The organism is Heyndrickxia acidicola (assembly GCF_001636425.1).
In the GTDB taxonomy this organism is placed as follows: Bacteria; Bacillota; Bacilli; order Bacillales; family Bacillaceae_C; genus Bacillus_AE; species Bacillus_AE acidicola.
The window spans coordinates 1-57,671 of sequence record NZ_KV440953.1 but is presented as its reverse complement, the minus strand read 5'-3'; the positions used below and the strand labels follow the sequence as shown (position 1 = coordinate 57,671).

47 protein-coding genes and 1 other annotated feature (1 of these 48 running past the window's edge) are annotated in these 57,671 nt (G+C 40.1%); of the genes, 12 read left to right on the top strand and 35 right to left on the bottom strand.

Going from position 1 to position 57,671, the window contains the following annotated elements; translation table 11 throughout:
- A protein-coding gene (gene dnaE, locus A5N88_RS00235) for a DNA polymerase III subunit alpha (RefSeq protein WP_066261585.1) crosses the window boundary here: on the bottom strand, nucleotides 1-921 show its start. 2,427 nt of this gene lie to the left of the window's left edge; the window shows 921 of its 3,348 coding nt (coding positions 1-921); the start codon lies at nucleotides 919-921; its stop codon lies off the left edge, out of view.
- Nucleotides 922-1,531: 610 nt separating this feature from the next.
- On the opposite strand from dnaE, the gene ytrH reads away from it, so the two are divergent.
- Together ytrH and ytrI are read left to right on the top strand one after the other, a co-directional pair.
- A complete protein-coding gene (gene ytrH, locus A5N88_RS00230) occupies nucleotides 1,532-1,864 on the top strand; it encodes a sporulation membrane protein YtrH (protein ID WP_066261582.1) in 333 nt (110 codons plus the stop codon).
- Entirely contained in the window at nucleotides 1,861-2,364 is a 504-nt protein-coding gene (gene ytrI / locus A5N88_RS00225; RefSeq protein ID WP_066261579.1) for a sporulation membrane protein YtrI, read from the top strand. The genes ytrH and ytrI overlap by 4 nt, the downstream gene beginning before the upstream one ends.
- Nucleotides 2,365-2,742: 378 nt before the next feature.
- Here ytrI and A5N88_RS00220 read toward each other — a convergent pair whose 3' ends face one another.
- On the bottom strand, nucleotides 2,743-3,681 hold the full coding sequence (locus A5N88_RS00220; protein WP_066261576.1) for a DHH family phosphoesterase: 939 nt from the start codon (nucleotides 3,679-3,681) through the stop codon (nucleotides 2,743-2,745).
- A 121-nt stretch (nucleotides 3,682-3,802) separates the two neighbouring features.
- Between A5N88_RS00220 and A5N88_RS00215 the strand changes: the two genes are divergently transcribed.
- Entirely contained in the window at nucleotides 3,803-4,120 is a 318-nt protein-coding gene (locus A5N88_RS00215; protein ID WP_066261573.1) for a YtpI family protein, read from the top strand.
- Nucleotides 4,121-4,431: 311 nt separating this feature from the next.
- On the opposite strand, the gene A5N88_RS00210 is transcribed toward A5N88_RS00215, so the two are convergent.
- The 3 genes from A5N88_RS00210 to A5N88_RS00200 all read right to left on the bottom strand — a co-directional run bounded on the left by A5N88_RS00210 (nucleotide 4,432) and on the right by A5N88_RS00200 (nucleotide 7,093).
- A complete protein-coding gene (locus A5N88_RS00210) occupies nucleotides 4,432-5,742 on the bottom strand; it encodes a DRTGG domain-containing protein (RefSeq protein ID WP_066261568.1) in 1,311 nt (436 codons plus the stop codon).
- Between the two features lie 335 nt (nucleotides 5,743-6,077).
- Nucleotides 6,078-6,308 (bottom strand): hypothetical protein, encoded by a 231-nt coding sequence (locus A5N88_RS00205; RefSeq protein ID WP_083952957.1) that lies wholly within the window; start codon nucleotides 6,306-6,308, stop codon nucleotides 6,078-6,080.
- 104 nt (nucleotides 6,309-6,412) lie between these two features.
- Nucleotides 6,413-7,093, bottom strand: a complete 681-nt coding sequence (locus A5N88_RS00200) for a metal-dependent hydrolase (RefSeq protein ID WP_066261566.1) — start codon at nucleotides 7,091-7,093, stop codon at nucleotides 6,413-6,415.
- Between the two features lie 296 nt (nucleotides 7,094-7,389).
- On the opposite strand from A5N88_RS00200, the gene A5N88_RS00195 reads away from it, so the two are divergent.
- Complete coding sequence (locus tag A5N88_RS00195; RefSeq protein WP_066261564.1) at nucleotides 7,390-8,490, top strand: M24 family metallopeptidase; 1,101 nt, start codon at nucleotides 7,390-7,392, stop codon at nucleotides 8,488-8,490.
- A gap of 112 nt (nucleotides 8,491-8,602) precedes the next feature.
- Here A5N88_RS00195 and A5N88_RS00190 read toward each other — a convergent pair whose 3' ends face one another.
- The 11 genes from A5N88_RS00190 to A5N88_RS00145 all read right to left on the bottom strand — a co-directional run bounded on the left by A5N88_RS00190 (nucleotide 8,603) and on the right by A5N88_RS00145 (nucleotide 19,240).
- Nucleotides 8,603-9,229, bottom strand: coding sequence for a MarC family protein (locus A5N88_RS00190; protein ID WP_066261563.1), 627 nt, complete (start codon nucleotides 9,227-9,229; stop codon nucleotides 8,603-8,605).
- 309 nt (nucleotides 9,230-9,538) lie between these two features.
- Entirely contained in the window at nucleotides 9,539-10,657 is a 1,119-nt protein-coding gene (ald, locus tag A5N88_RS00185) for an alanine dehydrogenase (RefSeq protein WP_066261561.1), read from the bottom strand.
- A 566-nt stretch (nucleotides 10,658-11,223) separates the two neighbouring features.
- Nucleotides 11,224-11,382: a hypothetical protein gene (locus A5N88_RS25390; protein WP_198160141.1), complete on the bottom strand. Its 159-nt coding sequence runs from the start codon at nucleotides 11,380-11,382 to the stop codon at nucleotides 11,224-11,226.
- A gap of 138 nt (nucleotides 11,383-11,520) precedes the next feature.
- On the bottom strand, nucleotides 11,521-12,498 hold the full coding sequence (locus A5N88_RS00180; RefSeq protein WP_066261559.1) for an aldo/keto reductase: 978 nt from the start codon (nucleotides 12,496-12,498) through the stop codon (nucleotides 11,521-11,523).
- Between the two features lie 35 nt (nucleotides 12,499-12,533).
- Nucleotides 12,534-13,049: a MogA/MoaB family molybdenum cofactor biosynthesis protein gene (locus A5N88_RS00175; protein WP_066261557.1), complete on the bottom strand. Its 516-nt coding sequence runs from the start codon at nucleotides 13,047-13,049 to the stop codon at nucleotides 12,534-12,536.
- A 43-nt stretch (nucleotides 13,050-13,092) separates the two neighbouring features.
- On the bottom strand, nucleotides 13,093-13,935 hold the full coding sequence (locus tag A5N88_RS00170) for an EcsC family protein (RefSeq protein WP_066261554.1): 843 nt from the start codon (nucleotides 13,933-13,935) through the stop codon (nucleotides 13,093-13,095).
- Nucleotides 13,936-14,402: 467 nt separating this feature from the next.
- Nucleotides 14,403-15,593, bottom strand: a complete 1,191-nt coding sequence (locus tag A5N88_RS00165) for an acetate kinase (protein WP_066270078.1) — start codon at nucleotides 15,591-15,593, stop codon at nucleotides 14,403-14,405.
- A 586-nt stretch (nucleotides 15,594-16,179) separates the two neighbouring features.
- Nucleotides 16,180-17,169, bottom strand: coding sequence for a class I SAM-dependent methyltransferase (locus A5N88_RS00160; protein WP_066261552.1), 990 nt, complete (start codon nucleotides 17,167-17,169; stop codon nucleotides 16,180-16,182).
- 231 nt (nucleotides 17,170-17,400) lie between these two features.
- Nucleotides 17,401-17,901, bottom strand: a complete 501-nt coding sequence (gene tpx, locus A5N88_RS00155) for a thiol peroxidase (protein ID WP_066261546.1) — start codon at nucleotides 17,899-17,901, stop codon at nucleotides 17,401-17,403.
- A gap of 103 nt (nucleotides 17,902-18,004) precedes the next feature.
- Entirely contained in the window at nucleotides 18,005-18,487 is a 483-nt protein-coding gene (ytfJ, locus tag A5N88_RS00150) for a GerW family sporulation protein (RefSeq protein ID WP_066261541.1), read from the bottom strand.
- A gap of 72 nt (nucleotides 18,488-18,559) precedes the next feature.
- On the bottom strand, nucleotides 18,560-19,240 hold the full coding sequence (locus tag A5N88_RS00145) for a DUF2953 domain-containing protein (protein ID WP_066261536.1): 681 nt from the start codon (nucleotides 19,238-19,240) through the stop codon (nucleotides 18,560-18,562).
- A gap of 389 nt (nucleotides 19,241-19,629) precedes the next feature.
- On the opposite strand from A5N88_RS00145, the gene A5N88_RS00140 reads away from it, so the two are divergent.
- Complete coding sequence (locus A5N88_RS00140) at nucleotides 19,630-20,430, top strand: NAD kinase (RefSeq protein ID WP_066261533.1); 801 nt, start codon at nucleotides 19,630-19,632, stop codon at nucleotides 20,428-20,430.
- Between the two features lie 311 nt (nucleotides 20,431-20,741).
- On the opposite strand, the gene rarD is transcribed toward A5N88_RS00140, so the two are convergent.
- The 8 genes from rarD to refZ all read right to left on the bottom strand — a co-directional run bounded on the left by rarD (nucleotide 20,742) and on the right by refZ (nucleotide 31,854).
- A complete protein-coding gene (gene rarD / locus A5N88_RS00135) occupies nucleotides 20,742-21,671 on the bottom strand; it encodes an EamA family transporter RarD (RefSeq protein WP_066261530.1) in 930 nt (309 codons plus the stop codon).
- Nucleotides 21,672-21,754: 83 nt separating this feature from the next.
- Nucleotides 21,755-23,374, bottom strand: a complete 1,620-nt coding sequence (locus tag A5N88_RS00130; RefSeq protein ID WP_066261525.1) for an amidohydrolase — start codon at nucleotides 23,372-23,374, stop codon at nucleotides 21,755-21,757.
- 373 nt (nucleotides 23,375-23,747) lie between these two features.
- Nucleotides 23,748-25,334, bottom strand: coding sequence for an acyl-CoA synthetase MbcS (gene mbcS / locus A5N88_RS00125; RefSeq protein WP_066261524.1), 1,587 nt, complete (start codon nucleotides 25,332-25,334; stop codon nucleotides 23,748-23,750).
- A gap of 283 nt (nucleotides 25,335-25,617) precedes the next feature.
- Complete coding sequence (locus tag A5N88_RS00120) at nucleotides 25,618-25,818, bottom strand: alpha/beta-type small acid-soluble spore protein (protein WP_066261519.1); 201 nt, start codon at nucleotides 25,816-25,818, stop codon at nucleotides 25,618-25,620.
- A 367-nt stretch (nucleotides 25,819-26,185) separates the two neighbouring features.
- Complete coding sequence (gene thiI, locus A5N88_RS00115; RefSeq protein ID WP_066261516.1) at nucleotides 26,186-27,397, bottom strand: tRNA uracil 4-sulfurtransferase ThiI; 1,212 nt, start codon at nucleotides 27,395-27,397, stop codon at nucleotides 26,186-26,188.
- The gene (locus tag A5N88_RS00110) at nucleotides 27,394-28,545 is read right to left on the bottom strand and encodes a cysteine desulfurase family protein (protein ID WP_066261513.1); all 1,152 of its coding nucleotides are present in this window, start codon (nucleotides 28,543-28,545) and stop codon (nucleotides 27,394-27,396) included. Before A5N88_RS00110 ends, thiI begins: the two co-directional genes overlap by 4 nt.
- Nucleotides 28,546-29,283: 738 nt before the next feature.
- Entirely contained in the window at nucleotides 29,284-30,981 is a 1,698-nt protein-coding gene (gene ezrA / locus A5N88_RS00105; protein WP_066261510.1) for a septation ring formation regulator EzrA, read from the bottom strand.
- Between the two features lie 234 nt (nucleotides 30,982-31,215).
- Complete coding sequence (gene refZ / locus A5N88_RS00100; protein WP_066261508.1) at nucleotides 31,216-31,854, bottom strand: forespore capture DNA-binding protein RefZ; 639 nt, start codon at nucleotides 31,852-31,854, stop codon at nucleotides 31,216-31,218.
- A gap of 209 nt (nucleotides 31,855-32,063) precedes the next feature.
- Here refZ and A5N88_RS00095 point away from each other — a divergent pair, with 209 nt between their 5' ends.
- Complete coding sequence (locus A5N88_RS00095) at nucleotides 32,064-32,543, top strand: GAF domain-containing protein (protein ID WP_066261505.1); 480 nt, start codon at nucleotides 32,064-32,066, stop codon at nucleotides 32,541-32,543.
- 456 nt (nucleotides 32,544-32,999) lie between these two features.
- On the opposite strand, the gene A5N88_RS00090 is transcribed toward A5N88_RS00095, so the two are convergent.
- Complete coding sequence (locus A5N88_RS00090; protein WP_083952956.1) at nucleotides 33,000-34,868, bottom strand: sensor domain-containing diguanylate cyclase; 1,869 nt, start codon at nucleotides 34,866-34,868, stop codon at nucleotides 33,000-33,002.
- Nucleotides 34,869-35,410: 542 nt separating this feature from the next.
- Between A5N88_RS00090 and rpsD the strand changes: the two genes are divergently transcribed.
- The gene (rpsD, locus tag A5N88_RS00080) at nucleotides 35,411-36,013 is read left to right on the top strand and encodes a 30S ribosomal protein S4 (protein WP_066261495.1); all 603 of its coding nucleotides are present in this window, start codon (nucleotides 35,411-35,413) and stop codon (nucleotides 36,011-36,013) included.
- 126 nt (nucleotides 36,014-36,139) lie between these two features.
- Here the strand turns inward: rpsD and A5N88_RS00075 are convergent, their stop codons facing one another.
- From A5N88_RS00075 to acsA, 4 genes are all read right to left on the bottom strand, one after another.
- Nucleotides 36,140-36,931, bottom strand: a complete 792-nt coding sequence (locus tag A5N88_RS00075; RefSeq protein WP_066261494.1) for an alpha/beta fold hydrolase — start codon at nucleotides 36,929-36,931, stop codon at nucleotides 36,140-36,142.
- A gap of 371 nt (nucleotides 36,932-37,302) precedes the next feature.
- Nucleotides 37,303-38,565 carry a tyrosine--tRNA ligase gene (tyrS, locus tag A5N88_RS00070; protein WP_066261492.1) on the bottom strand — a complete coding sequence of 421 codons (1,263 nt, stop codon included), beginning with the start codon at nucleotides 38,563-38,565 and terminating at the stop codon, nucleotides 37,303-37,305.
- 164 nt (nucleotides 38,566-38,729) lie between these two features.
- Nucleotides 38,730-38,942 (bottom strand) — a binding site (T-box leader).
- A 557-nt stretch (nucleotides 38,943-39,499) separates the two neighbouring features.
- Nucleotides 39,500-39,889, bottom strand: a complete 390-nt coding sequence (locus tag A5N88_RS00065; RefSeq protein WP_066261490.1) for an NUDIX hydrolase — start codon at nucleotides 39,887-39,889, stop codon at nucleotides 39,500-39,502.
- 474 nt (nucleotides 39,890-40,363) lie between these two features.
- Nucleotides 40,364-42,082 (bottom strand): acetate--CoA ligase, encoded by a 1,719-nt coding sequence (gene acsA / locus A5N88_RS00060; protein ID WP_066261488.1) that lies wholly within the window; start codon nucleotides 42,080-42,082, stop codon nucleotides 40,364-40,366.
- A gap of 402 nt (nucleotides 42,083-42,484) precedes the next feature.
- On the opposite strand from acsA, the gene A5N88_RS00055 reads away from it, so the two are divergent.
- The 3 genes from A5N88_RS00055 (at nucleotide 42,485) to A5N88_RS00045 (ending at nucleotide 45,040) form a co-directional block, all read left to right on the top strand.
- On the top strand, nucleotides 42,485-43,117 hold the full coding sequence (locus tag A5N88_RS00055) for a GNAT family N-acetyltransferase (protein ID WP_066261486.1): 633 nt from the start codon (nucleotides 42,485-42,487) through the stop codon (nucleotides 43,115-43,117).
- Between the two features lie 106 nt (nucleotides 43,118-43,223).
- Nucleotides 43,224-43,871, top strand: a complete 648-nt coding sequence (locus A5N88_RS00050; protein ID WP_066261484.1) for an acetoin utilization AcuB family protein — start codon at nucleotides 43,224-43,226, stop codon at nucleotides 43,869-43,871.
- Nucleotides 43,868-45,040: an acetoin utilization protein AcuC gene (locus A5N88_RS00045; protein ID WP_066261482.1), complete on the top strand. Its 1,173-nt coding sequence runs from the start codon at nucleotides 43,868-43,870 to the stop codon at nucleotides 45,038-45,040. The genes A5N88_RS00050 and A5N88_RS00045 overlap by 4 nt, the downstream gene beginning before the upstream one ends.
- Before the next feature lie 141 nt (nucleotides 45,041-45,181).
- Here A5N88_RS00045 and ccpA read toward each other — a convergent pair whose 3' ends face one another.
- A complete protein-coding gene (gene ccpA / locus A5N88_RS00040) occupies nucleotides 45,182-46,192 on the bottom strand; it encodes a catabolite control protein A (RefSeq protein WP_496197085.1) in 1,011 nt (336 codons plus the stop codon).
- A 703-nt stretch (nucleotides 46,193-46,895) separates the two neighbouring features.
- Nucleotides 46,896-47,972 (bottom strand): bifunctional 3-deoxy-7-phosphoheptulonate synthase/chorismate mutase, encoded by a 1,077-nt coding sequence (locus A5N88_RS00035; protein WP_066261476.1) that lies wholly within the window; start codon nucleotides 47,970-47,972, stop codon nucleotides 46,896-46,898.
- Between the two features lie 404 nt (nucleotides 47,973-48,376).
- Here A5N88_RS00035 and pilM point away from each other — a divergent pair, with 404 nt between their 5' ends.
- The gene (gene pilM / locus A5N88_RS00030) at nucleotides 48,377-50,554 is read left to right on the top strand and encodes a cell division protein FtsA (protein ID WP_066261469.1); all 2,178 of its coding nucleotides are present in this window, start codon (nucleotides 48,377-48,379) and stop codon (nucleotides 50,552-50,554) included.
- A 168-nt stretch (nucleotides 50,555-50,722) separates the two neighbouring features.
- On the opposite strand, the gene A5N88_RS00025 is transcribed toward pilM, so the two are convergent.
- Complete coding sequence (locus tag A5N88_RS00025) at nucleotides 50,723-51,115, bottom strand: YtxH domain-containing protein (protein ID WP_066261467.1); 393 nt, start codon at nucleotides 51,113-51,115, stop codon at nucleotides 50,723-50,725.
- Between the two features lie 52 nt (nucleotides 51,116-51,167).
- Entirely contained in the window at nucleotides 51,168-51,665 is a 498-nt protein-coding gene (locus A5N88_RS00020; protein WP_066261465.1) for a DUF948 domain-containing protein, read from the bottom strand.
- A gap of 288 nt (nucleotides 51,666-51,953) precedes the next feature.
- Between A5N88_RS00020 and A5N88_RS00015 the strand changes: the two genes are divergently transcribed.
- Nucleotides 51,954-53,069 carry an aminopeptidase gene (locus A5N88_RS00015; protein WP_066261462.1) on the top strand — a complete coding sequence of 372 codons (1,116 nt, stop codon included), beginning with the start codon at nucleotides 51,954-51,956 and terminating at the stop codon, nucleotides 53,067-53,069.
- Nucleotides 53,070-53,201: 132 nt separating this feature from the next.
- On the opposite strand, the gene murC is transcribed toward A5N88_RS00015, so the two are convergent.
- Nucleotides 53,202-54,512 carry a UDP-N-acetylmuramate--L-alanine ligase gene (murC, locus tag A5N88_RS00010; protein WP_066261459.1) on the bottom strand — a complete coding sequence of 437 codons (1,311 nt, stop codon included), beginning with the start codon at nucleotides 54,510-54,512 and terminating at the stop codon, nucleotides 53,202-53,204.
- A 446-nt stretch (nucleotides 54,513-54,958) separates the two neighbouring features.
- A complete protein-coding gene (locus tag A5N88_RS23960) occupies nucleotides 54,959-57,208 on the bottom strand; it encodes a DNA translocase FtsK (protein WP_437177130.1) in 2,250 nt (749 codons plus the stop codon).
- Nucleotides 57,209-57,671 lie beyond the last annotated feature (463 nt).

The window sequence follows — 57,671 nt, the reverse complement described above, 5'->3', positions numbered from 1 at the left end:
CAAATAGAGAGTTCCGGGATGCTCCAGCCTTCTTCTAAGCCCTTCCTGACAAGTAATTCTTAAAAGATCACCTGCTGTTGTCCCTTCCTCCAGCGGGAATTTTGGCAGCAGCCTCTGATTGAAAGGAAGATCAAACCGGCAGGCCTCTGAAACCATCCAGGTAGTTTCAAGTGCTTCTATTTCATCAGAAAATAGCTCGGCCATATCTTTTGCCGGCTTTAAATAATATTCTTCAGATGGAAGCTTTGGCCGCTCTTCATCAGAAAGCTTCACTCCATCCCTGATGGCAAGAAGACACTCATGGCTGAAGGCATCCTGCTGTTCAAGATACTGTACATCATTTGAAACGATCATTTTGATGCCAAGCTTTTTACTGATTTGTTTAAGCCTTGAGAAGATGGTTTCTTCCTGATGTACCCTGTGCCTTTGCAGCGATAGGAAAAAGGCGTCCTTTTCGAATAACATCTGATAGTTCTTTGCTGCGTTTTCAGCTTTTTCCACTTCATTATTCAGCAGAAATTGTTCTACTTCCCCTGTGATTCCAGGAGTAAAGGCGTATAAGTCCTCACGATACCCCTTCAGCCATTTTAAAGGAATTCCATCCTGAGCTTTTGTTTGAATCGTACTGGAAATTTTCATGAGATTCTGGTAGCCTTTAAAGCTTTTCGCTAAAAGAACGATAGGATATGACATTCCCGGTTCAATTTCACTCTTTACGTCTGCCGTCAAACCAATAATCGGTTTTATGCCCTGTGCCTTGCACTCTTTATAAAATGGAATGGCTCCATACAACACATTCCTGTCTGTGATAGCAAGGGTTTGATACTTCATTTCCTTTGCTTTCTGAACCAGCCTCTCAATGGAGATGGTGCTGGATAACAGACTGTACGCTGAGGCAATTTGGAGATGTATAAACGACAAGGGTATCCCCCCTTTTTTTAATGGATAAGTATAAAATTTTTTATTAAATGAAGTATTCAACAAAAGTAGTCAATGTCAGGTTACAGCCCCTATTAGGCCGGCGGATTTCTGCGTCCCCTCACTAAGATGAACCAACATCTAGTTTCCTTTATCTCCGTCGATGAATCTGAAATCCGTACGCCGATGAGCATGGCGCTTCCTAATTTCTTCTTATCAATCTCATCTTTGGCTTCTTACAGGCTTGGTCTTTTCAGTAAACAACACTCTATGTAAAGCCGCTTTCTACTATTATAAATCGGTTATTCAAAAAAAGAAAATATGTTCGATTTCATAAGTTAGGGTGTCGTCCCATATACATTAACTAGTAGTTGCTGCTTAGATTGTTGTTTTTCATCAAGGCTCACATATCATGAGACACTTGGTATCTTTTCCTTAGTGCAAGCCGGGCCTCTCTTTTCCCAGTCATTCTTAAAAAGCTAACAACATCTCCGAAAAGAGCCTTGCAAATATATTCATGTTAGAGCGATTTGCCGTCTAACATCTTCACCCGTTTTGCCTGCTCTTTTTTGGATGGTAAACAAAAAAATTTACAATTAAAGGGATGATTAACATGAATGAAGCTTTTTTTCCCGCTTTTATCAACAGTTATTTTATTGCACTCGGTGTGATGCTGGGAGGTACATTAATCGGCGGCCTTGCTGCATTTGTTACCGGACAACCCCTTTTAACAGAGATTACAAAGATTGCCAACGGCCTTAGAATATGGGCCATTATTGCAGCAATTGGAGGAACATTTGACACCGTTTATAGTTTTGAAAGAGGGTTTTTACAAGGGGAAACAAAAGATCTTTTAAAACAATTCATGCTGATCCTTTCTGCAATGGGCGGGGCACAGACAGCTGCATTAATCATACTCTGGCTGACACAGGAGCATGTTTCATGAGAGTGCCGCCATTGTACCGAAAGCCAAGCTGGCAGCGCTTTTTGGCAGGTGCTGTAGTAGGCGGATGCTTGAGCTGGATTATTTTTCTATTTATGTTCGGTGCTTTGCAGGAGAAGCAATCCAAAAAAATTAGTACACAGAAAAGTATAATTGAAGACCTCCAAAATGATATTTTAATTTGGCAAAAGGAATATAAGCAAATCAATCAAAAAAACGCTGAACTCCTCATTGTTCAGAATCTGCAGGTAAAGATCAACAATTATAAAAAATATAATATTGTAGATTCCCAGAGTATTTTTGAAGCAGAGGAAGCCATAAAAAAAGATTTAAATTCTTTACTGGCCAAGGATTTGGATACCGTTTATAAGAACAGGGAATTGATTTTAAAAACACTAGAAAATAAAACCATCACCATTAATAACCGGCGATACAAACTGGTCATAAAGGATATTTTTTTCTACTCCAATATAGTCGTCAACCTTGAGCTCAAGCTTGCGTAGAGTGACTTTTCGGAAGAAAGCGGACATTTTTAAAACGGCCAAATAACAGGAGCCTGCCGGAACAGGCTCCTGTTTTTATAGGATAAGTATTAATTTTCCTTAGATAAATTTAACTAATGGAGTTACTGTCTAAATCCAGCGCCTGAACTGCCTCGCTGTGTTTCCTTTATCTCAGTCGGAGCCTGCAAAATCCGTACGCCGATGAGCAAGGCGCTTCCGCTTTTCTTTGTCTAGCTCTAGCGCCTATCGGCTAGCGGATTTTTTCGTCTCCTCCCTACGATAAGTCAACATCAGCTCGTTCCTCGCTGTGTTTCCTTTATCTCAGTCGGAGCCTGCAAAATCCGTACGCCGATGAGCAAGGCGCTTCCGCTTTTCTTATCATTCTTTTTTACATACAGCTACGAGATCAGCGGCAACTTTCTCCACATCTTCCCATGAATAAACAGAGGCACCTGCTGCCAGGGGATGTCCGCCGCCATTGTAACGCATAGCTATTTGATTGATGACAGGCCCTTTAGAACGGAGGCGGACACGAATTTGATCATCTTCTTCTATAAAGAAACACCAAGCCTTTATTCCTTTGATATCCCCTAACGAGCTTACGAGCTGAGATGCTTCTGAAGGTATCAGATTATATTCCTGCATCAGCTCTTTTTTGATCTTCACAGCTGCAGCACCATGCCCCAGCAGCTGATAATTTTGCAGGATATACCCCTGCAGCTTGATGACATTGGGTTCCAATTCATATAAATGATCGTATAGTTCATTACGATCAAACGAATAACGGATCAGTTCACCGGCATAGTCAAATGTTCTTTGTGTAGTACTGGGATATAAAAATCTTCCCGTATCCCCCACGATTCCGCCGAAGATAAGACGGGCTGCTTCATCATTCATTTGCAACCCTTTTTCACGGCCGTACAAATAGAATTCATATATCATTTCACTAACAGACGAAGCTGATGTATCCACCCAAAGAATGTCGCCATATGGATCTTCATTTGGATGGTGGTCAATTTTAATTAATTTATCCCCTAATCGGTACCTTGAATCGCAAATCCTCTCTTGATTGGCTGTATCACATACGATAACAAGCGCCCCTTTGTAGACTTCATCCGATATCTTATCCAATGTTCTTAAGAATTCCAAGGATGGTTCAGGCTTTCCGACAGCATAAATATTTTTTTCAGGAAACGATATTTTCAGTATTTCAGCTAAACCGCCCTGCGATCCATAAGCATCTGGATCAGGACGGACATGGCGGTGCAAAATAATGGTTTGATATTGTTTAATGGTTTCAAGGATCTCTTCTTTCATTTCAAGGGCCCCTTTTCAAATAATATTTTATAAATATAGAATAGTTGAAAAATTAATGGATTTTCCCGGCCAATCTGTTAAAATTACAGGTAACTAAGCCTATGTAATGGGAGGAAGCTTAATGCCTGTACTTGTCTTTCTATTTGTATTATCATTTTCCTTTTATGTTTATTATAAAATTAAATTTGTTCGAAGCCGGCTTCCGATGGTAAGAAAATATCTTTCTGGCAAATCAGGTGTTTCGCTTGGCTTATTTGTAGGATTATTTGGGGTTAATGAACTTTATTTATATCATACTGCCACAACATACATTATTGCTTCCATTTTCATTTTAATAGGGCTATTAAGCATATGGTCAGGCTGCAAGTCCTTTCTTTATTACCGCTCTTTTGCTGCCAAGGAACTTGAAGAAGCAAATAGCTTGAAAAGCCGCTTTTAACATGCGGCTTTTTTTAGGGATCATTTTAAAGTATGGCTGTTTTCCCATAGATTGTTGCTTTTCGTAAAAGTATTACATTCGTGTAAAGTGAGTCTTCGCCGCATCTTTTCGTAAGTAATTCTACTACAGAGCCTGTGAATTTCTTTATTTTTTCGTGTTAAATAGCAACAAAGTTTACGAAAAGAGCCTAAAGTATTTAACCACTGTAGTCTCTTTCCAGCTCCAGTTCCAGCGGCTAGCGTATTTCTATGTCTCCTCCCTGCAATAAGTTAACACAGAAATAAAGCTGAGCCTGTTTATAAATCAGAATTTTACCTTTCTATCAACTGGCACATAAGCAGAGCTTTTCCTACTAAAGCACCTTGATTGTAAACCTCCACATCCACCTTGCCGAGCTTTCTTCCAGCCTCCAGCACTTTTGGAACAATTTCAATCATGCTTTCCATTTGAACAGGTTTTATAAAATATATTGTCATATTTTCAATGACAATGTCCCCTTTCTTTAGATAGCGCAACTTACGGTTGGCGGCCTCATAAACCAGTGTTGTAAATACTCCATATGAGATGGTTCCTAATGAATTGGTCATCTGGGGAGTAACTTCAAAAAGATACCGTTCCTCCGCCTTTGTCTCAGGGGACTCCAGTTGTACCGTTACGATATCATCAATGGTTTCTCCTACCTGCGGCTGCCGTTGTGCCATCTGCAAAGCCTTTAAGACATCCTGTCGGCTAATAATTCCCTCCAGGCGGTTATAGTCGTCCACAACTGGAAGAATCTCAATACTGTCCCAAATCATCATATGGGCTGCAGCGGTAACACTTGTATTTTTACTGACGGTAACCGGATTTCTCGTCATTACCTTTTCAATTTTAATAGCATATTCTTCTTCCAGAATATCCTTTGATGTGACAATCCCCAATACCTTCATATTTGCATCAACCACCGGGAAGCGAGAGTGAGAGGTTTTACGTTTAACCGCATACCATTCCTCCACCCTATCCTCTGCATCTAAATAAACCGTTTTATCAAGGGGAGTTAAGATGTCATCCACCAGGATAATCTCTTTTTTGATTAATTGATCATAAATGGCCCGGTTGATCATCGTTGCAACAGTAAATGTATCGTAGCTGGTGGAAAGAATCGGAAGCTCCATCTCATCTGCTAGCTTTTTGACATGGTCAGAGGTATCAAACCCTCCTGTAATCAATACTGCCGCCCCTGCTCGCAGCGCCAGCTCATGTGCGTTTGTCCGGTTCCCGACAATCAGCAAATTTCCCGCTCCTGTATATTTCATCATGGCCTCTAATTTCATTGCCCCGATGACAAATTTAGTAAGGGATTTATGTAGCCCTGCTTTACCGCCCAAAACCTGGCCGTCAATGATATTCACGACCTCAGCAAAGGTCAGCTTTTCAATATTTTCTTTTTTCTTTTTTTCTATCCTAATCGTCCCTACACGTTCAATTGTACTCACATAGCCTTTATTTTCTGCTTCCTTTATCGCCCTATATGCAGTACCCTCACTGACATTCAGGGCTTTGGCGATCTGCCTGACTGAAATTTTCTCTCCAATTGGCAGGGTATCTATGTATTTTAAGATTTGCTCATGCTTTGTAGCCAAACCGCTCCCCCTTTTCTTGCCGGTCACATAGTATTAGCTTCAATTATAAAGAGTAATCCGTGTGTTTTCAACGAAAAGCACAAGAGCTTGTAAATGAATATAACCCGCGCTCAGAGACTTTACTTTACTCCACTAAAGGGGTCTGACCCCTTTTACGCTTTAAAGCACAAAACTTCGCATTTTATTTTCGTTATTCCCATCGTCATGTCCATTGTAATCAATATTAGCTCACAAAAAATGGACTGCAGATAGATTTTATTCCCTGCAGTCCATTTTTCCTTCTTTAACTGTAACTTATGAGCTAAAACCCAATTGAATTCCTATAACAAAGCCTATCAGTTAGATCTGACTCGTTTTTTAGGTGCTCTTTCCCTGATCGCTGTTTTCCTTGCAACAGGAGTATAAAGCATGGCTGATACATTGCCAGCGAGCACCAGAATAGAAAAACCAAGCCACACCAGCGTAAACTTGCCTTCAATCTGGTTGAACTGAAAACTCAATCGCGGCACTGCATAGTAAACCATTAAAGCCCCCAGTAATACACAAAGCAAATATCGTTGCTTCACTAAGCTTGCTCCTTTCTCCTAAACAATAGCTTGTTCATAGTTTATGCATAGGCATGGAGAAAGTTCACTAAAAAAGCAGGATTTAGCAACTTTTTTTGGGCTGATTACAGTTCGATAGAGTCGCCGGCCTTCATGATTTTACCGTTATTTTCTTTTAGCAGGTTAATAAATAACTGCGGATCCTGTTTGATTGGCGGGAATGTATCATAGTGGACAGGAACAACCGTTTTAGCTTGTAAAAATTCAGCTGCTAATGCTGCATCCTCCGGTCCCATCGTAAAGTTGTCTCCAATTGGCAAAAAGGCTAAATCAATCGGATGGCGTTCACCAATCAGCTTCATATCTGAGAACAGGCCTGTATCTCCAGCGTGATAAATAGTTTTCCCCTCTGCCATCAATAATACGCCCGTAGGCATTCCCAAATAGATAATTTCTTGATTATCCGTAATCATTGCCGAACCGTGGAAGGCCGGCGTTAGTTTGACTTTACCGAAATCAAATTCATACGCTCCGCCGATATGCATAGGATGTGTGTTTAATCCCTGAAAGCTTAAGTAATTGGCAATTTCATTATTGGCAATGACAAGTGCACCGCTTCTTTTAGCAATTTCAACAGTATCCCCAACATGATCGCCGTGCCCGTGAGTAAGAATAATAACATCAGGATTTTCATTATCAACCTTTAAATCTGTTTGGTTATTGCCGTTAATAAATGGATCAAATAAAATCGTTTTACCATTTGTCTCAACTTTTACAACTGAATGACCATGGAAAGATACCTTCATGCGAAAACACTCCTTTTACCGTTATCAATTTAAAATTCTTCCCTTATGTCTTTTATCCTTTTCCCGTATGTACAAACATCCTGTCCAATAAGGAAGTCAAAAAAAGAGAAGCCTCTAGACTATTTTCCCATGACAAACTCTCATCCGCAAGAAATTGGATTTTCATTCGTATGTTTAAGAAAATCATTGATACAAATGCAGATTATAAAACTATTAACATTTTTAAAGACATTTTTAAACTAATTCCCTGAATTTTTGATATGCTACTAGTAGAACTTTTTAAGGAGTTGAAACAAATGAAGCAAAGATTGCAAAAGTTAACAGAGTGGTTAAAAAACGAAAATATAGATGCTGCTTTTTTAACCTCTAAGGACAATGTTTTTTATTTAAGCGGCTTTCGCAGCGAACCCCACGAAAGACTGCTGGGCTTAGCTGTATTTCAAGACAAGGAACCTTTCTTGATTTGCCCTGCTATGGAGGTACATGATGCAAAAAACGCAGGATGGGAATGGGAAATCGTCGGCTATTCAGATACAGACAACCATTGGGATATTGTTGAGAAAAAAATCCTCGACCGAGTAGGAAAAGTACATAAATGGGCAATCGAAAAAGAAAGCATGAATGTAGAACGGTATGAGGAATTTCTTCATCGTTTTTCCGGGGCTTCTTATACGGCTGCAGAAGAAATTCTTCGTAAACTACGCATGATCAAAGATGATAAAGAATTAGAACTCATTCAAAAAGCATGTGAATATGCGGATTTTGCAGTTCAAACTGGAGTCAACGAAATTAAGGAAGGCAAAACTGAACTGGACATCCTTGCAGCAATTGAATATGAGTTGAAGAAAAAAGGCATCTCAGAAATGTCCTTTTCAACGATGGTTCTTACGGGAGCAAATGGAGCTTCTCCTCATGGCAATCCCGGATCAACCAAAATTCAAAAGGGTGATCTTGTCTTATTTGACCTCGGGGTAGTGTACGAAGGGTACTGCTCAGATATCACAAGAACCGTTGCCTATGATCATGTCAATGAAGAGCAGGATAAAATCTACCATACGGTTCTTGCTGCAGAAGAAGCGGCCCTTAAGGCAGTGCGGCCAGGGGTAGCTGCAAAAGAATTGGACCAAATTGCCCGGAATATTATTGCCGAAGCAGGCTATGGCGACTATTTTCCTCACCGCTTAGGCCATGGGCTGGGAGTCAGTGTTCATGAATATCCTTCTTTAACCAACACGAATGAGTTGATTATGGAAGAAGGCATGGTCTTTACAATCGAGCCAGGCATTTATGTGCCACAGGTAGCAGGTGTCCGCATTGAGGATGACGTATATGTCACAGCGAATGGCGGAACTGCGCTTACAGCCTTCCCAAAAACACTGCAAATTGTGAAGGGGTAAAAGAAAAACGGAAGGCACCTGATCATTGGCGACCAGCATAAAAAGGGTAGTTAAAAACAAGCAGGAACTCTAAAAAATGGGGTCCTGCTTGTTTTTATTTCTCTATTTACTATCAGCCAAGATGAGGAAATAACCCTTTTACACCGTCTGCAATCATTTGGATGGCAACAACCGCCAAAACCAGCCCCATCAGCCTGGTAACAACATTTAAACCCGTTTGCCCGACCCTTGTGATAATCGAAGTAGAAAAATAAAACAAAAGAAACGTTGCAATAAGAACAACTGTATAACCAATTAACACGCTCAGCAGGTTAATAGGGCTGTGGGACGCTGTTGAAGCCATAACCGTTGCAATTGTCCCTGGTCCTGCCATAATAGGCAAAGCGAGCGGTGTAACAGAAACATCCTCCTTCTCCATTGCTTCCGCTTTTTCCTTGGTTCTTGGGGACTGTGCCCGCGATTGCTTGGCATGCAGCAAATTATAGGCAATTCCAAATATAAGAATGCCTCCTGCAATGCGAAAAGAATGGATGGTGATGCCAAATACACTAAAAATAAAATGTCCCAGAACTAAAAATACTGTTAATATGATGAATGATACAATGGTAGCTTTTTTTGCTGTTTTTCTCCTGTCTTCCAAGCTGTAGCCATCAGTAAGACTAACAAAAATCGGAATATTTCCGATTGGATTCATAACAGCAAACACTGTAATGATTAAATGGATGATCGTACCAATCATTTTTTAGCTCCTTTCTGATAATGTTATAAAATTCATTTACCCTATTTAACATTAAGCAAGCCAATTCATCTTCCAATTAGATAGTTTTTCCCATAAAAAAAGGATTGATTCGAGATCAATCCTTTCTTTATTTCTATATAAATTGAAATTAGTTTTTTCTTATAAATTGGCTATTGATTTCCTCTGCAGGCACTCGCTTTCATACGAGGCAGACAGGCGCAAATTGCGCCTATTGCCTGCTTGTTATGAAAGAGTCCCGTGCCTTCTGCTCCAATCATCAAATTAAAAACTTAAATTCAACATATATATTTATTCATTTAAAAAAGATAGCGCATCTACATGCTCAAGCTGTAAATCATCCGCTACTGCTTTATAAGTGACTGAACCATTAAGAGTATTAAGTCCTTTTAATAAAGGTTCATTTTCTAAGCAAGCTTTTTTATAGCCTTTATTGGCAATTTGCAATGCATATGGAACAGTGACATTTGTCAGTGCAATAGTAGATGTACGCGGCACAGCCCCAGGCATATTGGCAACAGCGTAGTGGACAACCCCGTGCTTTTCATAAGTTGGATTATCATGAGTTGTTATACGGTCACTTGTTTCAAAAATTCCGCCCTGGTCAATGGCGATATCCACCACAACTGATCCAGGAGACATCGCTTCAATCATTTCCTCTGTTACAAGCTTAGGCGCTTTTGCACCTGGGATGAGAACTGCTCCAACAACAAGATCAGAGTCTTTTACTGCTTCTGCAATATTGTAAGGATTCGACATAAGCGTCGTAATTTCACTTCCAAAAATATCATCCAATTGACGCAGACGATCAGGATTTAGGTCGATTACCGTCACATCGGCCCCAAGTCCAACTGCCATTTTAGCCGCATTGGTTCCTGCAACACCGCCTCCGATAATCGTTACTCTTCCTCGCTGAACACCAGGAACGCCAGAAAGCAGGATTCCTTTGCCGCCTTGATTTTTTTCAAGGAACTGCGCTCCAATTTGAGTGGACATTCTTCCGGCTACTTCGCTCATTGGCGTTAGTAAAGGAAGGGACCTGTTTGGAAGCTGCACGGTTTCATACGCAATTCCAATTACTTTTTTATCCATTAACTCTTTTGTTAACTCAGGAGCTGCAGCAAGGTGCAAATATGTAAATAGAATTAGACCTTCACGGAAATAGTGGTACTCACTTTCAATCGGCTCTTTTACCTTCATTACCATTTCAGCTGCCCAGGCTTCGGCCGGATTTTCTACAATTTTTGCTCCTGCATTAATGTAATCAGTATCTGTAAAGCCAGAACCCATGCCTGCATTTGTTTCTATTAATACCTCATGCCCCGCGTTTGTTAGTGTTACAACACCGGCAGGCGTCATGGCTACCCTGTTCTCGTTATTTTTAATTTCTTTTGGAACTCCAATACGCATAGTAAAACCCCCTGATTTACTGATTCTATTCATTTAAGTAATTGTAAACACTTACATTCTATCACTCTGGTTTGAGTTTTCCTATCACTTTTATATTATATTAAAAATATAACACTAGTCCATTTATTCTAATAATTCTTTTAATAAACGGTCTCTAACAAATTTATTGGTTTCGTTTAGCTTGCCTGTTGATTTCACTGCAGACACTCGCTTTATGCGGTTGGTTGAGGAACTTCCTTATGCATGCTCCTGCACGTCTTCCCATAACTTGTTCATTCTGCAGGAGTCGGGTGCCTTTTGCTTTCAATCAACTTTTGGTTCAAATTAACATAACTATATCCGATACATTGGTATTGCATTGATCATCCTGCTGGTTGATTTACGCTGCAGACACTCGCTTCAAATCAACACGGAGGGAAAATTAAGTTCCTTGTTTTTCAGCTCAGTTGAAAGGAGTGTTACACGTTTCAAACGAATGAGCTAAAACAACAATGGAATCCTTATACAAAGCCATTTTAAATTAAAAAGGAAACACACTCCCGCAAGCATGTTTCCTTTTTATGGTTTTATTTCTCTATTGTGCTACTTCTATACTTATCCAGATCAAAAGAGCCTGTTTCTTCTCCAAGTACCCCGCTTTGATAGGCAAGCTGGATTTGATTTGTAATTTCACTTAGACCATCTTCATCATAATACAAAGAAGGCATATCATCCTTTTTGTTCATAAAAAACCCTCCCATTCTTTCCTTGTTCTTTGATAGGATTCGATGGGATGAAAAAATTAAACCGGCTAATTTTTAGCAAATCGCCTGTTATATCGTAGGAGGGATCATTTTTATAAAAGCTGACCTCCTGCTTCACCTTTATGGCAGTCTGTTTCCTCTTGCCGTGACATATAGAGTGTACCATTCTTCTCTCGTCATCTGCTCTGCCTGGCGGATAGCGTCCTGGCACTTCTGAATACGCTCAGGATTCGTTGTGCCAATAACCGGCTGAATCATGGCAGGATGCCTCATTAACCACCCTAAAACAATCGCTTCTCTGCTAGTTTCTTTTTCAATTGCCATTTTCTCGACTAATTCCTTTGTCTTCAGCTCAGCTTCTGTGAGATTTGGCTCCTCTCTGCCTGAAAAAATCCCTCTCGCTAATGGAGACCACGCTTGAATCTGTATATCGCTCATCATGCTGTATTCAATAAAGCCTTCAGCGAAATGAACGTCTGTTCCTACTTGCTGATTAACATGTATACCTTGGTCAACCCAGTCAAGCTTGTTTAAACTCATTTCTAACTGGTTTACGATGATTGGCTGTTCACTATATGTTTGAAGAAGTGACATTTGGCCTTTGCTCATATTGGATACACCAAAATGACGCACTTTTCCTGAGGCGTGAACATCACGGAATGCTTCCGCAACTTCTTCTGGCTCCATTAAAGGATCTGGTCGGTGAAGCAGTAAGATATCAAGGTATTCGACAGAAAGCCTTTTTAAGATATTATCTACAGAATGCAGAATATGTTCTTTTGAAAAGTCATACCTTCCCGGCGCCTTTTCATCCTCAAAACGAATCCCGCATTTACTTTGAATGACCATTTGTCCACGTAATTCAGGACGTGCCTTTAACACTTTTCCAAAGGTTTCTTCCGCTTTTCCTCTTGTGTAGATATCAGCGTGGTCGAACATCGTGATGCCCGATGCAAGAGCAGTATCGACTGCTTTTTCAGCTTCCAGAATGTGCTGTTTTGTGATAGGGCTGCTATCCCAGGAACCGCCAAACCCCATACATCCTAGTGCAAGGCGGCTGTTCGTTATGTTTCGTTTTTCTAATGGCATCATTTTCATATTGGAAATCCCCTTTTCAACTTCTTATATGTTTTTTAGAGTTGATCCTTACCCAGTTCACGGACAAGATGGCCCAGTTCCGGCATAATCAGCTTCTTCATTGCCAGACGTACTGCCCCTGTAGAACCGGGAGTGGCAAAGATCATTCTCCCTTTATATGTGCCTGCAGCCGCTCTGGACAACATGGCTGCGGAGCCTATGTCTTCTAAATAGCTAATCATCCTGAACAGTTCACCAAAGCCGATTAATTCTTTCTCAAATAAAGCAGTAACGGTTTCAATGGTTACATCACGGCTGGCCATCCCAGTACCCCCATTCAGTAAAATCACCTGAATGGCAGGATGGCTGGCAGCCCTCTCCACTGCGGCCGTAATGTCTTTCTGTTCATCTTTTACTATGGTGTAAAATTCAACTGAATGTCCTTCTTCTTGAAGAAATGTGTGCATTGCCGCTCCACTTTTGTCCGTTTCTTTTGTACGGGTGTCACTAACCGTTATGACAGCACAGACAACACAATCAGGAGCTTTTTGTTTATGTTCAGATACACTCATTCTGCAATTTCCTTTCTCTGCCGTTTTATAAACAAGATTGTCCTTATTGAGCCGAATATTTATCAAGCAGATAACGGTATTGGTAATATCGGCTGGCAAATTCAGTCACTTTCCTTGTATAACGGTAATTAGATACGGCCCCTATCCCCATTGATAATAAAGGAATGCGGGAGAGTGTTTTTCTACTAAAGGACGCGATAAAAAATACCTTAACCAATTGCTTTAGCGGCTCCTCAAGCCAATGGACATTGGTGAGCTGTTCATTTCCCCCGTAAAAATAAGAATCATGGTGATTTACTTCTAGATCTTTCATTAATTCATTCCAGCCTTCCCCTTTTAAGCGGGCAGGCAAGGTAGCAGCATGAAAAACCTTTAATGAAGTCATCATCTCAAACGGAATCTGCACATCATATCCATAGGACATGGCTGTCAATTGAACGGCTCTGAGGTTTAGGACAAGCATCGCAAGAAAGTCTGTGGAAAGTATTAACGCTTGGCCCGTTCCCGTAATCCCTCCCTGTAGAAAAGAATACAATCTATGGCGGGAGGCATGCTGTTCTGCTATGTATTTCAGCTGGTCAGCGTTCAATTGGCGAAGGTCCTGAATGGATTGTATGGATTCATTAAATATTCTCCCAGTGACCAGGATTTGTTCACGTGCATCATTTTGAATTTGCGTACCTTGAATAAGGGAATTCAAATGAAATAGCCAGGTATCCAGCTTATTAAAGAATAGTTCAGCAGCAGGTTCAGGTACCAGACTCAAGGCCTGGTCTGTCCAATTATTATAAACGTTTACAAAATCATTTGTTTCATATTGAAGAATGGATTCTTCAAATGCCTGAATCTCTTTCCAAATCGTTTCTTCCCGCTTTGACATCGCCATATCATCACCTCTATTGAGGAAAATTTTGACTCTCTGGCTAGTATAACACAACTGCTCAGCTGGTTTAAAAGGAAAGCATCGAATGGAAAGTTCTTATCGCTAGAAACTTTACTTAGAGTTAGCTGCTCTAAAGCAAGAGAAATTAGGATACCTGAATTTGTTATAAAAATCTAAGGCAGCACAGGCAATAACAAGCTTCCATTTTTTTTGAGGGTCGCTATCTGTGCAAAAAAATAAAAAAACAACCTTTTCTTAAATAGGATTTAAGGCTGCTATTTTTAAATACTATTTACTTTTTATTAAATGCTTTTGTTGTTTAAAATGACCTTTATTAAATTTCTATGGCGGTAACTGCTTGTTTTTTAGCTCATTTTTCCTTCTTTACGAATGAGCTAAAAAACAACTGGGTCCTAATCAAACCTATGTCAGTTTCTCCAAAAGCTTCCATCTAGGCGAAAACAGCAGTATCAAAGAGGCTTGAGCCTGATAACATCCCTTGCAATCATAACTTCTTCATTTGTGGGGATGACCATTACTTTAACAGGTGAATGGGGATAATTAAGAAAGGTCTCTTCGCCGCGCACTTTATTTAAGTCAGTGTTCCAATACACGCCCATAAACTCCAGGCCTCGTAAAACCCTGGCCCGAACCGCCTCACTATTTTCACCAATTCCAGCTGTAAAAATAATAACATCCATCCCAGACATTCTTGCTGCGTATGAACCTATATATTTATGAATACGGCTTGCAAAGACTTCCAGCGCCAGGATGGCCCTTTCATCCCCCTGTTCGGCTGCAATGGTGATATCCCTAAGATCACTTGAAACGCCAGAAACCCCGAGCAAGCCGGATTCCTTATTCAGGACCTCCAGTACTTCCTCAGCAGTTTTCCCTGTTTTCTCCATAATGAAGGGAATTAAAGCAGGGTCGAGATTTCCTGACCGTGTACCCATTGTGACGCCTGCAAGAGGCGTGAAGCCCATGGACGTGTCAATGGATTTACCACCTTCTATTGCAGCGATACTGGCCCCATTGCCAAGATGGCAGGAAAGAATACGCAATTGCTCAATCGGTCTTCCAAGTATCTCCGCTGCACGCTGGGAGACATATTTATGGGATGTGCCATGAAATCCATATTTACGGATACCGTACTTTTTATAATATTCATAAGGAAGACTGTAGAGGAAAGAGTTTTCAGGCATAGTTTGATGAAATGCTGTATCAAATACAGCCACCTCGGGAACCTCTGGCAGCGCTTTCTGAAAAGCAATAATACCTGTCAAATTTGCTGGATTATGCAGTGGAGCCAAATCAGAAAGCCCTTCTATTTGCTTCACTACTTTTTCCGTTACGACAACAGAGTCACGGAACAGTTCTCCTCCATGAACTACCCTGTGGCCCACTCCTTCTATTTCATTTAATGACTTTATAATATCTTTTGACGTAAGCTTATCCAGAAGCATGTTCACGGCAGCCGCGTGATTTGGAATATCCAATGTATCCGTATATTTTTCACCATTTACCGTTAGAGTAAAGATGGAATCGTTTAATCCAATTCTTTCAATAATTCCTTTGGCAATGACATGTTCTTCCGGCATTTCAAAAAGTTGAAACTTCAACGAGGAACTACCTGCGTTTATTGCAATAATTTTCGCCAAAAAGCCATCATTCCTTTCATTCAGGCTGTGAATGTAATTCTTCGCCTTTGACAATCATTGTACAGTTTTATCATTTAATCATTTAATTCCCCATGAATCAACTAATAAATTGCTTTTTTGGATAAATAGAATTATTTTTTTGAAAACGAAATGGGTTGGTCTGCCTTCTCATCTTTTACTATAAGAAAATAAGAAACGCGCCTTGCTCATCAGCGTATGGATTCCGTAGTCTTCGACTGAGATAAAGGAGACACAGCGAGGCAGTTCACGAGCTGAAGTTGACTTATCGTAGGGAGGAGACGTAGAAATCCATTAGCCGATAGGCGCTGGAGCTAGACAGAGACTTCATGGTTAAATATTTTATATAGGGGGCATGTTCATCCTGTCTGTTGTTTTCTGCTTCAGGCACTCGCTTTCTGCGGGCAATTGCGGAGCCTCCTCTTCACATGCTCCTGCGGGGTCTCCCCTAATTCACTTTTCTAAGCAGGAGTCTCGCGTATCCACTGAAAACAACAAAGGTCTAGATCAACATTAATCTTTAAGAGAGCCTATAAAAAAAACCGGCAGCTATCTGCCGATTTTCTCATTAAGCTTTATTTTCAGCCAGCCATTGGTCAAGCTTTTCGATAATGCTTTGCATTCCTTGCTGATTCGATAAGGATGGTAAATTAGCAAGCAGTACCTGCTTTGGCGGCTGTACTCCCAGCCCTTTTTTCTGCAGGATTAAAATGCTTTTAGCAGATCCAGGATTTTGAAACATGGATAGTGGAAGCTGCAGTATACCCTGGATATCCGCAGTTTCTTTTAAATAGCGATGAAGATTTGGTGCTTCAGGTGATTCGAATAAACCGTTTGGTATTAAGAAAAAGAGATAGCCCCCTGGTTTCGTATGTCCCATACTTTGTTCAATGAACAAGTGGTGGGCATATGAGTGTCCAGTGTCAGCTTTCAGCGTATATTTCGATGCCCCTTCATCATTCGGATAATAGCCCACAGGCAAATCGCTGACAACAACGTCAACAGGATCAATAAATAATGGCTCCAATGCATCCTGGTTAAACAATTGGATCGGCTGTTGCTGCAAATTCGCCCCGTCATAAGCAAGCTGAATAAGCAATTCATCAATATCTACACCAAACGCGTTTGCTTCTTTCGCATCAAGGTGATTTAGGATGGTAAAAATTAAGTTTCCTGTCCCTACTGCAGGATCAAGAATGGTAACAGCAGAATGCTTTTCCAGAAACTTTGAAATTAAATACCCCATAAATAGCCCGATAGAGTCCGGTGTCATCTGATGATTAGGCTGCGAACTGTCCTTCATGCCTTTTAAGATTGCCAATTGAAAAGCTTTTCGTATGGTCTCATTTGTGTAAGATTCTAATTTTATTTCGGAATATTTTTTTAGCAGCCTTTTCTTTGTTACTTCACTGAGTTCAGTCTGGAGCACATCTCCCTGGAAAAAGTTTTCACTGGTTTCAGCAAGAGCTTCAAGATATGTGCAAGATAGCTCTTCCTTCAAAATATCGGCTGTTTCGTTAAATACATTAAAAATGGTTTCCATTGGAGAAACGGACATTTCTAATTCCTCCTTTGATTGGCTATTTATTTTAACCCTAAAAATATATTTGCATAGTTTTTAATCTTATTATGTTTGACGTTAATTGTAAAGGGAGAATGAAGCGGTTCGCCACTTTAACGCACTAAAGGGGTCTGACCCCTTTTGCGCTTTACCATAGTAAAGCGTTTTCCTTCTACTGCTTAAGACATAAAAAATCCCCGATGGTCTCGGGGACACTTTATTGGATTTTTATTGAGCTTTTTTAGCGGCTTCGATTGCTTTTTCATAGTCTGGGTGATGTGTGCCTTCGCTCACATATTCTGCGTATGTAATGTTGTCTTCTGAATCTACGACAAACACGGCGCGAGCCAATAAACGAAACTCCTTCATTACCACACCGTAGGCTTCTCCAAATGAAAGATCACGGTGATCAGAAAGCACCTTTACATTTTCAAGTCCAGATGCAGCACACCAGCGTCCTTGAGCAAAAGGAAGATCCACTGAAATCGTTAAGACCTGAACATTTTCCAATTTTGATGCTTCTTCATTAAATTTGCGGGTCTGAGCATCACATACACCCGTATCAATGGATGGTACAACACTGATAATGCGGACTGTTCCCTTTGAATCCTGCAGAGTAACCTCTGATAAATCATTGGCAAGTACAGTGAAGTCAGGTGCCTTATCTCCCGGCTTTAGCTCGTTTCCTATTAATGTAACGGGTTTTTCAATAAAAGTTACAGATGCCATTTCTTTCTCCTCCTAAATCTCTATCATGAGCTGGTATCTTTTAATCTTACTGAATTTCCGGGAATTTTGCCAATTAAAAACTCGCCATATAGGCGAGAAGTCATTAAAAATCTAAATCCTGTTTTTGCGGATGGGTTTGAGCGCTTTTCCACCCATTGGATTGATGATTGGATTGATGATGATCATCGCTGTCATTTTTCTTGATCATTCCTTGAATTCTTTCAATCACACTTGGCGCCACATCCATAATTTTTTCCAAAAGATGTGTATTTTCATCAAGGTGAAGCATTTTAACTCCTTGTGAATTGACGATGAGAAAAGCAATTGGCGTAATGGAAACACCGCCGCCGCTTCCTCCTCCGAATGGAAGACCAGAGGATTGGCCGCCTTCATGAGCAGTGGATTTTCCATTGCCATTAAACTGGCTTCCACCTGCCGCAAAACCAAAACCGACCTTTGAAACCGTTAAAATCACACTGCCATCAGGAGTTTCAACAGGATCCCCAATGATTGTGTTTACATCAATCATTTCTTTTAAATTTTCCATTGCTGCTGACATTAATCCTTCAATTGGATGTCCACTCATCTTGCTTCCTCCTAACAAGTAATGTACTCACTTCTAATACCTCTCAGCCATTCTTGCACTTTATAGAAAGGTTTAACCGGCAGAAGGTTTAGAATCATCATCCGATACCATTGACAAGGGCTCGGTTTTAAAGGAGCCTTTTCCCCCCCGCCAATATTTCAATACCTTAAAACCTGTCAGTATAGCATTCCCGATTCGTATTTTAAAAATACATGTTAAAAAGGTTTGAGAGACGGGAATTTGAAAAGAAGGCACAACTGAACAATTGGGCTTTGCTTTCATTTTCATATAATGGCTCAAAAACGCTAGTATCCCGCCTTTCATTGTCCAAACAGCTCCTGTTAAAACCCCTGTGGAAGCTGCATCGCCCAGCCCAACTAACGTGTGCCATTCAAATTTTTTTATTCGGATAGTCTTTAAAAATTTCTTAAATATTTTATTCATCCCTGCAACATGTTCTAAAAGCTCTTGTAAATCACTGATTCTTTGATGAATATCTTTTGGTGTAACCTTTGTATGCTCCTTATTTCCACTGCTAGTTTGTTTCTTATATTCAATATTCGGCTGATCTTCTTCCACTTTAATCGTTGGCACATTAATGTTATATCGAATAAATTTCCAAAAGCGCAATTGAACTTTAAAATGGTCGTCATCCTTCCTATGTGAAAAATCAATCACAATGAGGATGGAGGAAAAAGAGATTATAATAAAAAAAAGGATAATGGCAGCAAGGATAATACCGGCAACCAGCATCTCAACACATCCTTTCAGCTTATCATTATCGTCAGATGAGCTAAAAAATAAACCCTTATCTTTTAAGCAAGAAAAGAAAAGATGAAGACATTGTTTTTTTAGATGGCTGTGTCACATTTCAATCTTGATAACTGCTCGTTTTTTAGCTCATTTTACAGTAAAGAAAGAAACGGCCGTTTCACACGAATGAGCTAAAAAGCAACAGTATCCCTTAACACGGCCTTTTAAATCAACCATTCATTACACAGAGAGAAGTCATCATCTTATAAAAAAACTTGTTGAATAGGATTGATTTTCAATGAGTTTTACAAAATGGTACACTAAATAAAAAACTCTAAATGATTGCGAAGCAAGAATTTATGCATTTAAAAGGGAAGGAGCTTATCTGCATGACTGACCGCAGCAATATATATTTTTTTCATAATCAAAGTACGGAAACGATTAATCAAATAGCCTCATTGCATGAGCTTGCAGAACGTTATGGATTTACAATCGTAGACCATTTTCAACAGGCTAATATCATTATTAGTGTTGGAGGGGATGGTACCTTTTTGCAGGCAGTAAGGAAGACGGGCTTTAAACAAGACAGTTTGTATGTAGGAATTTCTACAAAACGGGAACTGGGAATGTATTGTGATTTTAATATCGACGATCTCTCAGCCATGATTGAAGCTATGACCCAGGCGAAGATTGAAGTGAGGAAATACCCAACGATTCTTGTGAATATTGATAATGAAGGGTCTTTTTACTGCTTGAATGAATTTAGTATCCGTTCCGGTATTATAAAAACCTTTGTTATGGATGTATTTATTGATGATCTCCATTTTGAAACCTTTCGGGGAGATGGAATGCTGATTTCCACTCCAACAGGGAGCACTGCCTATAATAAATCGGTAAACGGCGCCATCGTCGATCCTCTGCTGCCGTGTCTTGAAGTCAGTGAGATTGCCTCTCTGAATAATCATCGTTATCGAACACTGGGCTCCTCTTTTATACTAAGTGGCAGCCGAAAGCTTACCTTAAGGGTAGTGGCAAACGGAAACGATTATCCTACCATGGGAATGGATAATGAGGCTTTGAGTATCCGGCACGTTGAAAAGGCAGAAATTCAATTGAGTGATAAAGTAATCAAAACGGTTAAACTGAAAGATAACTCTTTTTGGGAAAAAGTAAAAAGAACCTTTTTATAAAAACTATTTTCGCATTGCTTTCGTACAAGGCGTCATTCCGTATGTTGTCTGTCTTCGTGGCATCTTTTCGTAAGCGATTCCCATCTTCTAATACTAAATCTTGATTTTCAATGCATTTTTTTGTGTCAATTAGCAACATAGTTTACGAAAAGAGTCTTATAAAATAGGCGCTCGAGCTAGACAGTCATTGCACTGGTTAAATAGTTTTCTTTTAAAAGTTCACCATACTTAATCTTTTAAAAAAAAGCTGGCAAGCGCCAGCTTTTTTGATACCTGCTATAAATTATAAGTGCATTATTAGAAATACGGGGTTATGCTTGAAAAGTCTTTCCTTTTTTCCATTTTCCTGCTTTTGTATGCAGCCATTTCATATTTGAGATAGTGGTAATCAGAACCGCTGTCCAAATACAGATAAACGCCCCTATTTGAACCATGCTGAAGGGCTCGTTATAAAAGAACACCCCAAGGATAAGCATGATGGTCGGAGCAATATATTGCAGAAATCCCAGCATATAGAGAGGAATTTTTTGTGCGCCTTTTGCAAATAAGAGAAGAGGAATAGCTGTTACAACTCCTGCTCCCATTAATAAAAACTCATTTACTGCAGATGTATGGAACAATGAAAGCTTTCCTTGGAAAGAAAGATAAACCAAATAGACAATGGCCAGCGGCGTAACTGTCATGGTTTCCAGTGTAAGACCGATCACCGATTCCACTTTTATTAGCTTCTTTGCCAGGCCATACAAGCCAAAGGTAAGCGCAAGACTGAGGGCCACCCATGGAAATTTTCCATACGAGAAGGTTAAGATTCCCACCCCTGCTGCTGCAATTAAAAAAGAGAGAATTTGAGCCCTTGTTAATTTTTCCCGGAGAAAAAATACACCAAGAAGTATACTTATGAGCGGATTAATATAATAGCCTAATGATGCTTCGACTATCTGATCGCTATTGACTGCCCAAATATAAATAAACCAGTTTCCGGTTACAAGCAGGGAAGCGATTACGAGTGAGCCAAGGATTTTTGGGTTTTTCTTTAAATATCCCGCTGTTTGTAATAAGTTCCCCAGCTTGCCCGTCGTCATTAAAATCAACAACACAAATACGAATGACCATAACACACGATTTGCCAGTATTTCATTCGCTGTGATTCCGTCCAGCCACTTCCAGTAAATAGGAAGGACTCCCCAAATAATATAGGATAAAGCTGCAAAGGCCATCCCTGAACGTTCTTCATTTTTCATTCCATTCCCCTCAATTCCTTAGATGTACGAAATATTATTATTGTATATGGGAATAAAGAAAAGCTCAACCAAATTTTCCTAGTCTATTGGGACGATTTTTCATCATGTTGCTTCTCATAAACCTTTTCTTCATTTACAACAGTTATCCTGACATTGACTGATAGAATTTCATGTTCCGGTATTTTAAACAAGTCTTTATCCAACACAGTAAAATCAGCCGTATATCCAGGTTTGATCAAGCCCCTATCATGCTCGTGACAAATCGCATAAGCACTTCCCTTTGTAAATAAAGAAACCGCCTCATAAACCGTCAGCCTCTGCTTTTCTCCATAGACTTTTCGATCAGGGTCATTCGGATTTGTTCTGGTGACTGCTGCATGTATCCCTAAAAGGGGATCAGCCGGCTCTATGGGTGCATCTGAGCCCCCTGCACAATGTAAGCCCTCCTCGAGAAGTGTCTTCCATGCATAATCATACTTCATCTTTTCTTTTCCAATACGCTCTATGACCCATGGAAAATCAGAAGCAACAAATCTCGGCTGAATGTCTAAAATTAAAGAAAGGTGCTTGGCTCTTTCAATCAAGTCTTTTCTCAGAATTTGAGCATGAATCAACCTGTCCCGTTTCCCTGCCGGAACGGGGAATTTCTCGATAGCCCTCAATACATATTCAAAGGCTAAATCGCCAATGGCATGGACCGCCACTGGCAGATCGTATTTCCGGGCTTTTCCCACTAAATTTGTTAGTTCTTCAAGAGAATGGATTAATACTCCATTCGTTGATGGATCATCTGCATACGGGTGGCTTAAAAGCGCTGTACGGCCGCCAAGTGCACCGTCTGCAAAAATTTTCATGGCACCGCTCTCAATAAATTGTTCATTCACTGGAATTTGTCCAGCTTCCTTTTTCCAATCGTCAATCACTGTATGATGGATCAGAAGATTAGCCCGAAACCTTTTTTTCTTGTTCTCGATTATCCGTTTAAATGCCCTATAGGTGCGGCTAAAGCCCCCATAGTAACTAAGATCTTCGGTATGCCCTCCTACAAGCCCCCGTTTCCATGCATTTTCAATTCCTGCTTCTAGTGCATGGTCAATATAATCCTCCGATACCTTTGGCAGTACAGCAAAAATCAGTTCTTGTGCATGATCCTGCAAAAAGCCGTTGATTCTCCCATTCGCATCTCTGTCAATTATTCCGCCTTCTGGGTTTGGAGTATCTTCTTGGATTCTTGCGACATTTAACGCCAGTGAATTTACACTCACAGCATGGCGGCATACCCTCTTCAGCATAACCGGATGATTTGGCGCAATCTCGTCTAATTCAATTCGTGTCAGAATTTCCGGGCTGTCCCAAAGATTTTCATTCCAGCCTTCTCCAATGATCCAATGACCGGCAGGAGTTTCTTTCACTTTTTTCTCAATAGCATGAAGAACGTTCCTTCGGTTATGTATTTCTGAAAGGTCCATACGGATAAACGTTTCTCCGTACCCAATTAAATGCATATGGCTGTCGACAAACCCCGGATAAAGCACATTTCCTTTTAAATCGATGGACTCCTCTATGCCATTGCCATACTTTTCCCGTAATCTAGCCACAGGGCCTGTTTCTATTATGAATCCATCCTTTGTGAAAATAGATTCTACTGTTTCTCCTTCTTTTTCCATCGTATATATTGTTCCGTTAAACCAAAGCTTTCCCACTCATTTTCCTCCTGTCCCCTATATTTAACTTAAATTTTCTTGCTTATTGTGACTAAATGCAACCATTTTTTCACAGCGAATAGTCAAATTAGAAGAAGAGAATTAGAGGAGGTTTTTTCTGCCTGTATCCATTCTTTTTTAAGGTATGAAAAAGCAGACAGCTCTTACAGACTGACTGCTTTTTAGTCTTAATTCAATGGTTGTATTAAGGCTGTTTTCGCGTAAATTGTTGCTTTACGTATAAAGGACTATTCCGTATGTCGTCTGTCTTCGTGGCATCTTTTCGTAAGTTATTAAAAGTTTTAATACTGAACCTGGGTTTATACCCCTTTTTTGTGTCAAATAGCAACAAAGTTTACGAAAAGAGCCTTTATTAAAGCGTTTTTACGTTGCCAATCTCCTGCTGCCGCAGTTCAATCCTGCGTATCTTTCCAGAGGTGGTCTTAGGAAGCTCAGAAATAAATTCGATTTCCCTTGGATATTTATAGGGTGCCGTCAGCTGTTTAACATGGTTTTGCAGCTCTGTTATCAGGTTGGTCTGCTCTGGATGGATTCCTTCTCTTAAAACAACAAATGCTTTCACAATGGTCCCTCTTATGGAATCCGGTTTTCCCACCACTGCACACTCCGTCACATATGGATGCTTAACCAGTGCATCTTCTACCTCAAAAGGCCCGATGGTATAGCCTGAACTGATAATGATATCATCTCCCCTGCCTTCAAACCAGAAATAACCGTCTTCATCTTTCTTTGCTTTATCTCCCGTAATGTAATAATCACCGCGAAATTGTTTGGCTGTTCTTTCGGGATCTTTATAATAGTTTTTAAAAAGAGCGGGAGTTTCCACATGAACGGCAATATCGCCAACTTCGCCAGCTGAACATGGAATCCCATCCTCGTTAATGACCTCTACCCGGTTTCCAGGAATCGGTTTTCCCATCGATCCTGGACGAAGCTCCATATCCTTTGTGATTCCTACAAGCAAGGTATTTTCCGTTTGTCCATAGCCGTCACGTACCGTAACACCAAAATACCTTTTAAAAATATCAATGACTTCCCTGTTCAATGGTTCTCCAGCAGATACAGCGCTTCGCAGCTTAGTAAGTTTATATTCCGCGAGTCCTTCTGCCTTTGCCATAAGCCGATATTCCGTAGGAGTACAGCATAAAACATTTATTTGATGTTTATCCAAAAGCTGCAAGTATTTATTTGCTTCAAACTTCCCATTATAAACAAACCCTGTGGCACCTGAGCCCAGCACAGAGAGAAACGGACTCCATATCCACTTTTGCCAGCCCGGGCCGGCAGTAGCCCAAACAACATCCTCCTCTTCAATACAAAGCCAGTTTGGAGCGGCAGCTCTTAAATGAGCATATCCCCATCCATGCGTATGTACAACGCCCTTAGGATTACCCGTTGTCCCTGAGGTATAAGAAAGAAATGCCATATCGTCTTCTGAGGTTTCGGCAATGGACAGCACTGTCGATGCATTCTCCATTAGGTTATCCAGATGCAGCCAGCCATCTTCGGATCCTCCTATTACAAACCTCTTTACACGATCGATATTCTCTACTTTCTTAAACTCCTCCGTATAGGTAGCAAATGAGACGACTGCTTTCACATTTCCATGCTCCAGCCGATATTGAATATCCTTGGCTTTTAGCATTTCAGAGCTTGGAAGAACAATCATTCCTGTTTTTAATGCGGCCAAATAAATTTCATATGTCTGTAGCAATCTAGGAACCATGACAAGAATAATATCTCCCTTTTGAAGACCATTGCTCAAAAAAATGTTACCAATTTTATTCACATTTTCGATTAGCTGCGAATAAGTCCGTTCATTGATCCTTCCAGCCTCATCCTCCATTCTTAATGCGACTTTCGAAGGGTTATCCAAGAATTTCTCAACTTCTTGTACAATGTTGTATTTTTTAGGGGCCAGCAAATCTTCTCGTTTCATGTCTTTTCCTCCTTACATCCTATCCTCCTTCTATTATACGAAATCATATAAATATTTTAAATATTAAGTCCCAAAAGTTTATTTCATTAAGAAAAGCACAGGCGCCTCGCTCATCGGTGTACGGATTCCGTAGTCTTTGACTGAGATAAAGGGAACTAGATTGTTGACTTATCGCAGGGAGAAGACGGAGTAATCCGATAGGCGCTGGAGTTTAAAAAATTTTATCGCAAAAAGGAAGCGGGCAATAAAGCCCGCTTCCTGTAGCCATTATTTATTCAATTTCTTAGCGTTGGTAACCGCCGCCTAGTTGTTGTTCAGCCATAGATACAAGGCGTTTTGTGATTTCACCACCAACAGATCCGTTAGCACGTGCAGTTGTATCAGCACCAAGACTTACTCCAAATTCTTGAGCGATTTCATACTTCATTTGGTCAAGGGCTTGTTGAGCTCCATATACCAATAATTCGTTATTTGTGTTTGCCATGTGTCTCACCTCCTTGTGAGTTTAGATTGTGCAGAAACACATGTCATCATACAATCAAATCATTGGTAAATGTTTCAATACAGCCTGTCCTCCTTGACCATAATTCAGAGCCTTTTATTTTACTCTATGACTATAATTAATTACAGGAACTTCGCAGTCTTTTTTTAGGATTGTTAAAGGACTTTGCTGTTTTTTAGCTCATTTTACAGTGAAAAAAGAACAGAAAGCAAACTTGTTTGCTATTATTCCTTTTTTTCTGTAACCTTTCAGCTCAGCTGAAAGGTGCATGAAACGACTGTTTCACACGAATAAGCTAAAAACCGAGAAGCTATCAACATAGAATTTTAACAGCCTTTTTAAAAAGGAATTAGAGAAGGCCTTCAAATTCCTCTATAGCTGCCTCATCCTCCCCAGGATAAACATAAAAGCTTTCTGTTCCGGCAACAGCTTCCTCTAGGAACGGAGTAAAATCGAGAAAGCTTTCAAAATGCTGGATTTTTTCAAGCTTTGGCTTTGTTTTTGGTGAAGGCGGCGTAAAAATCGTACAGCAATCCTCGTAAGGAAGGTTCGATATTTCAAACGTATCAATCCGCTTGGCAATATCAATAATGTCCAATTTATCCATGGCAACGAGCGGCCTTATAATAGGTGTTGAAGTAACATCGTTAATGGCAACCATGCTCTCAAGCGTCTGGCTCGCTACCTGTCCCAGGCTCTCACCAGTTATAATGGCCAATCCGTTATTTTTCCTTCTGACTTCATCTGTAATTCTCAGCATCATTCTTCTCGTTGCAGTCATTGTATAGCTTTCAGGTATTTGTTTATGGATGGTTTCTTGTACTTTTGTGAAAGGAACAATGTGAACTTTGACGGCACCGCTGAAATGAGCGATCTTGCGTGCAAGGTCAATAACTTTTTGCTTTGCGCGCGGACTTGTAAAAGGAGGGCTGTGAAAATGAACAGCTTCCACCTGAACGCCTCGTTTCATCACCATATAACCAGCAACAGGGCTGTCAATTCCTCCTGAAAGCATAAGCATAGCTTTCCCCGAAGAACCCACTGGAAGGCCTCCCGCACCCTTAATAATTTCACTGGACAAATAAACTCCTTCACTTCTTACATCCACTAAAAGATCAATATCGGGATTCCGGACATCCACTTTCAATCCTTCAATGTTTTTCAAAATATGGCTGCCTACTGCATGATTAATTTCATTGGTATCCAACTCAAAGGATTTGTCCCCTCGCCGTGTTGAGACCTTGAAGGTAGCCCCCTCAAAAAAAAGCTGCTGGACAAGGTTAAGACCAACCTCCTGAATTTCTCCTATCTCTCTATTCGTGCGAACGGCGAGGCTGAAGGATTGAATTCCAAACACCTTAGAGAGCCTTTCTATTATAGGTTCACTATTTTCACCGTTCAAAAGAATATACATTCTGTCGTGGCCGCCTTGAATGGATATATTTTCAAACTCATTAAGAGTATTCCGGATATTTCTTTTTAAAGTCGAAATAAAATGGCTGCGATTCTTTCCTTTTGTAGAAAGTTCTCCATAACGTATTAAAATTCGATCATATTTCATTTTCCATCCCTCATAACATCACGATATTTTCCCAAAACATTTTTCAGTGCCCGGATAAATTGCTCCGCTTCTTTTAATGTATTTCCATACGAAAGACTCACTCGCACAGCTCCCTCTGCGACATGCTTTGAAACTCCCATTTCCAGCAGTGTTCTGCTCAAGGATTTTTGCTTAGAAGAACAGGCGCTTGTCGTGGAAACGTATATGCCTTCTTCCTCCAGAGCATGTACCATAACCTCTCCTTTTAAGCCAACTACAGAAAAATTAACAATATGCGGCGCAGAGACATCAGGATTTGTATGGATCTGTATAGCAGGAATCCCGTTTAATTGTTTCAGTAACTCATTCCGAATAGCTAAAAGTGATTCAACTTCTGAGACTCTTCTATCCTCTATAAGCCTTAATGCTTTAGCCATCGTGACGATTCCGCCTGTATTTTCAGTCCCGCTTCGCATCCTTCCTTCCTGATTGCCGCCGGAGAGTAGAGGGGAAATCCGTACACCTTCTCGAATATAAAGAATTCCATTCCCTTTTAAGCCATGAAACTTATGGGCGGAAATCGTACAAAAGTCTATATTTGCCTTATGGAGATCCAAAGGAATTTTACCCATGCCCTGAACATGGTCTACATGAAACAAAACTTTCGGATAATTTTTAAGCATTTCACCAATTTCTCTAACCGGCTGAATGGTGCCCACTTCATTGTTTACATGCATCAACGTAACAAGTATGGTTTCATTTGTAATTGCTGCTTCCAGATCTCCCAAGCTGATTTGCCCATCTTTATTAACAGGAAGATATGTCACTTGGTATCCCATATCTTCAAGCTGCCTGCACGTTTCATAAATGGAAGGGTGTTCGGTAGCAGTGGTAATAATATGCTTCCCTCTGTTGCGATACTGCAAAGCTGTTCCCTTAATAGCCAGATTGTTCCCTTCTGTACCTCCAGAAGTAAAAAACACCTCATTCATATTTACCTTTAAAAGCTGTGCAATTTGTTTGCGTGCCTGACCTATTAAAGAATCCGCGTGACTGCCTAATTGATGAAGGGAAGAAGGATTCGCAAAAAAATTCCGTGAAATCTTTATAAAAGCATCCAACACTTCATCATAGGGCTTTGTAGTTGCACTATTATCAAAATAAATCATACATAACACCTTCATTTTCATCTATAAATAAAGCGCTGCTCGTAAAATCTGTTCTTGCGTCAGCTTTTGGCGAGCGGTTCGCTTATCTGCTCCAATCACCATGGTCAACATCAACCATACATAAAGTTACATCTTTTTTTATTAAGCGGGTTTAATATAGATTAATTTCACCAACACACGAATACCCACAATCATACATCTTAACATAAGATCCGCGTTTGGCAAAGACTTGAGTAACCGAAGATACTCCCCAATGAACCTGTCGTTCCTGCATCCCTTCTATTATGCCAAGCCAAAAAGAAGCTATGTAAGCAGAAAAGCGGAGTGAGACCGTTCAGCGGCGTACGGATTTCAGAGTCTTTGACTGAGATAAAGGAAACACAGCGAGGGACGAGGTGATGTTGACTTATCGCAGGGAAAAGACGGAGAAATCCGATAGCCGTTGGTCTCTCGCAGCTAGACAATAGAAAAGCGGAGTGAGACCGTTCAGCGGCGTACGGATTTCAGAGTCTTTGACTGAGATAAAGGAAACACAGCGAGGGACGAGATGATGTTGACTTATCGCAGGGAAAAGACGGAGAAATCCGATAGCCGTTGGTCTCTCGCAACTAGACAATAGAAAAGCGGAGTGAGACCGTTCAGCGGCGTACAAACTGGACAGCTCCGTTGAGTTACAGGAAAGACGAAAAGACTGCAGAAAGTAAAAAGGCGAAAGCATTCAATCATGCTCTCGCCTTTTTATTCTCCCGGATGCCCCGTAAACATTTTTTCAATTTTTTTCAGCGCACCAGGCTCAACTTGCTCCAATGCAGTTGCAGCTTCTTCCAGTGCCCCATGATAATCATAGCTTCTGAACATTTGTTCAGCTTCTCTTAAAGCATATGCAACTTTCTGGTTCTTCCTTCTGTAGCGGTTCCCGTACTGTATGATTTTTTCTGCCAAAGCAACATTATCAATGAGTTCTTCCGTCTTTTTAAATAATTGCTCCGTGGCGCCATCTGCAATATCCAAATATTCCTGCACCGAGTTCATGCTCAACGGCTTTTCGTTCAGGCTTTGTAAAACATCCTGAATCCTTTCTTCTGCTTCTTCAAAAAGGGATTGATAAGTACTTGGCAAGCCGGGAATATTGCTTTTTGAAATCATTTTAGTAATATCCGTTATTTTCTTTCGCAAAATAGAAATTTGTTCTCTGGCAGCCAATTCATCCTTGCGAAGATTTAAAAGATGCTCGGAAAATTCCTTTTGCTGTACTTCAATTTCCTCTAAATTCTCCTGAATCTCTTTCAGGGATTCACCCAGAGAAGAATAGGCTGATTGATCCTCCAGAATTTTCACTTCCAGTGCCCTGTATCTTTTCAAGAGCTTTTCAATGACCTTTTCAAGATTAATCGGTATATTCATTTCACCATTTAGAAGCTCATAGCTTTGTTTTACAAACTCGGTTTCTGCTCGAATAGAATCATTAATATCCCTGAGCGAAAAGAGTTTATCCTTCGTTTCGTTATGATGTTGGATAATGAAGAATTTTGCATGTACTTCTTTTTCCAGCAAATCATATAAAAGATCGATTTTTTCTTTTAACTCCTGAAGCCCCTCTTCAATTTCCTTGATTTCGGCTTTTTCGAGGTATTCTGCATAAACCTTTAAAACATCATTTATTTCATCTATTTCCTTGGAAATCTGCAGGTGTTCCAAATTGAAGCCTTGATCCTGCATCTCCTTGTATCCCTCTTCAATTTCGGCGATTTGAGCAGGATAGTTTGTGCCTACTTCGGCCAATAAATCTGGGATTTTTTCTTGTTTCTCCAGCACGTCCTCCATTTCACTTTTTAAAGAAATAACAATCTCCCTGGCTTCAAGGTAATTGCCATTTTCCGTTAAATCATTGTATTTCTGAAATTGTTCGTTAAGGGAGTCAACTTTCACTTCCATACTGGAAATACTTTTTCCATATTGGTGGCGATGGGTCAACAAATGTTTTTTCACCTTTTTATAATGAGTTTTGAGGTCTTCCATTTCAACGCGATTTTTTTCTTCGCTTCCAACAAGCTCTTTTAATTCCGAAAGAATCGTTTCGATTTTGGCCTCAACATTTGTTAATTCCCTGCGAATTTTGTCCTGTACTTCCTTTGCCTTACTGAACTGGTATTTATCTGTATTTTCCTCCACTTCAAATAACAGTTCCTCTACATTTGGAAGTTCCACAGAAACAATCTCATCCCATTCATTTCGCCATTTCTCAAACATGTCCTCTGTTTGGCCGGTCATGTTAAGCTGCTTGATCTTTGCCATTTCATCAATAACAGGCCTATTCATAATTTCTATCTTCCAGGTTTCCAATTTATCTATTTCTTTATAGTACTTTTTTCTAGTCATGTACCCCAGTATCAACAATAAAAGTACAATGACAATTGCGCCGATCACATAGTACATCGTTAACCCCCTGTTCCGTCCATGTGCAATATAGTATATATGTAAATAATTAAATTAAGTATGATGTACTAATGATACCACGTCCCGACAATTTTTGACCATTAAAATCAATATTTTTTGTATAGAATTGTATTTATTTGTAATACCCTCTACTAAAGCATAGGGCTTCCACTAAATTAGCTGTTGTTATTATGCGATAAAAATAAACAGCAGCCTCTTTGGGAGAACTGCTGGTCAAAGATGTATAACTTCCATCAAGGGGAATTTCAATATGCTTTCATCAAGCCAATCCTGTATCACTAAAAAATACTTATCAACAAAGTATTTTTCGTTTGGAAAAACGCTCCAAACTTCCCTTAAGTACTGGCTATTTAAAAAGGGCATTGTCAGCATGCTCCTCAATTGAATAATAAAAAAGCTGATGTATGAAGGTTTTATATGCTTATCAGTCATCGCTCCTTCAACAAGCTGTTTCAACAAGAATCGCTCCTTCATTAAATAGGAGGAAGTAATTTCTCTTACAACCTGCGAATCAATCGAGGTTTCTCTCCACACAAAACGAGAGAGTAGATGATGCTTTTTTTGGTAGTTCAAAATATTTATAATCGCTCTTTTTAAACACATCTCCGGACGCTCGCGGCCAAGCAGATGAACTTCATCCTCAATACAGGCTAGATACCCTTCGAAAAATTGAATAAAACAAGCCTCAAGCAGCCCTTGTTTCCCGTTGAAATAATAAGAGATATTGGCAGCATTAACATTTGCTCTATTAGCAATATCCCGTATCGAGACACCGTCATATCCTTTTGTATTAAACAAGTAAATGGCAGATTCAATAATTGATGCTTTGGTGGAGCTTACAACTCTTACCATTAAAAACGTCCCCTTTTACTTTTTTTCTTGAAGAAAACGGTGAAATGTGCTAAAAGTAATAAAATGTGATTGCTTCATACATTGCCTGTCTAAGTGTAGAATTCGTGCTTTAAAAGATTTCTCCTTTTAAAAGTTATCGACATTTTCTTTGCTATATGACAAGGAATGATTTATTTTATAAAAATATTGTAGAAAAAGGGTGAATGACTGTGTTCCATACTTCTAATTACAACGGTACAAAAGAACAGCAATACGGACTTGTAAAAAAACAACTTGCAGCTTTAATTGAGGGCGAACCAAACAGGATCGCCAATTTAAGTAATGCATCCGCATTACTTGGCCAGTTTTTGGACCGCATTAATTGGGTTGGTTTCTATTTAGTGGAAGGCAGCGAATTAGTATTAGGTCCTTTTCAGGGGCTTCCTGCCTGTGTGAGAATTCCTTTTGGAAAAGGTGTTTGCGGTACAGCCATTTCAGAAAGAAAAACAATCAGAGTAGAGAACGTTAACCAATTCCCTGGACATATTGCATGTGATGCTGCTTCTCAATCGGAGATCGTCATTCCGCTTATTAAGAATGATACCGTAATCGGCGTTCTGGATATTGACAGTCCTGAACTGAACCGTTTTGATGAACAGGATGAAAAAGAGTTAAATGATTTTGTTCAGGTGCTGCTCAAGCATTTGTAAAAAGAAAAGCGGAAGCGCCTTGCTCATCGGCGTACGGATTCCGAAGTCTTTGACTGAGATAAAGGAAACTAGATGTTGACTTATCGCAGGGAGAAGACGAAGAAATCCGATAGCCGATAGGCGCTGGTGCTGGACAATGAAAAGCGGAAGCGCCTTGCTCATCGGCGTACGGATTCCGTAGTCTTCTGACTGAGATAAAGGAAACTAGATGTTGACTTATCGCAGGGAGAAGACGAAGAATACCGATAGCCTATAGACGCTGGTGCTGGACATTGACTGCATTGGTTATAAAATATCCTTTTAAAAAAGGCCCTGTTAAATTTCCATGTTGATAACTGCTTGTTTTTCACATGTAAAATCTAAAAACAACAGAGTACTTTAACAACGCCTAAAAAAAGAAAAGGTATACTCCTTTAAGCTTCGGGAGTATACCTTTTCTTTTTCCATTCGTGTTTATTACATGATCTGTCGGCATTTATCCGTCACTACAACTTGGTTTTTCCCTGAATTCTTAGCATTATACAGTCCAATATCGGCACGATTAAAGAGATTTTCAATTCCATCTTTTCTTTCTTTATTCCAATAGGAAACACCGCAGGAAATCGTGATTTGGGGAGTTGTTTTTTCGGAGACTGCTTTAAGCAGGCGTACAGCAACCTCTTCTCCAATATTCAATGGCACTCCCGGAAGATAGATGGCCAGTTCCTCCCCTCCCCAGCGTGCACCAATATCGGTAGCCCTTATATTTTGTTCTATAATTCTGGCAACCTGGACCAAAATCTGGTCCCCAACCTGGTGTCCGTGTGTATCATTGACTTCTTTAAAATTATCAATATCCAATAATATAAAAGTACCTTCTTCATCATTATTCATGGACTCTTCCATTTGTGTGTTTAAATAGTTTTTGGCAAACAGCTGTGTCAAATGATCAGTAATGACCAATTTTTCCAGCTCTTCCCGGAGTATGGAATTGGTAATGGCCAAAGTCGAATGGTGGATAAGCGATCTGAACAATTTAAACATTTCAAAGGTGAAATTGTAGGCATTTTTATGGATTGCTATACAAAATCCCTTGATCTCGTCCCGTTCAATCATTGGAACTGCCATTAGAGAGGAATAATTCACCCTTCTATTTACAAATTTGCTGTTAAAATCACTGATAAATATTGCATCTTTTTCCCTCTCAAGTGATTTCAGTACAAAATCAAGGTATATTTCTCCTTCCGGTTCGTAAAAGATCGAACTGCTCCCCTCAAGTACCGAACAGCTATTATCATGCAGCATAACAAAGGCAATGTCCTGAACATGGAAAGATTTGCTGATTTGTGCATGAAGAAAGTGAAGGGTATCTTCCAAACGTGAGCTTGCATTCAATTTCATTGATGTTTCATTAATAAGCTGAAGATCTTCAATCAACCGGGTAGACTGCTGATAAAGCTTTGCATTCTCAAGAGCACCGCCTGCTGTATTTGCAAGGAGCCGGATAAACTCAATTTCATTATTATTAAAAATTAGGGAATGAGCACTCACAATTTGAAGGACTCCATAGACTCCCTGCTTTCCTAAAAGCGGGGCATAAAGCGTTGTATGCTTGCTTTCCCGTGCTGCAATCATACGGATTTCCCCGTTCACATAGGATTCCATGGCATTCTCATCAGCAGAATCATAGTGAAGGGTCTTGATAGGAAGATCTGTCTTATAGTGGTAATCATTCGAAAGCATTAAATAATACTGGCATTGAGGAAACATACGTTTAAGCGTATTAATAATTTCGTGCAATACCATGTCGATATTCATAGACGAATGAAACTTTTCCGTCACTCGGAATAATTCTTTATATTTTCTTTCCTCCTCCACAATTCCTGACAGCTGCTCTATTATATTCAGGAAGCATACGCTTTCCTGAATAAATTCCTGGTAAAAATTCTGGTCATATTCCTCGGAAGAATGAGCGGGAATATTCAGAAAAAGATATCCCTTTTCCTTGTTTTTAAAAACCAAACGAAAACCAATATTATATAATGAGAGTTGTGGAAAGTTTCTCCATTCTCTTTGGTTTATAACATTTTCACCTTTAAATATTCTCGATAGAATATCCTCTGTAATCGTTTCGGGAATTGTGGAGTCGTCAAGAGAGTAGGAACATGTCAGAACGAATTGATACTTATTTTCAATGTCTCTTGTATAGTATGCAGCCTGAGAAGCTTGAAACGTGTCTGTGATTATGGATATCCAATTTGCAATTTCATTCTTTCCCGCAGTTTCCACTAAATCAAATAGTTTCGATTTGTAATTGAGAATAATATGATTCATATCCATTTTCATTTATAATCACCTTGTTCAGTAATAAACACATGAGGATCTATTTTTGAATGGCTTTGTTATATTCCCTGGTTACTAACAGCTGAAAAACGGTATCCATTAACAAAGCTTGTTGAATAATGCATCATTCCTAGATGGATTACCCTCGGATCTTTTTATTATTACCATTATAATACAATAGTTCTAAAGATGTATAGTATAAACAGGTACTTTCGAACTATTTTTCCACAATACTTTTATTCCCTTTTTTTTAAAAGAAAAACTTTATTTCCTCTTTTAAAAAAAGAGTTTACTGTATATTTTCTTGACATTCTATCAGCCCTCATCATATAATATTCCTTGTGTAAAATAATGCAGCCTTTGCGGGCGACTGTACGGAGCGTATTTTGTTCCTTTAAAAGATTTCCATGCAGTAACAATCTTTTAAATGGTGTATCGAGTAACCCTCTGCTGCTAGGGCGATGGTACATGAAAACAAAATACACCTGCTGTTTGTTCACCTGTTTTTATTTTACAACAAAATAAAAACTAAGGAGGAGTCATCCATGGCTCGATATACTGGTCCAAGTTGGAAATTATCACGCCGTCTTGGTATTTCATTAAGCGGTACTGGTAAAGAATTAGAAAAACGCCCTTATGCTCCTGGGCAGCACGGTCCAAATCAACGTAAAAAACTTTCTGAATATGGTCTTCAGCTTCAAGAAAAGCAAAAGCTTCGCCATATGTATGGAGTTAACGAACGCCAATTCCACAACACTTTCGTGAAAGCTGGAAAAATGGCTGGTAAGCACGGTGAAAACTTCATGATTCTTCTTGAATCACGTCTTGATAACCTTGTTTATCGTCTTGGCTTAGCTCGTACTCGCCGTCAAGCTCGTCAGCTTGTAAACCACGGCCACATTCTTGTTAACGGAAGCCGCGTTGATATCCCATCATACCGCGTATTACCAGGACAAACAATTGGTGTTCGTGAAAAATCCCTTAACTTAGACATCATCAAAGAATCTATCGAAGCTACTAACTTCGTACCTGATTTCGTTTCTTTTGATGCTGATAAGCTTGAAGGTACTTTCACACGTTTACCAGAACGTTCTGAGCTTCCAGCTGAAATTAACGAAGCATTCATCGTTGAGTTCTACTCTCGTTAATTTTATTATAAAAACCCTGAAAATGCTGATATGCACTTTCAGGGTTTTTATTTTGAATTAAAGCTAGCTAAAGGTATTTACGTAATTTGATTATTCATAGGCCAATCTGTCCTATATTTGTATCAATCAATTTTTATTTTCCTCTGAGAGAAAATTTATGACTTCTTTTTTAAAACGCTCTGGCTCTTCAATACTTGGCCCATGTCCTGAATGCATGAATTCAATAAAGGCAGCATCCGGTATTCTAGATGCTACTTCTTTGCCTCTCTCCGGAGGGTTTAAACCATCATATTTTCCGCTGATGACCAATGTTTTAGCAGTTATTTTCTCTAAATCCTTCAGAAAGTTAAATCCTTCTATTGCCTTGTTGGAGGCATCCTGCTCCTGAGGAGAGGTCAGCATCGCTTTGTCTGCATAAAATTCACTGAAAGCATTTTGGATTGCTGCGCTACTATGAAAAATATATTTGCTAACATAGCTGAATTGTTCAGCAAAAGACAGCCCCTCTAATTCTTGTGCATGCCGGTCGAGAAGTTCCTGCATGGAGGAAGTTTTCCCATGACCTTTTGGGACGACCAGAACCAGCTTTTCAACTCGTTTGGGATAAGCTGACGCAACACCTTGTGCAATATAGCTTCCCATAGATATCCCCAAAAGAAAGACCTTTTCAAGCTTGAGATGATTTAACAAATTGACTACATCCTGTATATGATCTTCCATGGTGTAATGCTGCGGTTTGTCTGACTCCCCATGCCCTCGTGCATCTAAAGCAATGACGCGAAAATGTTCTTTCAACTGGCTGATCTCTTTTTTTAACATCCTGCTGCTTCCGTGAAGACCATGGAGCAGGATTAATGGAGCTCCCTCCCCATCTTCTTTAAAATAGAGACGTGCACCGTTTGAAATAAAAGCTGGCATTGTTATCACCCCTATGTAAATTTTCTCAGTACTAAAAATATATTTCCTCACAAAAATGAATTTTCAAAAAGTTGAATTTCGATTTTTATTTTATCAAGGAACCATTGAATTGATCAATTTATTGATCTTCCAGTTTAAAATCCTTGGTTTTTTGACTTGATAAAGCCCTTGACTCCGATTCTACATTCAGTTTTTTATAGTAAAATATATAAAAACTGACAACAAAAATTGCTCAAGCTCCTTGCTCATCAAGCATATGATGTCGCCGTCTTCGACTGAGATAAAGGAATTACAGCTGGACAGAAACAATATCGTTACATTATTTTTTTCTAATCAAAAAAATGGCCAAAGAATCCTTTGGCCATTCCCGCTTATGCGTATTGAATTAAAAAGTACTTTTTCTTTCCTCTTCTAATTACAGTAAATTCATCTTCAATCCGATCATCCGCTGACAGGACATATTGAACATCGGTGATTCGCGTTCCATTAAGAGAAACGGCTCCGTTTGCAACATCCTCTCTTGCCTGGCGCTTGGATGGTGAAATTTTTGAATTAACAAGTAAATCCACCAGCCCTATTTCTTCCCCACGGCTTTGAGTAAAGGATGGTACGTCTTTAAATCCTTGTTTAATTTCCTGTGCAGTCAAAGCCTGAATATCCCCATTAAATAGCGCATCCGTTATTTTAATGGCTTGCTTAAGCGCTTCTTCCCCATGGATCAAATTGGTCATCTCTTCCGCTAATACCTTTTGGGCTTTACGAATGTGCGGCTCTTCCTGGACAGACTGTTCAAGCTGTTCAATTTCTTCCTTGCCGAGGAAAGTGAAGAATTTCAAGTATTTTATAACATCGGCATCAGCCGTATTAAACCAGAACTGATAAAACTCATACGGTGATGTTTTTTCAGGATCAAGCCATACACTTCCGCCCTCTGTTTTACCGAATTTGGTTCCATCTGCTTTTGTTACAAGCGGAATGGTCAAACCAAATGCTTTCGCACCCTCTGCTTCAACTTTTCTGATCAGCTCAAGGCCTGTTGTAATATTGCCCCATTGGTCACTTCCGCCAATTTGAAGCTTACAGTCATAGTTTTGGTAAAGGTGCAAAAAGTCCATCGCCTGGATGATTGTATACGTAAACTCAGTAAACGATATTCCCGTTTCAAGTCGGGAGGCGATGGTATCCTTAGCAAGCATGTAGTTTACACCGACATACTTTCCAAAGTCACGAAGGAATGTGACAAGATTCATTGAGCCTGCCCAGTCATAGTTATTGGTCATGACAGCCCCATTTTCACCTTTAAAATCAAAAATTCTCTCAAACTGCTTTTGAAGTCCCTGAACATTTTCTTGAACAGTTTCTAAAGTCAAAAGTTTTCTTTCTTCTTTCTTTCCGCTTGGATCTCCAATAAGCCCAGTGGCTCCGCCGACTACAACTATCGGACGGTGGCCATGCTGTTGAAATCTTCTTAAGGTTAAAAAGGGAAGTAAATGGCCGATGTGCATACTGTCAGCAGTAGGGTCAACACCGCAATAGAGAGAAATATGCTGATTTTCTAGTGTTTCTTTAAGTCCCTCTTCATCCGTTTGTTGGTAAATTATACCTCGCCATCGTAAATCCTCTAATAAATTCATTGTATTCACTCCTCATATCATAAATAAGCTTTGTAAAGATAAATAATAGCAAAATTCATTTAAGCAGTCTCTCTACCATCACTTCTGCAGAAAGGATTTCTTTCTTTTTTCACTTGCCATACACAAGGTATTCGCAATGAATATAAAAACGCCCCTTCGTATAACGAAGGGACGATTATAATCGCGGTACCACCCAACTTGAGAAATCATTCTCCACTTAAGTCAAAAATAACGGTGAATAACCGTTTATTGCTACTATTTTCACAATAAAAGCTCCAGGGTGTAATTCATCTTAGCTATATGTATCGGTTTGCACCTTCCACCGACTCTCTTTAAACAGGGACAGCAAGATTACTTCAGCCTTTCAAAGCCTTTTCATATTCAGTTACATTCAGATTTTATCATTCGTCACTCAGTAAGCAATATAATGAAAAAGTCCTTATTAACATACTTACTCTTTTTTACCATACATTTTGGCTATTGTCAAACTCACATATATATCACTATGCGTTCTCAGTCTATACCGTTTTGGATAATCCAATTGATAATAGGGATTCTGCTTTCTTCTGCCCCGTTCATGCTTTTCCATTAAAAATTTTGTTTTATCTTCATATTAACATATGTAACTGCTCCCACATTGATACAATCGAAAAACGGCTTACTTATATTGCCATATTATATAGCTATGTTAAAAGAATCTGTTGTTTTTTAGCTGAGCTGAATAACGAGCAGGATCAATATGGAATCTTAACGGAGCCTATTTGATAAAGGCTCTTTTTCGTAAACCTTGTTGCTATTTGACAAAAAATGATGATATACCTTAGGTTCATAAAAAAACTTTAGAATTGCATACGAAGAGATGCCAAGAAGGCAGGCAACATACAGATTTACCTTTTGTATGTAAAGCAACAATCTATGCGAAAACAGCCTAGATCTATAACGATTGAATTTTCAATGCCATTTCCATTGGTTTTACATTTAGAGCGGACAATTTATCTATCTCCACCCACATTGGCAAGTATGTTCCGCGTTCTCTATTTTTATCTGTGTATTCCTTTCCTCTTCCAGTACCGAAAGCTCCATCCAATATTTCTGCAAGAAAAAAGTATTGCGTACCTTGATACTCAATTTTAGAGATACACTTATGAATTTCAACCTTTACTCCCAGCTCCTCCAGTGCCTCTCTCTCAGCGGCTGCTTCAGGTGTCTCTCCTTCTTCTATACCGCCGCCCGGGAATACATAATACACCAAGCCGTCTCTCTTTCTTTTTATCAGGCAAACCGTGTTATCCTTTATAAGGACTACTGATCCTCTGTTTCTCAAATACCGAAGAACCCCCCTCTACCTTTACAATATGTTTTCATTTTCCTGTCGGTTCTTTTGGAATAGCATTTATCCTCTCATGCCGTTTTCCCATGCTTCGATTACATTCCGAATAAGGAAAATGAGGCTGTTCCAAAAGGTCAAATGATATCAGATGACGTTGGATACAGTATCTTTTTTTCCGCTCGTTGATTTCTGCTGCAGGCGCTCGCTTTCCGCGGGCGAGCGGGAGCCCCTCATCATAGCAATCTTTCTTCCATATTGATTAGACTATAATGATTAACATAGATCCGTTTGGCTTGATTTTTGAACTCGTATTAAGTGATTTTCGGTTCACTAAAACTAAATAGAAAAATCCATCTACCTTTTTTATTCTGTAGTAAAAGAGGGTGACTCCATTTAGCGATTGAGTCACCCTCTTTTCTTGTCCGGTAAGTATTATGCTTCTCTAAATAGGATACTGGACTGTCAAAGTTAGTCTTCCATTGTCGATAGATCACCTGCAGGCAAGTCCAGCTCCCATGCTTTTAGCACACGTCGCATGATTTTCCCGCTTCTTGTTTTTGGAAGCTTATCGCGGAACTCTATTTCGCGTGGTGCAGAGTGAGCTGCCAAACCATTTTTCACAAACTGGCGAATTTCTTCTTTTAATTCATCCGATTCCTCGTATCCATCCATTAAAGCAACAAACGCTTTAATAATTTCTCCGCGGACAGGATCAGGCTTGCCAATAACACCTGCTTCTGCTACCGCAGGATGTTCAATAAGCTTGCTTTCTACCTCAAAAGGCCCTACCCTTTCTCCTGAAGTCATGATGACATCATCAACACGTCCCTGGAACCAAAAATACCCGTCCTCATCCATGTAGGCAGAATCTCCGGACACATACCAGCCATTCGGGAAGAAATAAGACTGATATTTAGGCTCATTATTCCATATTGTCTGCATCATGGAAGGCCAGCCCTTCTTAATAGCCAGGTTTCCCATCCGATTAGGGGGCAGAACATTCCCCTGATCATCTACAATGGCAGCCTCTACTCCTGGAATCGGTTTTCCCATGGAGCCAGGCTTGATATTCATGCTAGGATAATTGCAGATTAAGTGTGCACCTGTTTCCGTCATCCACCAAGTATCATGGATTCTTTGGCCGAACACCTTCTTGCCCCAGCGGATGACCTCAGGGTTCAATGGCTCTCCAACACTTAAGACATGGCGAAGTGATGTTAAATCATGCTTCTTGATGATTTCATCACCTGCTCCCATCAGCATGCGAAAAGCAGTAGGGGCACTATACCATACAGTTACGCCAAACTTTTCAATCGTTTTATACCAATCCTCGGGCTTGAAGCGCCCCCCTACAATCACATTCGATGTTCCTGTAAGCCACGGAGCAAAAATGCCGTATGAGGTTCCCGTCACCCAGCCAGGATCGGCTGTACACCAGTATACATCCTCTTCCTTAAGGTCCAATACCCATTTAGCTGTTTGATAATGCTGAATCATGGCATTATGGACATGCAGCACCCCTTTAGGCTTTCCTGTAGAGCCAGAGGTATAATGAAGGATAAGTCCATCCATTCTATCCACCCACTCCAGCTCAAGCTGTTTGGAGGCATCAGCCAGGTGCTTGAGAAAATCAATCTGTTTTTCATCTTCTTTTATATCGCGGCCGACAAGAAAAATGGTTTTTAAAGCTGGCAATTTGTCCACTGGAACACGGTCAAGAAGTGCCGGGGTTGTTACAAGCACTTTTGCTTCACTGTCCTCCAAACGGTCACGAACAGCTCCTTCCATAAATGCTTCAAACAGCGGTCCGACAACGGCTCCCAGTTTTACCGCACCAAGAAGGGCAAAATAAAGCTCTGGTGATCTGGGCATAAAAATGAAAACTCTGTCACCCTTCTCTACCCCGCCGTATTCCTTCAAAACGTTTCCCGCTTTGTTCGTTAGTTCCTTTAGATCTTTAAATGTATATTTCTCATCACGGGAATCATCAGAATAATAAAGCGCTACCTTGTTCTTTCGAAAGCCTTCAGCATGGCGGTCGATTGCTTCGTAGGCCAAATTCACCTTGCCTGTTTCCGACCATGTAAATTCTTTCTCAACATCTTTCCAATCAAAATGTTTATAGGTTTCATCATAATTAGTTAGATTGTAATCCCCTTTTACCGCTGGCAACGCTACCACATTCATCTTCATGTCCCCCTTTGTTAGAGTTTACAAAACTATTATAATATAAAATATACGTATTCACAATTTTTTAAATCTTTTTCCACTTGCCTAAATAGGCTTCTTTTTCCGCCAAAAGTCTGAAAAGATGTAGTATGATAGTAGGCATAAGAGAAAGAAATCAGCTATTATAGGGCATGTTGGAGACCTGCTGTTTGTGCAGTTACTTCTTGTTTGAAAGTGTTCTCATCTAGCGTTTACATACGGTTGCCAGATAGAATTCTTCTCCTTTTTGCACTTCTCATCAGGCAGTATAATCGGTATAAAAATATTTTCCAATAATATTATGTTGTCTAAATTCATTGGTGATATTTGCCCAATAACGAGGCGATCAGACTATTTTTTAAACGAAAAGGGGGTGTATTGATGGAACATACAAAAACGTATCATTCTATGGAGTTAGATACGACAGAGGGTATTATTGTGATTGAAGGGCCTGTTCCGGCATCCAAGCTTGCCTCTCTTGATTTTCACGAGGGATTGGTTGCTTTTCGCCCACCCGAGAAGCAGCACAAGGCTTTAATCGAAATCGCCGATTTGCTTGAAGGAAGAATCATTATAGCGAGAGAACAGAATACAATTGTAGGATATGTCACATACCTCTATCCCGACCCTCTGGAAAGATGGTCCCAGGGAAACATGGAGAATTTAATAGAATTAGGTGCCATTGAGGTCATCCCAAAATTCAGAGGAAATTCGGTAGGGAAAAATTTATTGAAGCTGTCCATGATGGATCCGGCAATGGAAAATTATATCACCATTACAACAGAATACTACTGGCATTGGGACATGAAAGGCACAGGCTTGAATGTCTGGGAGTATCGAAAGATCATGGAGAAAATGATGAATGCGGGAGGTCTTGAATATCTCGCAACAGATGATCCGGAAATATGCTCACATCCTGCCAATTGCCTTATGGTCCGATTTGGAAGCAAGGTTGACCGTGATTCTATTGAAAGATTTGACCGTTTACGATTTATGAACCGATTTATGTATTAGTTTTTTCGAATTTGTGTTTTTTTAAACTAAACATACAGCATCCCAGATTACTAGACGATTCTCCAAAGACCAATTGTTGACTCTCTTTAAAAGGAAGTGAAGCAAGATGATCGTGGAAGAAATTATGACAAGAGATGTTGCTGCCTTAAAACCAGATGATACAGTGCAGGCGGCCCTTGCTTTAATGAAAGAGAAAACCATCCGCCATATTCCTCTCATTAATGAGCTGGATGAATTGGCGGGGCTCGTAACTGAAAGAGATATTAAGGGAGTTTTATCAAATTCGCTTTTAAACTCCCCTGAAAATCCTTCCGTGGAGCTGCCGTTGAGAAAATTAATGAAAACAAATATACTAACTGGTCATCCACTCGACTTTGTTGAGGAAGTAGCGGTTCTTTTTTATGAAAACAAAATTGGCTGCCTGCCAATCCTGGAAAATCAAAAACTGGTCGGAATCATAACTGGCACTGATCTTCTCCATACAATGGTCAAAATCACCGGAGCTGACCAGCCTGGTTCGCAAATAGAGCTTAAAGTTCCCAATCGTTCCGGCATACTGCATGAAATAACAGGAATTATTCAAAAGCACCGCGTGAATGTACACAGCCTTCTAGTTTATCCGGATAAAAGTGATCCTCATTCCAAAATTCTTGTTTTTAGAGTCAATACGATGAACCCCCTTACCCTCATCCAACACTTAAAGGACGAAGGGTATACAGTTTTATGGCCCAATATGCCGGGGATATCAGAATGAAAAAGGATTCTGTTTTTATCTATTCGGATGATCTATTAAAATATCGTTTTTCGGGTGACCACCCTTTTAATCAAATGAGGATCAAATTAACCCTGGATCTTTTAGAGCAAATGGGCGCAATTAATAAGGATGAAATCATAGAACCAAGAACGGCTGCAGAGGAAGAATTGTATTTAAATCACGATTATGATTTTATCCAGGCAGTTAAGAAGGCAGGGCAGGGAAGCCTTCCGGAAGAGACAGCAGAAAATTATGGACTTGGAACCGAGGACACTCCCATATTCCCCCATATGCATGAAGCTAGTTCCTTAATAGTGGGAGGAACACTTACAGCGGTTGATATGGTAATGGAAGGCCAGGCAAACCATGCACTTCATTTAGGGGGCGGGCTGCATCATGGTTTTAGAGGAAAAGCTTCAGGCTTTTGTATTTATAATGACAGTGCGGTAGCCATTAAATATCTTCAGGAAAAATACAATGCCCGGGTGCTTTATATTGATACAGATGCACATCACGGAGATGGTGTGCAATGGTCTTTTTATGATTGTGACAAGGTTTGTACATTTTCTATTCATGAAACCGGGAGATATCTTTTTCCAGGTACGGGGAATGTAAACGAGTGGGGAATCGGCCAAGGATATGGGTATTCATTCAATGTCCCATTGGATGCATTTACAGAGGATGAATCGTGGCTGGAAAGCTACAGAGCTGCTATCCATGAAGTGGCTGCTTTTTTTAAACCAGATATTATCGTGACACAAAATGGAGCGGACGCACACTATTACGATCCATTGACACACCTTTGTGCCACAATGAACATTTATAAAGAAATACCAAAAGTGGCGCACGAGCTTGCCCATAAATATTGCGGTGGAAAATGGATTGCCATCGGAGGCGGAGGTTATGATATTTGGAGAGTAGTTCCAAGAGCCTGGTCCCTCATATGGCTGGAAATGACCGATCGCCGCTGCCCAAAAAATCTGCCTGCAGCATGGATTCAAAAATGGCAGTCAATGTCTCCCTATACTCTTCCCGATTCATGGGAGGATCCGGCAGATATGTATAAACCCATACCGAGGAAACCGGAAATAACAGAAAAGAACCGACAGACCGTAGATAAAACGATCCAATTTATCAGACAAAACCAAGGCATAAAGAAGAATGGTTGACGGGATGGAAGAAAACCAGAAAGCATCTGCTTATTCCCTTAATGAAAAGTTTCAATTTATTTAAAAGAAGAGCCCTGCTGAAATCATGCAGGGCTCTTTTTTAGAACTCTCTTTTCCACTAATAGTGAGTTCCCTTTACTATTATTTTGTTGAACGCCGTTCTTCAATGCGGTGTGGCAGAATAACCGTAGTTTCAGCAACTTCTTCTTTGTTCATAAACTTTGTCAAAAGACGCATAGAGACAGCACCAATATCGTACAATGGCTGGACAACGGATGTCAGCTGTGGACGAACCATAAGAGCTAAACGAGTGTTATCAGACGTAATGACTTCAAGCTCATTCGGAATGTTTACCCCATCATCCTGAGCTCCATGGACAACACCAAGGGCCATCTCATCGTTTCCTACCACAATAGCAGTAGGTTTATTAGGCAGGTCACGCAATTTTTCCCACGCTTCGATTCCTGAATCGTATGTATAGTCACCTTCATATACAAGATCTTCATTATAGGAAACACCTGCTTTTTCCAATGCTTCTTTATATCCAGATAACTTTTGATCATGGTTTATTGGATCATGAAGAGGTCCGACAACAAAGGCAATCTCTTTATGTCCCTTTGAAATAAACATTTCAGTGGCATCGTAAGTAGCCTTGCGATAATCAATATTGACAGATGGAATTTTGCCGCTTGGTTCTACAGATCCTGCCAGTACAATCGGTACAGGTGAACGTTCGAATTCAGTAATATGCTCGTCCGTAATATGGCCGCCCATAAAGACAATGCCGTCAACCTGCTTGCCAAGCATGGTGTTCAATAAATGCAGTTCTTTTTCTTTGTTTTGATCTGAATTGCTTAAAATGATATTGTATTTATACATTGTAGCGATATCTTCAATTCCCCTTGCCAGCTCTGCAAAGAAAATGTTTGAAATATCAGGAATAATAACACCGACAGTAGTGGTTTTTTTACTTGCAAGACCACGCGCAACCGCATTTGGGCGATAACCCAGCCTGTCAATTACTTCATTTACTTTTTTTCGTGTTGCAGGTTTAACATTCGGGTTTCCATTGACTACGCGGGATACAGTTGCCATTGAAACATTGGCTTCCCGTGCTACGTCATATATTGTAATGTTCATCTTACTTATCACTCTCCATTTTTCAACATATACTTTCGCTCATTCAGATCATTTATGTGATTTATAAGCAGCATTGTGTAAAATTTAGCTGTTAGTTAAAGTTTAACCAATAACAATTATTAAATTATAGCATATTCCAACAAAAGACTAAAATATCCTGCAATATAGATAAAAATTTAAGAATTATATTCCGAAGGGCTGCTTTTCTATAGGGCTGTGCATTACATCCTTCAACCCGGCAAGCATTTATCAAATGTGATCCTAACATATAATTTTACCTCTTGTTTAGAGTTAAAAGCAAGATTCAATTTTATAAAAAGGATTACTTTTTTAAGTTTCAAAATGGATACTTGCTCGTATTTTAGCTTATTTTACAGGAAAGAAAGGAATCAAAAGCAAACTTGTTTGCTTTTGATTCCTTTCTTTCCTGTAACCTTTCAGCTTTTGCTGAAAGGCGTGTGAATCTACCGTTTCACACAAATGAGCTAAAAAACAACTAAGTCCTTGTACTAAACTAGTTGTTCTATGTGAATACTATTTTTTATTCTTCCCTATCTCCCTATTATCAATTCCCTTATAAAAGAAGAAACACAAAAAGAAGCATAGCTAACCGATATAAAACCGGAAGCTATGCCTGTAACATTCTCTTCTCTATAAGCTGGTTAGCTTTCACTACTTAACCCTTACTCAAAATGATAATTCTAAACAGCTGAATTTACAGGCGAATCCCCTGCATAGCACTCAACTCTTCATAAAATTGGTCAAACTGCTTTAAGTTCATTTGCTGTGCTGAATCAGAAAGAGCCACTGCAGGATCCGGGTGGACTTCTGCCATTACTCCATCTGCTCCAATAGCGAGAGCAGCCTTGGCAGCAGGAAGGAGAAGATCACGCCTTCCAGTAGAATGGGTCACATCCACAAATACAGGCAGGTGCGTTTCCTGTTTTAAAATTGGAACAGCCGTAATATCAAGGGTATTCCGTGTCGCTCTTTCATATGTCCGGATACCGCGTTCACATAGAATAATCTGCCCATTCCCTTGTGACATAATATATTCTGCCGCGTTAATGAATTCCTCAATGGTTGCAGCTAAGCCTCTTTTAAGCAAGACCGGTTTTTGAATGGCGCCAGCTGCTTTTAATAATTCAAAGTTCTGCATATTACGGGCGCCGATCTGGATTACATCAATATAATCTACTGCTTTTTCAATATCAGCAGGTGTCACAATTTCACTAATGACAGCTAAATCAAATTCAACAGCAATTTGCTTTAATATCTTTAGCCCTTCCAATCCAAGGCCTTGGAAGTCATACGGGGAAGTCCTCGGTTTATAGGCGCCTCCGCGAAGCAGATTAAGTCCCTTGCCTTTAACGGCTCTTGCTACCTCTGCCACCTGGTCGTATGATTCAACGGAGCATGGACCGAAAACAAAATGGGCTTTACCGTCGCCTAGTTGCTCCCCTTTAATTTCAATGATTGTGTTCTCAGGCTTTTTCTTACGGGAAACAAGCAATGCCTTGCGATGGTCATCCTGTTGCAGTTCCAACGCAGCTTTAAAAATCTCCTTAAATAAATGTTCAATGGTCGAGTTATCAAAAGGACCTTCGTTATACTCCTTGATGATATTCAGCATTTCACGCTCACGTACAGGATCGTATTTGTTAATCCCCTGTGTTTCTTTTACCCTTCCAATCTCTTGGACCAACTGGCCTCTTTCATTTATTAAGTCAATCATTTTCAGGTTAATAGCTTCTACCTCTTTGCGTAATTGCTCAAGTCCTTGATTTCCCACAACGAAACATCCTTTCTTTGAACACGGAATTTTTTGTTAAAGCGGCGTTTTATTTTGCCCTGCCATTGTGATACATTTTAGTAAGATCCCATTCTAGCTGGATTCACAGACAGTCTGCAAGAAACAGATTTTTTGCTAATATCCCTTTTCAGTTAGCTATATTTTTATATATTGGCTTTGCTAAAGCAATCTGGTGTTTTTAGGTCGTTTGTGTAAAACGGCTGTTTCACATAAATGAAATAAAAAACGAGCACTTATCAACATAGAAATTTAACAGAGCCATATTTTTAATAATAGGCCTAATTATAATGCATTGTTTTAAAAATGTCACGGAGAAAACTTTATCAATTAAACGCTTTTATGTATTAAAGCAAACATGACAATGAGCAAAGAAGGTGTATCAATTGAATAAAAAACAGAATATTTTTGCCTTAGACATTGGTACGCGATCAGTTGTGGGAATTATTCTGGAGGAAGCAAACCAAAAGGAGTATCTTGTAAGGGACCTGGTCGTACGGGAGCATAAAGAACGGGCAATGCTCGATGGACAGATCCATGATGTCGTGGCCGTTTCAAAAGTGATCAGGGAAGTAAAAAATATATTAGAGGAGAAGCATGGCCCTCTTCGTTCTGTTTGTGTGGCAGCTGCAGGACGTTCCTTAAAAACAGAAAAAGCGCAGGTGAGCATTCCTATAAACGGAAAACCCATGATGACGAAGGAGGACATCCTCCATCTGGAATTGAGTGCGATTCAGGAAGCACAAGCCATTGCAGCTGAGAAATTTCCTGTTGAGAAAAGCAAATATTATTATTGTGTCGGGTACTCTGTTTTCCAATATCGCCTCGATGGTGAAGTAATCGGAAGTTTAATCGATCAGAAAGGCGAGGAAGCTTCAGTTGAAATTATCGCAACCTTCCTGCCCAGGGTAGTAGTAGAGTCCCTGATTTCAGCACTGACAAGGGCAAATTTAGAAATGGATGCCTTAACGCTGGAACCGATTGCCGCTATTAATGTCTTAATTCCTGCGTCTATGCGCCGCTTGAACGTAGCATTGGTGGACATCGGTGCGGGCACCTCAGATATTGCCCTCACAAGTAAAGGCACAATTGCTGCATATGGAATGGTGCCTTTGGCAGGAGACGAGATTACAGAAGCCATTAGCGATTATCTTCTCCTCGATTTTCCACACGCGGAACAAGCCAAGAGAGAACTGCTAACGAAAAGCTCCTTGAGAATTACAGATATCTTGGGATATGAAAATGAATGTAACACAGAGGATGTCATCAAGGGCATTACCCCTTCTATTGACCGTCTTGCTGATGAGATTGCAAAAGAAATTTTATTTCTGAACAACAAATCTTCCCCGCAGGCAGTTATGCTAGTTGGCGGTGGCAGCCTGACACCGGGCATTTCGGAAAAAATTGCAGAGATGCTTGGATTGCCTGCAAATCGAGTGGCGATTCGCGGGACTGATGCCATACAGCAATTAACACTTTCAGAAAATATTCCTGAAAGCCCTGAATTTGTTACGCCAATCGGAATTGCCATTGCCAGCAAACAAACCCCTGTGCATTATGTTACAGCCTATGTAAACGAACAGCCTATACGACTTTTTGATATAAAGCAATTAACCGTCGGTGACTGCCTGTTGGCCTCGGGCTTAAAAATCAATTCACTTCATGGCAAACCTGGAATGGCATCCATAATTTCGTTAAACGGCCAAACCATCACCATTCCAGGCGAACACGGCTTGCGGGGTAAAGTCCTCAGGAACAATGTAGAATGCCAATTGGATGAAAGGATTGAAAATGGTGATTGGATAACTGCTATAAAAGGAGCGGATGGGAATCCGGCGCAAATAAAGATAAAGGATCTCCTGGATGATATCCCCTGTAAGAAAGTCACTATTAACGACAGGGAATACACCGTTCGTATGAGGATTTTAAAAAACGGAAGAGATGCTGCAGAGAATGAATGGGCAGAGGATCACGATGAGCTGGAAATATCGTTTCCTGAAACGCTGGAAGAGCTGTTTACATCCCTGAATTTGCAAGCTCTTTTGAATGAATTGAAAACATTCCGTTTAGTTGTAAATGGCAAGGATACCTTTATTCCCTCCTTCTCCAGCAAATTATCGATAAATGGTAAAGAAGCAAGAGCCTCTTCCTCTTTTAAGGATGGCGATCAAATACAGGTTGTCAAGCGTCTGCTTCCAACAGCGTCCAATTTTGCTGAAGTAAAAAAAGTAGATTTATATTCTCAGCTGACCGTATTTTTTAACAATGAACAAATTACTATTTTCAAGCCGTGTGCCGATATATGGAAAAAAGGCAATAGACTAAGGGAAACGGATGTGCTGGTGCCTGGTGATGCAATTGAAATAAAGCAAAGAGAATCCGAACCCTTTCTTTTCCAGGATATCTTTCGCCATGTAGAAATTGAGATGCCCCAAAATGGGCAGGGGAAATTTTTGCTTCTCAAAAATAAAGAACGGACATCTTTTAACGAAGAAATTTCAGAGGGTGACCAATTGGAAATTGTATGGCCGTTTTCCGCTCGTCCGCAAAACATGCATTATTAATGTTCTTGTTAATCTTGCCTGTTGAATTCAAGCACTCGCGTTCCGCTTGCAGCTGGTGTGTCTTGTATCATCAAATCCACAAGGGCGAAAAATTAACAATTATCTTTAATAGAGTCTTAGAAAAAAGGACGAAATAAAAGGCATTTTGCCCCTCATTTCGTCCTATTTTTATTCATCTGCTGATATATTTTGCATTTCGTCTGATGTATTTTTGATGGCTTCAGTACCCTGCTCTTTTGCTTGCTGGGTCTTTTCTTTAACTGCGCCTACTAACTGATTGCCCTTTTCCATTGCCATATCTCTCATTTGGCCTGTTTTTTCCATGGCTGCTGCCGCAAATTGATTGCTTTTTTGTCCGGCAACCTCTCTCCATTGATCTGTTCTATTCATTAGGGTATCCATCTGTCCGCTCAGATCATTTCTAAGTTCTTTCCCCGTCTTAGGTGCAAGCAGTAACGCTGCTGCTGCGCCAATGACACCGCCGATGATCGCACCAACAAAAAAATCTTTTGAACTGTTTTTTTCCTCTAATTCGTTAAGTCTATTTTCTGTCACTGTCATTTTTAATTCCTCCTCTTTCATTTTAATAGGAAGCCCTTTTTTCCTTCAAAAATTATTGATCGTGCATTCTTGCACGGCGTGGTCTTCTGCTTACATCAGACGTTGCCTTGTCCACCACAAATTCCTGATCCTGCTTTTTAACCTTTTTTTCAGTCCACTTATCCTTTAATTCCTTTATCGCACTTCCCCACTGAACGACTTGTGAAATTTTATCCTGATTCCTGACCATAGTGGAAGAAATGCTTGTCGTCACCTTTTTAACAGAGTTATTTAAATCCGAAATCGTGGTTCCTACATCTTTAACAGCATAAACAACCGCATTGAGTTTTTCGGATTTCTCCTGGATGTCGAGGGCTAATTCATTGGTTTTATGTAACAGCATCGTTGTTTCGCCAGTCACACCCTTTAGCTGCCCTTCTAATCCGTCTACGGTTTTTGAAATACTATCAAGTGTGACGCTTACAGATTTCAACGTTTTTGTCAGACTGATAACGAGAATCAAAAACGCGATTGCAATAAGCGCAATACTTAAATACAAAATAATAATCATCCCTTGGCACCTCCTATGTAAATAAATAATACCCGCGTATAAATAAGATAAACACTGTTTCTCTAATGTCATTCGAGACTAAGCCCGACATTTCCTTCCTGCCGCCAGCCTAGGACCAAAGGACAACTGGTTCATCTTATTTATTTTCTCATAAAACGCCTCTTTTCTCCAAGGGGTTCTTTTAGAAGAGAAGTTTTTTTCTAAACAAACACTCTTTTCTCTCCCAATTTTCAACTTTTTGGTTACAATAGTATTGTATTCTATTATTTTCTTGGAGGATTATTATATATGAAGGATCCGCGTATTGAAACATTGGCAAAAAATTTAATTAACTATTCTGTACAATTGCAGCCCGGCGAAAAAGTTTTAATAGAAAACTTCGGCCTTCAAAAGGAACTTGTTACAGCCCTTGTAAAAGAAGCCTATGCTGCAGGAGGCTATCCTTTTGTTTCTTTAAAGGACACTCAGGTGGACCGTGCCCTTTTAATGGGTGCACAAGAAGACCAATTTAATATGATCGCTGATTTTGAAGCTGAAGTTATGGCAAAAATGGATGGCTATATTGGCCTAAGGTCTGGCGACAATATTAATGAACATGCAGATGTTCCCGCTGATAAAATGAAAATCCATGGCAATACCATCGGCAAAAAGGTTCATCGTGATATTCGCGTGCCAAAAACAAAATGGGTGGTTCTTCGCTATCCTAACTCTTCTATGGCTCAATTAGCAAAAATGAGCACAGAGGCATTTGAAGACTTTTATTTTGATGTGTGCAATTTAGACTACAGCAAAATGGATGAAGCCATGACTCCGCTGGTAGAACTTATGAATCGCACGGATAAAGTCCGCCTAGTAAGCGAAGGGACAGACCTAACTTTTTCTATTAAGGACATCCCTGCCGTTAAATGTGCAGGAAGGCTGAATATCCCTGACGGCGAAGTGTATACCGCACCCGTCCGTGAATCCATCAATGGCACCATTACATACAATACCCCTTCACCATACCAGGGATTCACTTTTGAAAATGTAAAGCTGACCTTTAAGGATGGAAAAATTGTAGAAGCAACCTCCAATGATACAGAGCGCATCAATAAAATCTTTGATACCGATGAAGGTGCACGTTATGTAGGGGAATTTGCCATCGGAGTAAACCCGTTCATTCTTCATCCTATGCAGGATATTTTATTTGACGAAAAGATTGCCGGCAGCTTCCATTTCACTCCGGGCCAATGCTATGACGATGCATACAATGGCAACCATTCCAACATCCATTGGGATATGGTGGTTATCCAGCGGCCTGAATACGGCGGAGGAGAAATCTATTTTGATGATGTCCTAATCCGTAAAGATGGTTTGTTTGTCATTCCAGAGCTTAAAGGATTAAACCCGGAAAACCTTAAATAATGAAAATAAATACCCTTCTGCAGTGGATTCACCTTGCCTAGGAGGGTATTTTAAAAAGGAAAAGCTACTCTCCATTTCATACAGCCCAAAAAAGAAAGATCCCTGCTGGATGCAGAGATCATCTTTTTAGGCTTATGCTTCTTTTGTCTTTAACAGGTTTTCATAGGCAGCCTGGAATTTTTGAATATCACCTGCACCCATGAAGAGAATGACACTGTTATCCAACGCTAACAGCGGCGAAGTATCTTCTTCACTTAAAATATGAGCATTCTCAATTTTCCCCTGCAAATCCTCGATGGATAGCTTCCCATGATTTTCTCTGGCAGAGCCAAAAATTTCACAAAGGAACACTTCATCTGCTTCACTTAGAGTTTGCGCAAATTCATTTAAGAACGTTTGCGTCCTTGTAAAAGTATGGGGCTGGAAAACCGCCACAATTTTGCGTCCAGCATACTTTTGACGGGCTGAGTCAATGGTTGCCTTGATTTCGGTAGGATGATGAGCGTAGTCGTCTACAATAATTTGGGAACCAATCTGCTTTTCTGTAAATCTTCTTTTTACACCAGTGAATGTTTTTAAATGCTCTTTAACAGCTTCCGTGTCAACGTCTTCGTAATGGCATAATGCAATGACACCCAGTGCATTTAAAACATTATGGTCGCCGAAGGTAGGTATTTCGAAAGTGGCGTAGAAATTGTTCCGTACCTGTACATCAAACTGAGTACCTGATTCCACTTTCACTATATTTCTGGCCTGAAAATCATTTTCCTCAGCAAATCCATAGAAAAGAACCGGAACCTTGGCTTGAATTCTTTGAAGCTGTTCATCATCGCCATAGGCAATAATTCCTTTTTTCACCTGCATGGCCATTTCCTGAAATGCCGAAAACACATCGTCCACATTGGCAAAATAATCAGGATGGTCAAAGTCAATATTTGTCATAATGGCATAGTCAGGGGAATAGGAAAGAAAGTGGCGTCTATATTCGCATGCTTCGAATACAAAATACTCAGCATCTTTAACTCCTTTGCCAGTTCCGTCTCCAATCAAATAGGAAGTTGGTTTTATCCCTTTCATCACATGAGCAAGAAGGCCTGTTGTGGAGGTTTTCCCATGCGCACCCGTAACGGCCACGCTTGTGAACCTGCCTAAAAAGTCCCCCAAAAATTTATGGTATCGTATAACAGGAATGCCCAGCTTCAATGCTTCTTCAATTTCTTCGTGTGTATCAGGAAACGCGTTACCGGCAATGACGGTTAAGCCAGGATGAATATTTTCGCGCTGGAATGGTAATATTTTTATACCTGAATCCTCTAAGGCTTTTTGGGTAAAAAAATACTTTTCAATATCTGATCCTTGCACCTCATAGCCCATATCGTGAAGTATTTGTGCAAGTGCACTCATACCGGATCCCTTAATGCCTACGAAATGGTATACAGTCATAATAGAACCTCCAACAATGTCTATATGTATGCAGTATATGATAACGAACTATCATTTGCTAAAAATACGCATGAACTTTCAGGATTGTCCAAAAAACGAGCCCCTTAAAAGATCATACCAAACAAGTATATCACTTTTTAAACGGAGTGAACATGGAAATAAAATTCCTGTATGAATTGAAAACAGATTTCATTTAGAAATTGGCTGTTGATTCCCTTCCCAGGCACTCGCTTTCCACGGGGAATTTTCTCTGTGTAAACTGCTCTTACGTGAGTCTCACTTTGCCTTCTTGTCCCTCAAAAATTCCGAATAACCGCACCAATTATCAGAGTAAATATGTAAATGTCAACATTTACATATTATATATGCTCTGAACATTTGATAAGGCCCAGCCACCATTTCTAAAAGAATGAGCAGGGCCTTACCGATAACTTAGAATCATGCTTTTATGATTCTTTATTAGTATCCTGTATTAAGAGAAATTCATCCATCGTAATTAAAATATCCCTTGGTTTACTTCCTTTCGGCTCCGAAATAATCCCCTGACTTTCCATCATCTCAATCAGGCGGGCAGCACGGTTATATCCTACCCTGAAATTCCTTTGTAAAAGAGAAGTGGATGCACCGCCTTGATCAATGACAAATTCGCAGGCATCATAAAACAATTCATCTTCCTCTTCCTGAATTTGCGACTTTTTCAAAAGCTCTTCTTGCTCAAAAAGGTAATTAGGTTTTTCTTGATTTCTGACATGAGCAACAACAAGATCAATTTCTTCATCTGAGACAAACGTTCCCTGCAAGCGCTGCGGTTTGGATGAACCATTTTCCAGGAATAGCATATCCCCGCGCCCGAGAAGCTTTTCTGCCCCTCCCATATCAATAATTGTCCTAGAATCGATTTGAGAAGAAACAGAGAAAGCAGTCCTTGTTGGGATGTTCGCTTTAATCAGTCCAGTGATAACGTCCACTGACGGCCTCTGTGTTGCAACAATTAAATGGATACCGCATGCCCTTGCTTTTTGTGCAATACGGCAGATAGCCGTCTCTACATCATCAGGAGACATCATCATGAGATCTGCAAGCTCATCTATGATAATCACAATGAAAGGCAGCTTTTCATTGAATCTTCTATGCTTCACTGCCATCTCGTTGAAACGTGTAATATCACGCACGCCTGCATGAGCAAAGAGTTCATAACGCCTTTCCATTTCTTCAACCGCCCATTTCAATGAGGCTGTTGCAGCTTTTACATCCGTGATAACCGGGCTGACCAAATGCGGAATATGATTATATGGTGCTAATTCCACCATTTTTGGATCAATTAACAGGAGCTTTAAATCTCTTGGAGATGCTTTGTAAAGCAGGCTCACCAAAATGGAGTTAATACAAACACTTTTTCCAGAGCCTGTTGCACCTGCAATTAGACCATGGGGCATTTTCCGTAAATCCGTAATAATAGGTTTCCCTGAAATATCCAATCCTAACGCTGCTGTTAAGGGCGACGTACTTTCTTGGAAAGCGGGGCTTTCAATAATCTCACTTAGGAATACCGGACGGCTTTGTTCATTTGGAATTTCGATTCCGACTGTATGCTTTCCGGGAATCGGCGCCTCTATTCGAATGTCTCTTGCAGCAAGGCTTAATTTAATATCATCTGTTAAATTTGTAATCTTATTTACTTTGACTCCCGGTTCAGGCTGGATTTCAAACCGCGTAACAGAGGGTCCCTGGCTGACGTTAACCACTTTTGCGCGAACATTAAAGTTAATTAATGTATTGTCCAGAACCTCGCTTTGTTCACGAATCCACTCTTCATCCATTTCTCTGCTTACAGGCGGGGTCAGTAAATCAATCGAAGGATAAACAAATGTTCCCTCGCAAGCTACTTCACTCAATTGGGGCAGCTGATAGTCCTCCACTGCCTGAGTCTGTACAGCTTGTTCGAGTACAGTTTCCTTGGTAACGGAAACCTCTTCCTTCATAACGGCTGTGTCCGGTATATTAGGCTGAATATGCTCCCGCTTCTTTTTATCCTGCTTCAGCATAATGACATTAAAGGGAATATGGGAGCGTCTTTTTATCGCAGGCTCCTCTTCTTTACGTGTATCCAATTCAAGCGTGTCAGGCACATTCTCCTCTATTTCAGCTGCTTCATCGGCTATACTCCCCTGGATAGCCTCAGGATCTGCCTTTCTTTCAATCGGCTGAAGCTCCTCTAAAGTTAAATCTTTTTCTGAAGGCAAATCTTCCTTTTCATCTAATCCCAGTCTGCTCTGCGGTGCCTGAGGCAAAATATGTACAGGGGTATTGATTCCTTCTGCTGGTGGATCTGCATTTATAGCCTCCATCGTCTCTTCCTCAATGCTCTCACTCATATCATGGGGAACATTTTGTTTGCGTTCCTCTCTTAGCTTTTCTGCATAGACCTGTTGCTCAGTGGAGGATGCTGCTTCCTTTTTTAATTGTTCGCCACTATCAAGCTTTGGCACTTCTATTGCCATTACTTTTTCGGGTGTTTCTTCCATTCTGGAGTGACTTTGCTGCTCCACTGGCTGGAAAGAACCCCGGAATGGACTGGACTCCTCCACCCCATATTTACTTTCTGATTCATGGGTTTGATTCTGAGGTAACGTTTTTTCAAAAACTCCAGGAGAAGGACGAGCCTCTTCCTTCAAACTCTCTTTCTCTTGTACCATGACCTGTTTATTTGTTGACGGCGCCTGTTTTACCAATGACTCTTTAATCGGAATGCGATCTGTTTTTTTAAAAGGATAGCCTTCAAACATTCCGCCCTTTAATTCAAACTCTGGAACTTCTGTTTTTTTTTCCTTCTTGGGACGGTTATTGAACCCATAGATAGGCGAAGGAATCGCAGTCGGTTTAAATGGCTGCTTTGCCTTGGGTTCTATTTTCCGCGTCCATTCGTGCTGAGGCTCTTTGACTTTTACTGTTTTTACTGGTGTATCCGGTTTTTTTTCAGGAGAGAAGGAACGTGTATACTGCGGCCTTGGCTTTTCTGAAATCGGATGCCTTGGCTTTTCTGAAATCGGATGCCTTGGCTTTTCTGAAATCGGATGCCTTGGCTTTTCTGAAATCGGTCGTTCCCTCATTGTCGGCTCGGGTTTCACCTTTGGGTCCTGAACAACCGGAAAGCGGAAT

Coding starts and splice junctions, on each gene's coding strand:
- A5N88_RS00050 (WP_066261484.1), top strand. CDS start 43,224: ATGATCGTGGAAGAAATTATGACAAGAGATGTTGCTGCCTTAAAACCA.
- ytrH (WP_066261582.1), top strand. CDS start 1,532: ATGAATGAAGCTTTTTTTCCCGCTTTTATCAACAGTTATTTTATTGCA.
- A5N88_RS00090 (WP_083952956.1), bottom strand. CDS start 34,868: ATGAAAATGGATATGAATCATATTATTCTCAATTACAAATCGAAACTA.
- thiI (WP_066261516.1), bottom strand. CDS start 27,397: ATGAAATATGATCGAATTTTAATACGTTATGGAGAACTTTCTACAAAA.
- A5N88_RS00015 (WP_066261462.1), top strand. CDS start 51,954: ATGAAGGATCCGCGTATTGAAACATTGGCAAAAAATTTAATTAACTAT.
- A5N88_RS00120 (WP_066261519.1), bottom strand. CDS start 25,818: ATGGCAAACACAAATAACGAATTATTGGTATATGGAGCTCAACAAGCC.
- A5N88_RS00175 (WP_066261557.1), bottom strand. CDS start 13,049: ATGAGTGTATCTGAACATAAACAAAAAGCTCCTGATTGTGTTGTCTGT.
- tpx (WP_066261546.1), bottom strand. CDS start 17,901: ATGGCATCTGTAACTTTTATTGAAAAACCCGTTACATTAATAGGAAAC.
- acsA (WP_066261488.1), bottom strand. CDS start 42,082: ATGAATGTGGTAGCGTTGCCAGCGGTAAAAGGGGATTACAATCTAACT.
- ytrI (WP_066261579.1), top strand. CDS start 1,861: ATGAGAGTGCCGCCATTGTACCGAAAGCCAAGCTGGCAGCGCTTTTTG.
- A5N88_RS00110 (WP_066261513.1), bottom strand. CDS start 28,545: ATGATTTATTTTGATAATAGTGCAACTACAAAGCCCTATGATGAAGTG.
- A5N88_RS00160 (WP_066261552.1), bottom strand. CDS start 17,169: ATGTCCGTTTCTCCAATGGAAACCATTTTTAATGTATTTAACGAAACA.
- A5N88_RS23960 (WP_437177130.1), bottom strand. CDS start 57,208: ATGGTACAAGAGAAAGAGAGTTTGAAGGAAGAGGCTCGTCCTTCTCCT.
- A5N88_RS00200 (WP_066261566.1), bottom strand. CDS start 7,093: ATGAAGGTATCTTTCCATGGTCATTCAGTTGTAAAAGTTGAGACAAAT.
- ald (WP_066261561.1), bottom strand. CDS start 10,657: ATGCGTATTGGAGTTCCAAAAGAAATTAAAAATAACGAGAACAGGGTA.
- tyrS (WP_066261492.1), bottom strand. CDS start 38,565: ATGAATTTATTAGAGGATTTACGATGGCGAGGTATAATTTACCAACAA.
- A5N88_RS00215 (WP_066261573.1), top strand. CDS start 3,803: ATGCCTGTACTTGTCTTTCTATTTGTATTATCATTTTCCTTTTATGTT.
- ezrA (WP_066261510.1), bottom strand. CDS start 30,981: ATGTACTATGTGATCGGCGCAATTGTCATTGTACTTTTATTGTTGATA.
- A5N88_RS00055 (WP_066261486.1), top strand. CDS start 42,485: ATGGAACATACAAAAACGTATCATTCTATGGAGTTAGATACGACAGAG.
- A5N88_RS00045 (WP_066261482.1), top strand. CDS start 43,868: ATGAAAAAGGATTCTGTTTTTATCTATTCGGATGATCTATTAAAATAT.
- rpsD (WP_066261495.1), top strand. CDS start 35,411: ATGGCTCGATATACTGGTCCAAGTTGGAAATTATCACGCCGTCTTGGT.
- mbcS (WP_066261524.1), bottom strand. CDS start 25,334: ATGAAACGAGAAGATTTGCTGGCCCCTAAAAAATACAACATTGTACAA.
- rarD (WP_066261530.1), bottom strand. CDS start 21,671: ATGAAAAATGAAGAACGTTCAGGGATGGCCTTTGCAGCTTTATCCTAT.
- A5N88_RS25390 (WP_198160141.1), bottom strand. CDS start 11,382: ATGAACAAAAAGGATGATATGCCTTCTTTGTATTATGATGAAGATGGT.
- refZ (WP_066261508.1), bottom strand. CDS start 31,854: ATGGTAAGAGTTGTAAGCTCCACCAAAGCATCAATTATTGAATCTGCC.
- A5N88_RS00180 (WP_066261559.1), bottom strand. CDS start 12,498: ATGAAAATGATGCCATTAGAAAAACGAAACATAACGAACAGCCGCCTT.
- A5N88_RS00145 (WP_066261536.1), bottom strand. CDS start 19,240: ATGCTGGTTGCCGGTATTATCCTTGCTGCCATTATCCTTTTTTTTATT.
- A5N88_RS00075 (WP_066261494.1), bottom strand. CDS start 36,931: ATGCCAGCTTTTATTTCAAACGGTGCACGTCTCTATTTTAAAGAAGAT.
- A5N88_RS00025 (WP_066261467.1), bottom strand. CDS start 51,115: ATGACAGTGACAGAAAATAGACTTAACGAATTAGAGGAAAAAAACAGT.
- A5N88_RS00190 (WP_066261563.1), bottom strand. CDS start 9,229: ATGATTGGTACGATCATCCATTTAATCATTACAGTGTTTGCTGTTATG.
- A5N88_RS00220 (WP_066261576.1), bottom strand. CDS start 3,681: ATGAAAGAAGAGATCCTTGAAACCATTAAACAATATCAAACCATTATT.
- ytfJ (WP_066261541.1), bottom strand. CDS start 18,487: ATGAGTGGACATCCAATTGAAGGATTAATGTCAGCAGCAATGGAAAAT.
- A5N88_RS00170 (WP_066261554.1), bottom strand. CDS start 13,935: ATGGCGATGTCAAAGCGGGAAGAAACGATTTGGAAAGAGATTCAGGCA.
- murC (WP_066261459.1), bottom strand. CDS start 54,512: ATGACTGTATACCATTTCGTAGGCATTAAGGGATCCGGTATGAGTGCA.
- A5N88_RS00020 (WP_066261465.1), bottom strand. CDS start 51,665: ATGATTATTATTTTGTATTTAAGTATTGCGCTTATTGCAATCGCGTTT.
- A5N88_RS00195 (WP_066261564.1), top strand. CDS start 7,390: ATGAAGCAAAGATTGCAAAAGTTAACAGAGTGGTTAAAAAACGAAAAT.
- A5N88_RS00140 (WP_066261533.1), top strand. CDS start 19,630: ATGACTGACCGCAGCAATATATATTTTTTTCATAATCAAAGTACGGAA.